Source organism: Verrucosispora sioxanthis, assembly GCF_010560025.1.
GTDB classification, from domain to species: Bacteria; Actinomycetota; Actinomycetes; order Mycobacteriales; family Micromonosporaceae; genus Micromonospora; species Micromonospora palythoicola.
Window position 1 is genome coordinate 1 of record NZ_SAIY01000002.1, and the last position, 57,671, is coordinate 57,671.

Consider the following 57,671-nt stretch of genomic DNA (forward strand, 5'->3'; position numbering starts at 1 on the left):
GCTCTACCAGCGGGCACGCGCCCGGGAGAGCACCGCCCGAGTGCTCCGGACCGCAACGCTCGTCCGACTGGCCCGACGCGTGCACCTGCCCGCCGGAGCACCACCGACCACTCTCGCCGCCACGGTCGCCGCCGGCACCGGTGACCGGCCCGACGCCATCCACGAGCTGCTCTACGGCGACACGCCGCAGACCGACCGGGACCTGCTGGAGCTGGCCGGTGACCTGGACCGCGTGGCGCGTGCCGGCGAGTCCAACCCCGCGCAGCCCGTCACCGACCCGCCGGCCCAGCCTCGGCTGCCGAAGCCCCGATCCGAAGGAGACCCCCGGTGACCCGACCCGCGACGACCGTGGACCCGCTCGCCGCCGATCCCAGCCGGGCCGCGCTGCACCGGCTCCGCGCCGAGGTGGCCAAGGCGGTCGTGGGGCAGGAGGGTGTGGTCACCGGGCTGATCGTCGCGCTGCTCTGCCGGGGTCACGTGCTGCTGGAGGGGGTGCCCGGGGTCGCCAAGACGCTGCTGGTGCGAACCATGGCCGCCGCGCTGGACCTGAGCTCGCGGCGGGTGCAGTTCACCCCCGACCTGATGCCCGGCGACGTCACCGGTTCGATGGTCTTCGACGCGCGGACCGCGGCGTTCACCTTTCGCGAGGGGCCCGTCTTCACGAACCTGCTGCTCGCCGACGAGATCAACCGCACCCCGCCGAAGACCCAGTCGGCACTGCTGGAGGTGATGGAGGAGCGGCAGGTCACCGTCGAGGGCGAGCAGCGGGTACTGCCCGATCCGTTCATCGTCGCCGCCACCCAGAATCCGGTCGAGTACGAGGGCACCTACCCGCTGCCGGAGGCCCAGCTGGACAGGTTCCTGCTCAAACTCACCGTGCCGTTACCCAGCCGGGACGAGGAGCTGGGTGTGCTCCGGGCCCACCACACCGGTTTCGATCCCCGGGATCTGACCGCCGCCGGCGTACGCCCGGTGGCGGACGCGGCCGACCTCACCGCCGCGCGCACGGCGGTGGGTCGGGTGCACGTCGCCGAACCGCTGCTCGGCTACGTCGTCGACCTGTGCCGGGCCACCCGCGCCACCCCGGCGCTGGAGCTGGGCGCCTCGCCGCGCGGTGCGACGGCCCTGCTCGGCACCGCGAAGGCGTGGGCATGGCTGAACGGACGCGATCACGTGGTGCCCGACGACGTCAAGGCGATGGCGCGACCGACCCTGCGACACCGGCTGCGCCTGCGGCCGGAGGCCGAACTCGAGGGTGTCGGGGTGGACCCGGTCCTGGACACGGTGCTGGCCACCGTACCGACTCCGCGATGACCTGGCGGGTGGCGGCGCTGCTGGCGGCCGGGGCGCTGACCCTGCCGTGGTGGCCGGCACCCTTCGTCGGGGTTGCGGTGATGGTCGGTGTGGTGCTGCTGCTGGTCGGGCTCGACCTCGCGCTCGCCGCGCCGCTGCGGGCGTTGACCGCCGAACGGACCGGTGAGCGGGCCGTACGGCTCGGTGGCACCGCCACGGTCACTCTGTACCTGCGCAACGGCTCCCGCCGGCCGCTGCGGGCCCGGGTACGTGACGCCTGGGTGCCGTCGGCCGGGCCCGGCCGGAGGTGCCGCCGACCCGGGTGGTGCGGGCCGCACCCGGTGCGGTGCTCGCGCTGCCCACCCAGCTCACCCCACCCGCCGGGGCGACCGACCCGCCGTGGCCCTGACCGTCCGCTCGCTCGGCCCGCTCGGGTTGGCGTTCCGGCAGCGGGGTGGCCGGCCCGGCACGCCACCGTGGACGGTACGGGTGCTGCCCCGCTTCGACTCGCGCCGGCACCTGCCGGAACGGCTGTCGCGGCTACGCGTCATCGACGGCACCCAACTCGGCCGGGGACGCGGACCGGGAACCGAGTTCGACGCGTTGCGGGAGTACGTGTCCGGCGACGACGTGCGCTCCATCGACTGGCGAGCCAGCGCCCGGCGGGCCGAGGTGCTGGTGCGTACCTGGCGTCCGGAGCGGGACCGGCGGCTGATCTGCGTGTTGGACACCGGGCGCACCTCGGCGGTACGGGTGGGCGACGAGCCACGGCTGGACGCCTCGATCGAGGCGGCGCTGCTGCTCAGCGCGTTGGCGGCACGGGCGGGTGACCGGGTGGACGTGCTCGCGGGGGATGCCGCGACCCGGGCCTCGGTGGGTGGTGCCGAACGGCCAGGGCAGTGGAGCCGGCTGGCGCATGCGTTGGCCCCGCTGCAACCCGCGCTGGTGGAGACCGATTTCCGGCTGATCGCGGGCGAGTTGCTCCGGCGGCACCGCCCGCGCAGCCTGGTGGTGCTGCTCACCGCCCTGGAACCCGGCGCGCTCGGTGAGGGCCTGTTGCCGGTGCTGCCCCGGCTGGCCGCCCGGCACCGGGTGGCGGTGGCCGCCGCCCAGGACCCGGTGCTGACCCAGCTCACCGTCGCACCCCCGCGACGTCCGGCGGACGCCTACGCCGCAGCCGCCGCCTGGCGCACGCTCGCCGAGCGCGACCGCCTCACCCAGGCGCTCACCCGTCACAACGTCACAGTGGTGGACGCCCCCGCCACTCACCTGGCCCCCGCCCTGGCCGACACCTACCTGACCCTGAAATCCCAAGCCAAACTCTGACCTCTCCCTCCCCCTCCCCCCACCCCCGCCGACACCGCGTTGATCATGAGGTTAGCGGCGAAGTTGATCTCCAATATTGCCGCTAACCTCATGATCAACGCGGGTGTTCCGGGGGGTCCGGGTGTTCCGGGGGGTGGGTGGGGGTGGTGGTGCGGGGGCCGAGGATGAGGGTGTAGGCGAGGAAGCCGAGGAAGGCGGTGGCGCCTATGGCGATGCGGAGGGGCGCTGGCAGGGGAGCAGGGGTGATGAAGGCCTCGATCAGCGCCGCGACGGCGAAGAGAGCGACCAGGCCCACGGCGACCAGCACGCCGTCGCGTCCCGCCCGGGCCACCGCCTGCCCACGGGTCAACTGCTCCGGTGGTGCGATCCACGCCCACCCGATGCGCAGCCCGACCCCGGCGGCGACGAACACCCCGGTCAGCTCCAGCAGGCCGTGCGGGGTGATCAGGCCGAAGAAGACGTCCGCTCGGCCGTAGGAGACCATCACCCCACCGACCACGCCGATGTTCATCGCGTTCTGCCACAGCAGGTAGCCGACGGGCACGATCAACACCCCCGCCGCCAGGCACTTCGCCGCAAGCCAGGCGTTGTGCGTCCACAGATGGAAGGCGAACGTCGGCGCGGAGAACTCCGTGTAGTAGCCAGCGAAGCCGGACTCGACCAGGTTGGCGGCCTCGTCGTCGCCGATGAACGCCGCCGCCGTCTCCGGGTTGTCCGCCACGAACCACATCAGGGTGAAGGTGAGCAGGGTGAAGGCGGTCGCCACCGCACACCACCACGGCGCCGCCCGCCAGATCGCACCGGGCAGGCCGGCCAGCAGAAATCGTCGTACGGCCGTCCAGGACGGTCGGGGCCGACCGGTGAGCCGCGCCCGTGCCCGGAGCACCAGCTGGGACAGCTCGCTGACCAGTGCCGGGTCCGGCGAGCGGCTACGCAGCACCGACAGTTGGGTGGTGGCCCGCTGGTAGAGCGCGACCAGCTCGTCGACCTCGGCCGCGTCGAGCCGTCGCTGACCACAGAGCTGGTTCAGCCGACGCCACTGCCCGCCGTGCTCCGCGACGTACGCGTCGACATCCACCGGCCACCTCCGACCGCGCGATCATAGTGTTCACTGTCGGGATGAGCACAGCGGCACGAGCGTGGACCATCCCGGGCTGGGGTGACGCCGGGCTGGTCAGCGGCGAGGCGGTCGAGCTGGACGTGCGGGCCGCGCGAATCGGCTCCCGGGCGCTCGCCCTGCTGATCGACGTGCTCGTGCAACTGGTCGCCGGGCTGCTGCTCGCCGCGCTGACCGGGCTGCTCCTGGCCGCCCTGCCGTACGGGGTGCTCGACGCGGCGATGGAACGCGCCCTGCTCACCATCGGGCTGGTCCTGCTGCTGGTCGGCTATCCGGTGCTCTGCGAACGGTTCAACGACGGCCGCACGCCGGGCAAGGCGGCGGTCGGCTTGCGGGTGGTCAGCATCGACGGCGCCCCCGTCGGGTTCCGGCAGTCGCTGACCCGGGCACTGGTCGGGGTCGCCGTGGAGTGGCCGGGCCTGGTGCTGCCGCTGCTGTCCTGGGCGGTCGGGCTGACCGTGATGCTCAGCGACGCCCGTGGCCGACGACTGGGCGACCTGGCGGCGGGCACCCTGGTGGTGCACACCCGGACCGCGACGAGATGGCGTTCGGTCCCGGCGATGGTGCCGGAACTGGCCGGCTGGGCGTACTCGGTGGACCTGAGCCGGTTGGACGCGGAGCTGGCGCTGGCCGTGCGGCAGTACCTGGCCCGGGCCCACGGGTTCAGCGAGCCGGCGCGCGGCGAGCTGGCCCGGCTGCTGTGGTGGCAGGTCGCCGCGGTGACCGGCCCGCCACCACCGGCCGGGTGGCCGGCGGTGACCTACCTGGCCGCCGTCATCGCCGAGCGGCATCGACGGGCCCGTCGCCTGCTCGCCGGCGAACGCGCGCTCACCGAGGCGTTGTGGCCGCAGTTGCCGAGCGCACCGTCCGACGATCGACCTGGGAGGTCAGGATGAGGGCTTTCGTGCCGTGGCTGGCGGTGCTCGCGGTGGTGCTGCTGCTCAGCGCGCTGCGGCTGCGCACCCTCGCGGCGCTGGTCTCGGTGGCCTGGCTGGTCTGGTGTGTCTGGACCTGGGTCCGCCCCACCCGCCACCGTCCGCGCTGACTGCGCCTACCCGCCGGGGCCATAGGCCAGGCCGGCCGGCCACCGGCCACGCCCGTCGGTGCGGCACCGCGACCGCAGGGCCACCTCCGGGGCCGGCCATGGCGGTCGGCTCCGGAGGTGACGTCGGTGCTCAGTAGCGGTAGTGGTCCGGCTTGAACGGGCCTTCCACGGCGACGCCGAGGTAGGCGGCCTGCTCCTTGGACAGCGTGGTCAGTTTGGCGCCGAGCGCGTCCAGGTGCAGCCGGGCGACCTTCTCGTCGAGGTGCTTGGGCAGCACGTACACGCCGATCGGGTACTCGTCGGTCTTGGTGTACAGCTCGATCTGGGCGATCGTCTGGTTGGCGAACGAGTTCGACATGACGAAGCTGGGGTGGCCGGTGGCGTTGCCCAGGTTCAGCAGGCGACCCTCGGAGAGCACGATGATCGCGTGACCGTCGTCGAACTTCCAGAGGTCGACCTGCGGCTTGATGTTCTCCCGGGTGACATCCGAACGCTTGGCCAGACCGGCCATGTCGATCTCGTTGTCGAAGTGGCCGATGTTGCCGACGATGGCCTGGTGCTTCATCCGGGCCATGTGCTCGTTGGTGATGACGTCGTAGCAGCCGGTGGCGGTGATGAAGATGTCGGCGGTGGCGACCACGTCGTCCAACGTGGCGACCTGGTAGCCGTCCATCGCCGCCTGGAGCGCGCAGATCGGGTCGACCTCGGTCACCACGACCCGGGCGCCCTGGCCGCGCAGCGACTCGGCGCAGCCCTTGCCCACGTCGCCGTAGCCGAGTACGACGGCCATCTTGCCGCCGATGAGCGTGTCGGTGGCCCGGTTGATGCCGTCGATCAGCGAGTGGCGGCAGCCGTACTTGTTGTCGAACTTGCTCTTGGTCACCGAGTCGTTGACGTTGATCGCCGGAAAGAGCAGCGTGCCGGCGCGGTGCATCTCGTAGAGCCGGTGCACGCCGGTGGTGGTCTCCTCGGTGACGCCCTTGATGCCGGCGGCGATCCGCGTCCACCGCTGGCCGCTCGCGGCCAGCGAACGGTGCAGCAGGCCGAGGATGACCGCGTACTCCTCGGAGTCGGCGGACTCAACCGGTGGCACGGCCCCGGCCTTCTCGAACTCGGCACCCTTGTGGACGAGCAGCGTAGCGTCGCCACCGTCGTCCAGGATCATGTTCGGGCCGTCCCCGTCGGGCCAGTCGAGCACCTGCTCGGTGCACCACCAGTACTCCTCAAGGGTCTCGCCCTTCCAGGCGTACACCGGCACACCGGACGGGGCGTCGACGGTGCCCTCCGGACCGACCACGACCGCGGCGGCGGCGTGGTCCTGGGTGGAGAAGATGTTGCACGACGCCCAGCGGACCTGCGCGCCGAGGGCCACCAGGGTCTCGATCAGCACGGCGGTCTGGATCGTCATGTGCAGCGACCCGGTGATCCGCGCTCCGGCGAGCGGCTGCGCGTCGGCGAACTCGCGCCGGATCGCCATCAGACCGGGCATCTCGTGCTCAGCCAGACGGATCTCCTTACGCCCGAACTCGGCGAGCGACAGATCCGCCACCTTGAAGTCGCCCTCGGCGACAGTACGCGGCCGGGCCTCGGACGACGTGCCGCTTGCGGACGCCGGGAGGGTGCTGGTCATAAAAGCTCCTGTCGGACGATGGTGCTGCGCAACCTCCCACCTTACGCGCGTTGCCGACGCGCGGTCGGGGTGGTGACAGACAGCGCACAGGGCGGCCGGTGTGGACGTGTGCCGTCCATCTCCGCCCGCCCCGTGCATCCCCCCGGTTTGGTTCCCCCGCGCGTTCTCGGACCATCGTCGCGATAACGCTACGCACCCATAGAGTCACACTGAGCGAGAGCCGAGTCAAGCCATTTCGGGAAATTCGGACTTGTCAGTCGACGGTTGATAGCCCGCCGAGCGCAGGGAAGGTTCAGACCTGCCCGGTCGAGGCGATGTACGTCTCACCCACACCGGTGACCGTGAGTGAACCACCCGCAGCCGGGCCGACCGCCGCCTGACCGGACCCGAGGGTCACCGGTGCCACACCGTCGGTCACCGTGACCCGGCCACCGGTGCACAGCACCACCCGGGGGCCCGGCACCGCCAACGTCACCTCGCGTCGGCCGCCACCGACGCTCACCCGGTGCAACGCGAAGTCGTCCACCGGCACCGGCCAGGTCACCACCCCGTCGGCGACCTCCTGCGCTGCGACCACCGGCCGGTCGAGCACCTCGAACCGGAGTACCCGCAGCAGTTCGGCCACGTCCACGTGCTTCGGGGTCAACCCGCCCCGCAGCACGTTGTCGCTGGCGGCCATCACCTCCACGCCGGTACCCCGCAGGTACGCGTGCAGGTTCCCGGCCGGCATCCAGATCGCCTCACCGGCCGTCAGCCGCACCCGGTTGAGCAGCAACGCCACCAGCACTCCCGGATCCGCCGGGTACGCCTCGGCCAACCGGGTCACCAGGTCCGCGTCCGGGCCCTGCGCCGTCCGGGCCGCCGCCACCAGCCCGGCACGCTCCGCCGTCGGCCACTCCAGCAGCCGGCGTACGGCCTCGGCCAGCCCCACCGGCCCGGCGGCCAACGCGTCGAGCACCGGCCGCAACTCCGGTACGCCCAGTGCGGCGAGCGCCCGTGCCGAGGCGGCCGGGTCCCGGAACCCGCACAGCGCCTCCATCGGCCCGAGCGCCACCAGCAGCTCCGGCTTGTGGAACGGGTCGACGTAGTTGCGGTGCCCGCCGGAGCGGGCCTGCTCGGCGGCGTGACCCACCCGCGCCTGCTCGGCGTCCGGATGGGCCTGGAGACTCAGCGGAGCCGCTGCGGCCAGCACCTTGAGCAGGAACGGCAGTCGAAGCCCGAACCGGTCGAGCACCTGCCGGCCGAGCCACTGGACCGGCTCGGCGGCGAGCACCTCGGTGAGCGGCATCCGCCCGCCGTCGCGCTCGACGGCGGCCGGCGCGCCCGGATGCGCGCCGAGCCACAGCTCCGCCTCGGGCGTCGCGCTCGGCACCGGCCGCCCCTGGAGTTCGGCGATCGCCGAGCGGGAGCCCCAGGCGTAGTCCTTGATCGGCCCGTGCAGCGGTTCCACCGGTCAGCTCTCAGCGCGTCCGGACGCCGTGGCGGGACCGACGGTGGTCCGGTAGATGTCCGGCTCGAGGTAGATGACCCGGGCGACCGGCACGGCGGCCCGGATCCGCTCCTCCACCGCGTCGATGCCCTGGGCCACCTCCTCGGCGCTCTCGCACCGCGACACCGCGATCTTCGCGGCCACCATCAGCTCCTCCGGACCGAGGTACAGCGTCTTCATGTGGATGATCCGCTCCACCTCCGGGCCGGCGGTGACCGCCCGCTCGATGGCCGAGACGTCCGCCGGCTCGGCCCCCTCCCCCAGCAGCAGGCTCTTGGTCTCCACGGCCAGCACGATCGCGATGGTCACCAGCAGCAGGCCGATCATCGCGGTGCCGGCCGCGTCCCACCGGCCGTTGCCGGTGGCCAGGGTCATGCCCACGCCGAACAGGGCGAAGACCAGACCGACAAGCGCGCCGAGATCCTCCAGCAGCACCACCGGCAGCTCCGGCGCCTTCGACCGGCGGATGAACCTGGTCCAGGACTCCCGGCCCCGGACCAGGTTCGACTCCCGGACGGCGGTACGGAAGGAGAACGACTCCATCACGATCGCCGCGAGCAGCACGGTCACCGGCACCCAGTGCCAGCTGGTGATGCCGTGCGGGTCGGACCACTTGTGCCACGCCTCGTAGAGGGCGAACAGACCGCCCAGGCTGAACAGCACGATCGAGACGATGAACGCGTAGACGTAGCGCTCCCGGCCGTAGCCGAAGGGATGTTGCGGGGTGGCGGCCCGCCGGGCCCGCTTGCCACCGAGCAGCAGCAGAGCCTGGTTGCCCGAGTCGGCGACCGAGTGGATGGACTCGGCGAGCATCGACGACGAACTCGTCAACAGGTAGGCCACGAACTTCGTCACGGCGATACCGACGTTGGCGAGCAGCGCGGCGATGATCGCCTTGGTGCCACCCTGCGTGCTCACTGGTTGGCCAGTTCCTTCATCTCGGTGATTGCCGGCACCGCCATCGGGTCCAGGCCGTGCGCCAGAGCCAGGTAGATCGACGCGAAGTCCGGCACCGCCACCAGCGAGGCCAGCCGCTCCAGCGCCGAGCCGCCCTCGGCGGTGACCACGTCGCACCGCACGCCCCGCCGCTCGGCGAGGGTCTGCACCGCGTCCGCGCGCCGCTCCTCGACGGCGAGCGGCTCGTCGGCGTCGTCCTCGGCGTTCAGGCCACCGTCGCGCAGCAGCACCAGCCGCAGTCGGGTGCCCTCACCGTCCGACTCGTCGGGATCGGCGAAGATGTCCCGCTCTCCCTCGGCCAGCCCCCCGAAAACTCCGTCGAGCAGCCCGACCCGGCCACGACCCGCCTCACCGAGCGCACCGGTGACCACCGGGTACCGGGCGTTGGCCGACAGGGTGTCGCCGAAGCGGCGGGCGGCGACCGCCGCCAGCGGCGACGAGCCCCACACGATCGGGATCGACCCGGCCAGCCCGAGGGCGAGGACTTCGCCGGGTTGACGAACGACTCCGCGGTCGGGCGACTGCGGTCGGCGTCGGCGTCCAGCCGGGCCGCCGTCTCCGCCAGGTCCGCCTCGTTGACCTTGACCAGGCCGAGGGCCCGGGCGGCGAGCAGCACCGGCACGGTCAGCCCCCAGAGGCTGGCTCGGGCGGGTGCCCGCCGGGGCACCGGGATGAACGGGGCGCGGGCCCGCTCGGCGACCGAGTGCAGTTGCGAGTCCGCCGGACCCACCGCGACCAGCCGGGCACCCCGCCGGTGGGCCGCCTCGGCCGCGCCCAGCGCCTCCGGGCTGCGGCCGGAGGCACTGACCGCGATCACCACGTCGGCCGCGCCGACCCAGCCCGGTACGCCGGCGAGGCGGTGCGCGATGACCGGTACCGGGCACCGCGGCCCGGCGACCGTGGCCAGCACGTCGCCGGTGCGTCCGGCGGTGCCGATGCCGGCGATCACGACCGCCCGGGGACGTCCGTCGTCGGCGAGTACGGAGAGATTGGCCTCGGCGGCCAGGGCAGCCGACTCGCGCACCTGCGCGCCCGCCGAGGCGGTGTGTCGCAGCATGCCGCCCGGGTCGCGCTCGGCGAGGGCCTGCGGGTCGTCGAGCAGTCGTTCGTCGGCATTGCGGTGTCCGCTGACGCCGGCCGTTCCGTCGATCACGATCCCTCCGCGGGGACGCGCGCCTCGTCCAGCAGCAGCACCGGCACGTCATCGCGGACCTCGAAGATCCGGCCACACTCGGTGCACGTCAGCGTCTGGGCCGGCGCGTCGTAGGTCAGCGGGGCATGGTGTGTGTCCGGGCAGGCGAGGATTTCCAGCAACTGCGGGTCGAGGGCCACTGCGCGGCTCCTTCCACGTGTGCGGCTTCACCGGTCGGGGGTGCCGACCGGCGCGAGCGATCTTATCGGCGAACCCGGTCGAGCACCTCGTCGCGCAGCGCGGTCATCCGCTCGGCGGTCGGTGCCTCGACGTTGAGCCGCAGCAGCGGCTCGGTGTTCGAGGCGCGCAGGTTGAACCACGCCCCGTCGGCAAAGCGCAGGGTGAGACCGTCCATCTCGTCGGCCTCGGCGTCCGGGTACGCGGCACGCACCTCGGCCACCTTGGCCGCCTGGTCCGCCACCGTCGAGTTGATTTCACCCGAGGCGACGTACCGCTCGTACTCGGCGGCCAGCGTGGACAGCGGCAGCGGCTGCTCGCCGAGCGCCGCCAAAGTGTGCATCGCGGCCAGCATCCCGGTGTCGGCGAACCAGAAGTCCCGGAAGTAGTAGTGCGCCGAGTGCTCCCCGCCGAAGACCGCGTTGGTGCGCGCCATCTCGGCCTTGATGAAGGAGTGACCCACTCGGGCCACCACCGGCTCACCGCCGTGCTCCCGAATGATCTCCGGCACCGCGCTGGAGGTGATCAGGTTGTGGATCACCGTCGATCCGGGGTGCTTGGCCAACTCCCGAGCCGCCACCAATGCGGTGATCGCCGACGGGGAGACCGGCTCGCCGCGCTCGTCGACCACGAAGCAGCGGTCGGCGTCCCCGTCGAACGCCAGGCCGATGTCCGCGCCGTGCGCCACCACCGCGCGCTGCAGGTCGACCAGGTTGGCCGGGTCCAGCGGGTTGGCCTCGTGGTTGGGGAACGTGCCGTCCAGCTCGAAGTACAGCGGCGCGATCCGCAGCGGCAGAGCCGGCAGGGCGGCGTCGCCGAGCACACTCGGCACGGTGTGCCCGCCCATCCCGTTGCCGGCGTCGACCACCACGGTCAACGGCCGGATCCCGGAGAGGTCCACGAGCGTGCGCAGGTGTGCCGCGTAGTCGGGGAGCAGGTCGCGCCGCTGTGTCGGTGCGGTCGGCTCGCCGAGCGGCTCGTCCTTGTCGAGCAGGGCCTGGGCCCGGTCGCGGACCTCGGCCAGCCCGCTGTCCTGCCCGACCGGGCGCGCACCGGCGTGACAGAGCTTGATGCCGTTGTACTGAGCCGGGTTGTGGCTGGCGGTGAACATCGCCCCGGGCAGCCCCAGCGCACCGGAGGCGTAGTAGACCATGTCGGTCGAGGCGAGCCCGATCTCGATGACCGGCCGGCCCTCGGCGCGTACCCCGGTGGCGAAGGCGGCGGCCAGCCCGGGCCCCGAGGCCCGCATGTCGTGCCCGATCAGCACCGCCTGACCCGGGTCACCGGCGGCGTCGAGCATCTGGGCGAAGGCGACGCCGAGCGCGCCGGCGACACGCTCGTCCCACTGGTCCGGCACCGTCCCACGGACGTCGTACGCCTTCACGATCCGGGACAGATCAGACACCGGTTCCACTCCTCGCCTGCGGGCCGTCAACGAACCTGAGCGTATCGGAGCGGAGGGACCCACCCCGGCTCAGCCGCCGAGCCCGCGCCCGTACTCCGGTTCGTCGCCCTTGCCGGCCCCCGGTGAACCGTCCGGATGCCCGGGCACCCTGCCCTGGCCGGGCTCGACCGGCGGCACGGCGATCGGCCCGGTCGGCCGGCCTGCGGGCGGAGCGGCCGGCGGACCGTCGCTCGGGTCGGCCGGTCGGGCACCGTACAGACCGCCGGTCGGGCGGGGTGCCGGGGCGCCGCCGTAGACCCGAGGCGTGGCGGGCCGACCCGCCCCGTACGCCTGGGCGGGCGGGACCGGCGGCACGGTGCCCGGCCCCGGCGGGACCGGTGCGACCGGTGCGACCGGTGCGACACCCTGACCGCCGCCGGAACGGTAGGTGGTGCCGCCCGGACTACGCGGCGGCAGGGTCTCGAATCCGTCGGCCGGTCGCCCACGGTCCTTGCGATCCTTCCGGGAGCGGTAGATCAACAGACCGATGAGCAGCGCACCGGCGGCGACCATGGCGATGCCGAAGTACATCACCGGCGACCCGCCGGAGGACTCGCTCTCGGTCTGGCTGAGGTCGTCGGTCGTCTCGGCGGCCAGCGCCACGCTGGGCGTGGCCTCGGCGGTCGGCTCCTCGGCCGCCTCCGTGCTCGGCGACGGCGACGGCGTGGGCGACGGGGAGGACGACGCCGGGCGCGCCCCCGACCACCCGCGACGACGCGGCGGCTCGACCCAGCACGGCGCCCCGCGCCGTGGTCGCCTCGCCGGTCACCACCAGCCGGCCACCGGGGGCCGTCGCGGCGAAGGCGACCCGGTACCGCATCGCCACACCCTTGCCCTTGCAGAGTTCGTCCCGAGCCGGGGCGACCGGTTCGGTGGTGACCAGCCCCGCCGCACCCGAGACACCCACCGGCACCCAGCGACCGCCCACGTTGGCCTGCACCGCCACCTGGTCGGCCCGTACGCCGGGCAGGCTCAGCCCGAGCGCGGTGCGCACCCGCACGCACCCGTCGGTGCGCTTGCGTACCTCGACGGTCACCCCCGCGGCGGAACGACCCGCGGTGAAGCTGCCCGCCGAACGCACCCGCACCCGGTCCTCGTCGGCGTGCGCGGGAGCGCCACCGAGCGCCACCAGGGCGCCCAGGAACACGCAGACCGCCGCGATCCGCGCCGTGTGCCGACGTACCGACATGATCAACCACCGTTCCTCCCCCGACGGGGGAACGCCGGTCAGGCTACTACCGGGGCCCGACCTCGGCCGGCCATCGAGCACCCCGCATGTGCGCCGCACCACGTCCCGGCAGCCGTCGGGCGGTCAGGCCGGGCGGTCCGGACCCTTCTTCGGGCCGTGCTCGCCGCCTCCACCTCCGGCGCCTCCGCCCGTCGCACCAAGAGCCAGGGCGAACGCCACGCCGATGGCGACTCCGAAGCCGATGCCGGCGGCACCGTCCAGGGCCGCCACACCGATCACCAGGCCGAGCAGAATTCCTGCCGGCCAGGCCCAGAGCCGTCGGTCACCGTCCTGCTTCTCCGGCGCTGCCATCTCACGAGCGTATTGCTCACGTCCGGGGCCCGCATCAGGGCAGCCCCCGCGCCGTTCGGCGCGGCAGGACGACCACTCACCTCACGGTCGGTAGGCTCTACCGCACACAGCGCCACGCAACGATGGAGTCCGATAGGTTACCGCGTGTGATCGACCGCGAACAGGCCGAGCAACTCGCTGCGGTATGGGCCCGCCGCGACTCGGTGCGCCTGGGGCACGAGTGCCGGCCCGCGGTCACCGAATTCGACCTCGGCTACGTCATCACCTCCACAGTTTCCGCACAGGTCACGCCGTTTGCCGGCGACCTACCCACCACTGTGGTCGACAAGCGGACCGGCGAGGTGAGCACCTGGCCGAGGGTTTCGCCGGACGTGGTGGCCCGGCTCTACCGGCGCAGCCGGGCCACCGGCCGGCCAGCCCCGCGCACCGTGGACCCGGCCGGCCAGTTGCTGCGCGAGATCCGCCGGTCGCCGGCGCCGACCACGACCACGCGCCTCGGCGTCGAAGGCCGGACTTTCACCGCACAGGGCGTCAAGGGTGACGTGGAACTCAACCATCACCCGCTGGTCCGGGCGTACCTCGACAGTCAGCCCGCCGGTCATCTGGTGCGCGGCGCGACCCGGCACGCGGAGTTCGTCGCGGTTTCCGACCTCCTGTACGAGTACGACCACCGCCGCAACGCCGAAGGCATCACCGCCCTCAGCATGGGCGACGCGAAGGAACTGCTGACATCCGCCCGGGTCGAGGTGTGCCAGGTACGCGAGCCGGGCGATCCGCACGGTGGGCCAGCCGAGCGGCCCTGCGACTCCTGCCTGAACATGCTCGTGGAGTTCAACGTCCTGACCGACGCCGAACGGGCCCACACCACGCTCTCGGTCCCGGAACCGGCCTCCGCCGCGGTGCCCGGGCGGTTTCCTCCGGAGGTGGCGCAGGCACTGGTCGCCGCCGGCTGGCGGCCGTACTCCGCTGGCGTGGCCACGACCGGCCCCGCGGGTCACCAGGTCGCCGCGACTGCCGGCCGGGCCCACGGGGACGCCGCCGTCGGCACCCTTCCGCGCCTGCGCAGTCACCGGCGCGGGCCCGGTGAGCAGGTGTGGATCTCACGCTTCGACATCGACCCCCGCCAGGTCGCCCAGACCGCCGAGTCGCTGCGTGACTTCGCGGCGGTCGTCGGCAGCCGGATGTACCCGATCGGCACCGAGAGCCGGCACAGCATCATCGCGGCCGACGAACGGGGCCGGATCTTCGCGCTGGACCAGGCCGGTGAATGGTTTCTCGGGACCGACATCGACGCCGCGCTCACCACCCTGCTGCTCGGCCGCGCCCCGGCCCGGGTACGCGACGACGGCGGTTGGTGACGCCGCCGGCCCGTCGGAGCCCCGGACCGGTCAGCACGGTCGACATGTCGGGCGGCCGGCAACCCGGCCTCGGTCGGACGTCAGCCCAGCACCTCGACGATGTTGTTGCGCACCAGGTTCTTGCCCGGCTCCCGGATCTGCTCCATCGCGGCGGAGTTCAGCAGCACACAGCTGCCCGAGGGACCGGTCACGGTGACCGTGGTCGCCCGGTCGTTGTCCAGGTTGGTCACCCGCAACCGGGTACCGACCGGGAAGCGGTCACTCGTCGCGGCCGGTCCGGCGGCCTCCTCGAAGAAGGTGATCGCTCCCTGGCAGGCGGACCCGGCGACCGGACGGGCCGCCGGCGGTGAGGCCGAGCCCGGTCGGTCGGCGATCACGCCAGGCTGGCCCGCACCCGGCTGCGCGGCGGCGTCGTCGCCGATCCGCTCGACCACGTTGCGTCGGATCACGTTCTTGCCGGGCTCGCGGACGAGTTCCATCGCGGCGGCGTTGAGCAGCACGCAACTGCCCGACGGGCCGACGACGGTCACCTCCACCGATCTGTCGTTGTCCAGGTTCGTCACCCGCAGCCGGGTACCGACGGGGAACTGGTTGCTGGTGGCGGCCGGCCCGCCCGCCTCGGCCGAGAACGTGATCGATCCGGCGCAGACGCTCTGCCGGGTCGGTGCGCTGTCGGCGAACCCGAGTCCGGTGCCGACCGCGACCGTCGCCGCGGCGACCACCGCCACCCCCGCCGCCAGCACGTGCTTCCGCTGCAGCTTCACCTGTTTCTCCCGTCCTCACACCCTTGTGTTCGAGGGCTGGTACGGCCCGGGAGCGCTTTCCAGTTCATCACCGGGACACCTGCCGAAACAAAGCTTCGAGTGAGCCGGCGCCAACACCGTCATACCGGGCCGTAACGGGTACACGGCGCACCGGTCAGCAACGCCCAGTAGCGATCCCCGTACAACCAGTGCCACCACTCGGTCGGGTAGTTCACCAGGCCGGCCCCGCGCAGAGCGGCAGCCATGATCTGCCGGTGCCGGCGGGCGTCGGCGCCGATCGACGACGCGGCGGTGAAGCAGGCGTTGTCGCTCGCCTCCGGAGTGGCGTCCACCGCCGTGCCCATGTCCAGCTCGACGCCGTCCACGGTGCACAACGTGAGATCCACCGCGCCGCCGGTGCTGTGCGGTGCCACCTCCACCGGTGAGACGAACTCGGTGGTCTCCCGGTACAGCCGCTCCGGCGACCAGTCCGGGTGGCTGCGGCGCAACTCCTCCCGGTAGCCGGTGAAGATGTCCAGTTGCGCCTGGTGGGGCCGGTAGCCTTCGACGATCAGCAGGCGCAACCCGTCGGGCAGCGCGCGCTGCGCCGCCAGCAGACGGTCCACCACCGGCCGGCGCAGTCGCGCGTACGCACCGGCCGGATCGGCCGCCCGCGCGTCCAACCGCAGTTCGGGGACCTCACGCAGGTCGACCAACGGCGCACCGTCGTCGGCGCCGTGGACCGCCGCGACCCGCGGATCGCAGAGCAGGATCATCGTCCGGCTCCCCCGCCGGGCCGCTGCGCGTGCCGGGCGAAGGCCAGCGCGACAAGCCGGTCCAGGATCTCCCGGTAGCCGACACCGGCCGCCGCCCACACCTTCGGGTACATCGAGTGAGCGGTGAACCCCGGCATCGTGTTCAACTCGTTGACGTACAACTCGCCGGCGACCTCGTCGAACAGGAAGTCGACCCGGGCCAGGCCCCAGCCACCGATCGCGGCGAACGCCCGCACGGACAGCTCCCGGATCCGCTCGGTCACCTCCGGGGACAGCAGTGCCGGGACGATCATCGGATCGGTGTCGCCGAAGTACTTCTGGCGGTAGTCGAACCAGCCGCCACTGACCCGTACCTCGCCGACCGCTGACGCGTCCGGACGGGTGCCGCCGAGCACACCGCACTCCAACTCCCGGCCGCTGACCCCCTGTTCCACCACGACCACCGTGTCGTGTCGCAGTGCCTCCTCGATCGCCGCCGCCAGATCGTCGCCCTCGGCCACCCGGGAGATGCCGATCGAGGAGCCCATCCGGGCCGGCTTGACGAACACCGGGCGACGCAGGCCCAGCACCAGCTTCTCCGGATCCTCCGTGGTCCGGTAGGTGGTCGCGTCGAAGGAGACGTGCGGGGTGATCGGCACTCCCTCGGCCCGCAACGCCCGCTTCATCGCCACCTTGTCCATGCCGACGGCCGAGGCCAGGATGCCGCACCCGACGTACGGCACGCCCAGGGATTCGAGCACCCCCTGCACCACCCCGTCCTCACCGAACGGACCGTGCAGCACCGGGAAGACCACGTCCAGCTCGGCGTGCACCGCGCCGGGCGCGTCCATCGCGGTCACCACCGCCGTGCCGGAACGCGGCCCGGCCCGTAACTCCACCGCCGGACCGATCACCGTCAGCCGGTCGTCGATCGCCCGCTCGGACGTCGTGCCGGCGAGAAACCCGGACAGCGCCGCGTCCGGCACGAGCCGCAGCCCGCCGGCACGGGTGACGCCGATGGCGACGACGCGGTACCCACCGCCGGCCAGCGCCCGAGCCACGCCGAGCGCGGAGGCGCAGGAGACGTCGTGCTCCGCCGACGGGCCGCCGAACAGAATTCCAACGCGTACGGGCGCACTCACGCCACTGCCACCTCTTCCTCGATTCGGGCGGTCGCCGTCAGTCGGGCGACCAGTTCCGGTTCCACGTTTCCGCCGGTCAGCACCACGCCGATCGTTGGCGGCCGGGCACCGGCCGCCGCCGGCAACCGCTCGGCGGCAGTCAACCGCCGCGTCCCGCCGGACCCGAGCGAGCGCAGCGTTGCGTCGGTGGCGAGCCGTAGCGCGCCGGCCAGGCCCGCTGCTCCCGACGGTTCGGCCAGCACCTTCAGTTCCAGCAGCAGCAGTCGGAAGGCCGCCGCGATCTCGTCGTCGTCGACCCGCACCACGGCACGCAGCCGGTCGCGCAGGACGGCGAAGGGCAGTTCACCCACACAGGACGGCCGAAGTCCGTCAGCGATCGTCGGTGCCGGCGTGACCGCGACGGGTCGACCGGCCGCCAAACTACGGGCGAGTGAGTCGCAGCCACGGGGCTCGACCCCGTACACCTCGATCGGTCGGCCGGTCGCGGCCAGACAGGCACCGGCCGCGCCGCCACCGCCGCCGACCGGCAGCACGAGGGCGTCCAGCGGGGTGCCGGCCCGCTCGGCCTCCTCGATCAGTTCGAGGCTGGCACTGCCCTGCCCGGCGACGACGTCCGGATGGTCGTACGCGTCGACGATCGGGTGGCCGGTCTCGTCGCTCACCCGACGGGCCACGGCCAGACGCTCCTCGACCGTCGTACCGGCGAGCACCACCCGCGCCCGCCGCCCGGGCCCGGGCCACCTTCGTCGCCGCCGCGTCGACCGGAAGCACCACCGTGGCGGCCAGTGCGAACGTGCGCGCCGCGAGCGCCACCGCCACCGCGTGGTTGCCGGTGCTCTGCGCGACCACCCCCTTGTGTCCGGCCGCTGCCAGCCGGCCCACCGCGAACAGCCCGCCGCGCATCTTGTACGAGCCGCCGACCTGGAGGTTCTCCGCCTTCAGCAGCACCCGGGCACCAGCCAGCCGGTCGATCGCCGGTGCGCTCAGCACCGGGGTACGCACCACCCGGCCGGCCAGCCATCGAGCTGCCTGCGGCACGTCGATCGGGGCCGGGACGGCTCTGGGGGGATCGGTGTGGGACATGTCCTCTCCTTCGAAGTCGATCATTGAGACGCCGTCGGCACGAGCGGTGCCACCGGCCCGGACGCGGACGGTCCCGACGCGCTCGGCCCAGGTGGTTCCGTCGCCGGCGGCACGGGTGGTCGCCGCGTCGGTCGTCGGGCGGGCAGGTCGAACAGCCACGTCGCCCGGATCGCCAGCAGCAGCCGGTGCAGTCCGAGGCTGAGCGCCAGCACGGCGACGGTGACCGACAGTGGGAAGCCGAGGGCCAACGCGAATCGAGCGGGCTCGTCCAGGGCGGCGATCGGCTCGGCGATCAGTCGATGCAGCAGCGCCAGCACCGGCATGTGGAGTACGTAGATCGGTAAGGTCTGGCGGCCGAGGGCGGCGAGCGGCTCGCCGACCGCCGGCTTCCGGGCCAGCCGGACCGCCACGGCGATGCCGAGCAGCACCGCGAGGACGGAGACCAGCGGCGCCACACCGGGCAGCCGAGCGGTGCCGGTCGCCGCCACGGCAGCCAGCCCGACGGCGTACGCCCCTGCGGCCAGCAGCGCCCGTCGGCCGGTGACGGCGTCGGCCCACCGCAGGACGTACCCGCGCAAGTGCAGGCCGGCCAGGAAGAACACCAGGTTCTGGTAGAGACCGGCCCGGTTACCCGGCGTGTCGACAAGCCCCGCCGAGGCGACGGCGCTCAACGTGCCGGCGGCGGCCAGCAACACCGCCGGACGGACCCGTCGCAGCGCCTTCGCCAGGACGAAGTACAGCGCCAGCGCGTACAGGTACCAGAGGTTGGACGGGGTGACCGTCAGCTGGGCCACCAGAGCGCCGAGGTCGTTCGCCCGGTCGGTGGGGAAGTCCGGGGCGAGGGCCAGTACGGCAGTGTGGATCATCAGCCAGGCGCCGTACAGGTAGAGGAAGCGGGCGACCCGGGGCCGGGCGACCGACCGCCAGGGGCGCTGCACGGCGCTCGCCGCGAACAGGCCGGAGATGGTGAAGAACAGCGGCATCCGCATCGGCAGCAGCAGTTCGCCCAGGGTTCCCCAGGCCCCCGGCACCGGCACGTCGAGCCGCCAGTCGATCTGGAGATAGTCCTTGACGATCACGTGCCAGAGCAGGACCAGCAGGATGCAGCCGCCCTTGGCGACGTCAGCCCAGGCCAACCTGGTCCCGGCCGAGGTCGGCATGGTGCCGCCGGGGGCGGGCCGGTCGAGGGCCGTCTCGACCACGGTGCGTTCCCGGGTGGTCATGGTCTCCTCTCCATGCGGGCACGGCGGCGAGTCGGTGCCGGATCGGCCGTTTCGCGGGCACGCTGAAGGTCGGGCTGCCGCGGTGTGCGGCCCCGTACCGTGGGCGCTGGTTCGTCTGCCGGCCTGGCGGCCGGGTCAGGGTGCGGTGGGTAGTTGGACGTCCACCCGCAGTCCGCCGTACTCGGCTGGGCGAGCGGCGATCAGGCCGTCGTGGGCCTGGGTGATCGAGCGGGCGATGGCGAGGCCGAGGCCGGCGCCACCGCTGTGGTTCGTCCGGTCCCGGGCCAGGCGGCGGAACGGCTCGAAGAGCCCGGCGACCGCCTCGGCCGGCACCACCTGGCCCGTGTTGACCACGGTCAGGGCCGGGCTGCGACCGACGGTGACGGTGAGCGTGCCGCCCGGTCGGTTGTACTTGATCGCGTTCTCCACCAGGTTGGTCACCAGGCGTTCCAGCAGCACCCGCTCGCCCATCACTAGCCGGGGCTCCAGGTGACTCTGCACCGTCAACCCGGCCTCGGTGATCCGGTCCTGGTACGTGGCCAGTACCCCGGTCACGATGTCGTCGAGTCGCTGCGGGGTACGGGAACGCAACCCCTGGTCGCTCTCACTGAGCGCGAGCAGCCCTTCGATCAGCCGCTCGTTGCGTTCGTTGGTCTCCAGCAACTGCCCGGTCAGCAGCTCCAGTTGTTCACCGGTGAGCGAGCGGGCCATCCCGACCTCGATGAGGGTCCGCTGCACCGCCAACGGCGTACGCAGTTCGTGGGAGGCGTTCGCGGCGAACCGTCGCTGTCCCTCGTAACCGGCGGCGATGCGCTCCATCATCTCGTCGATGGACCGGGCCAGACGGGCCAGTTCGTCGTTGCCGCGCGGGCGGAGCCGGTGACCGAGATTCTGCGGCCCGACCTGCGCGACCGGCCCGGCCAGATCCCGCACCGGACGCAGGCACCACAGCGCGCCGGCCCAGATCCCGATCACCGCGACCAGGAGTACGGCAAGCGGAGCGAGAGCCAGGACCAGACCGACGAGGTCGTACACCTGACCGCAGAGCACACCCGACCCGGGCAACCCGGTGCCGCAGAACCGCTTGCCCCAGAGCCACACCTGACTCAGTGCCCACGTCGCCAGCCCGGAAGCGGCGTATCCGACGAACAGCGCGAGCACGCCGACCAGCACAATGCGCCAGCGCGGGGTCACCCGGCACCGCCGATGCGGTACCCGGCCCGGGGCACCGTGTGGATGACCTGGGGCTCGCCGAGCTTCCGGCGCAGCGTCATCACGGTGACCCGGACGACGTTCGTGAACGGATCGGCGAACTCGTCCCACGCCTGTTCCAGCAGTTCCTCGGCGCTGACCACCCGACCTTCGGCGCGGAGCAGCACGTGCAGCACCGCGAACTCCTTCGGGCTCAGGCCGACCGGGCGGCCGGCTCGGGTGACCGTGTGCCGGGCCACGTCCAGGACGACGTCGTGCGCCCGCAGCACCGGCGGTACGGCCGGGGCGGAGCGCCGCCCCAGTGCCTGTACCCGGGCAACCAACTCGGCGAAGGCGAACGGCTTGGTCAGGTAGTCGTCGGCGCCCAGCCCCAGGCCCTCCACCCGGTCGCGGATGCCGGCGGCGGCGGTGAGCAGCAGCACCCGGGTACCGGAGCCGGAGGCCGCCAGGCTGCGGCACACCTCGTCACCGGTATGCCCCGGCATGTCCCGATCCAGCACCGCGACGTCGTACCGGTTCACCCCGACCCGTTCCAACGCTCCGTCACCGTCGTAGCAGACGTCCACCGCCATCGAGAGGCGACGCAGCCCCTCCGCGACGGTGTCCGCCAACAACCGCTCGTCGTCCGCCACCAGCACCCGCACGCTTCCGCTCCCCGTAGTCCTCGCTGTCGGGCATACGTTCTCAGGCAGGAGTTAAGGGTTCTGTAAGTGCCCGCCAAACCAATACTCCACGTAACCGCACCACCCCCGCGCCCACAGCCAAGAACGCGTCGATCATGCAGTTGTGGCACCAGACAAGATGCGACAAAGGCTCTCATGCCACCTACCACAACTGCATGATCGGCAAGGTTGGCAAGGGGTACGGGACGGTGGTGGCGAGGGTTACGGGGTTAGCAGGGCGCGAATGGTGGCAGTGATGTGGGTGGGGCGGCGGTAGAGGTCGTGGGCTGTGAAGTGGCGCATGCGCCAGCCCTCGGCGGCCAGCCAGTTCATCCGCGCTCGATCCTGCCGGAGACGGTCAGGGTCGAGATGAGAGAGCCCGTCGTACTCGATACCGACCCGGCGCTCGCGGTAGGCCAGGTCGAGTCGATAGATCCGCCGGCCATCCCGGTCGTGGACCCAGCACTGAGGCTCTGGCACCGGTAGTCCGGCATCCGCGAGAAGTAATCTCATCTGGCTCTCCTGACGGCACTCGGCCCGAGGGTCGGCAAGATCGACCAGGCGCCGCGCTTGGCGAATGCCCCGCAACGCGCGATGGACCACCAGTTCATTACGCAGCCCATCGAGGTCGCAGGCACCGACCCGTAGGCACAGATCCAGAACTGGCAAGGCGTCCATCCGCCTCAACGTCCTCGCAAGGTCAATCGCGCACCGGGCGGCAGGCGCGCACGGTACGCCGCGAGTCCAGATCGGATCCTGTACCGGCACGACGGATTCGTGAGTCACAACTCCCCTGAGCCGGGGCACCACCAGACCGGCGGGCACGATCACATGAAGATCCTCGGAACGAGCGTCCCCGAAGCCGTACAAGGAGGCACCGGTGTGGTAACCGAGGACGCACCCATCCGGCAGCCGGTCGAACACCGCAATGAGCTGGTCGTCCAGGCCAGGGTCGGTCATCGCCCCATAGACCCCTCGGCTTAACCGAGCGAGCGCCCCTGCCTCGACCCGATACCTGACCTGCCCGCGACTCCAGCCAGACGCCAACAACTCGGAGTATCTCAATACATCTGCCACACCGCCGCACTGTCCTCCGACGGCGAACCGATTTCCGCCCCCTGTGGACAGCCAGAGCCTCTGTGGACAACCCCGCCCCGCCGCCCAGTTTCTGCTATGCCCAACGGCCCACACCCGTCGATCATGCAGTTGTGGCAGGTCACAAAAAGCGCATACGAAACATATCGACTACCACAACTGCATGATCGACGCTAAGGGTCAGTCGCAGCCCCATCCGTCGTTGTCACGGTCGAGGTCGTAGATGTCCGTGCCGACGACCTCCACCGGGCCGGTTACGTACGCGGGCCCGTTTCCGCTGCCGCCGGCACAGTCGACATCGCTGGCGATTGGCACGCATGGCGTGTAGTTCGGATCGCATCGGGAAGCCGGTTTGGTGCCCTTGGCGACAACCTCGGTGACTGGCTTCCTCGTCACGACGGAGCTGACCAGCTCCTTGCTGGTCTGCACCCCATCCACCACGGTCACCCGATAGGTCAAGGTGCGTACGCCGTCCACGCCCCGGGTGCGGACCACCCGCTTTCCTTCGGCCAGTGAAGAATCCTGCACCGTGCGGGTGCCGTGCCGGATGGTCTTCTTCTCCACGAGGCGGCGCGTCTGGACCACGGAGGTAGGGGCGGAAGCCGGGCTCGAAGGGTTGCTGTTTGCCCCGGCGGGTCCGGTCACGGTCGAGTCACCACTGGTGGCGGGCACTGGTGCCGCGTCACCGGAGATGGCGGGCACCGGCTCCACGCCACCCGTAGTGGGTGGGTCCGGCTCGGGTACGACGATGGCCGGGGCGGGCTCTTCGTTGGCGGCGGCACCTGTGCGGACGGGTTCCGGCTCACCTATCAAGGTGCCCACGACGGTGCTGCCCGCGCAGCAGAGCAGGACGAACGACATGAACACTCCACCCAGGATCATCGTGGCTCGATGGGCGGGGCTGAGACGATTGAACCGGCTCGACGAGGGCACGGGCTGAGGCGGACCAGGAGAGGTCATCGGAGTAGTCACATTCAATGAGTCTCGTCGGCGGTACTCGCGGCGCTATCCCCTGCTCCGTTAGTCGCCCGCGCCGATATGTGTTTGTCAGCTCGCTATGAGGGTCATGGTTAGGTTCCAATCGTCACCCTGATGACACAAACTGGCTCCTGACCGCTATCGGCAAGGTAGCGCTGCTCGTGCAAAGGTATGAGCCGGACCGGACCACCGTGCTGCCGGCCAGTGGTTGCACAGGTTCACGATCGGTCCGCCAGACCACCGCAGGGTGCCTGCCAAACCATTGCATCGACCCTGGTAATCCCGGTTTGTCGTGGGCGTCGTAGCCGCCGAACAGGATCCGCCTGTCGCCGGCGGTCCGGGTGTCACGGGGCTGGTCGCCGCTGTCCGCCGGCCCTAGCCCGGTGCGCCAGCGAGGTGGCCAGCACCAGTAGCAGCGCTACTCCGAACATGGCCGTGCCGATGACGTTCACCTGCGGTGGGATGCCCCGCTGGGCGGCACCCCAGACGTACATCGGGAACGTGACGGTGGTGCCCGAGTTGAAGTTCGTGACGATGAAGTCGTCGAAGCTGAGCGAGAACGCCAGCAGGGCGGCGGCCACGATGCCGGGCAGCACCAGCGGCAGGGTGATCCGCCGGAACGTCTGCCACTCGCCGGCGTACAGGTCCATCGCGGCTTCCTCCAGCCGCCCGTCCATCCCGGTCAGCCGGGCCTTGACGGTCACCACCACGAACGACACACAGAACATGACGTGGGCGATGACGATGGTCCAGAAGCCGAGCGGCACCCCGCCGGAGACGAAGAGGGCAAGCAGCGACGTGCCCATCACCAGTTCCGGCGTCGCCATCGGCAGGAAGATCAGCACGTTGAGCCCGGACCGACCCCGGAACCGGTGCCGGGCCAGGGCGAACGCCATGACCGTGCCGAGCACGGTGGCCACCACGGTGGCGAGGAACCCGATCTGGACGCTGCGCAGCACCGCCTCGCACATCTCGGAGGTGGCACACGGGTTGCGCCAGTTGTCGAGGGTGAACTCGTTGAAGTCGTACGACAGCCGGCTGGACGGGCGGTTGAACGACAGCGCGGCGACCACGGCGATCGGCAGGAACAGGTAGCCGAGCACCAGCAGCGCCACGCCCAGCACCCAGTGCTCGGCGAGCCAACGGGAGATCCTCACAGGACGTCCCTCGTCCCGGCGTTGCGAAGGTAGCCGAAGACCACCGCGAGGATCGCCGACATGAGCAGGAACGACAGCGCCGCGCCCTGTGGGTAGTCGAGCCGGACCAGGAACGCCGAGTCGATGACGTTGCCGATCATGTACTCGTTCGGGGTGCCGAGCAGTTCGGCGTTCAGGTAGTCGCCGGTCGCCGGGATGAAGAAGAGCAGGGTGCCGGCGGTCAGACCGGGCATCGACAGCGGCAGGGTAACCCGCCGGAACGTCTTCAGCGGGCTGGCGTACAGGTCGCTGGACGCCTCCAGCAGCCGGCGGTCCAGCCGTTCCAGGCTCGCGTACAGCGGGAGCACCAGGAACGGCAGGAAGTTGTACGTCAGGCCGAGCACCACCGCGACCGGAGTGGCCAGCAGCCGGCCGTCCGGTCCGAGCAGGTGCACGTCGCGCAGCAGCCCGACCAGCCAGCCGTTGTCCGACAGGATCGTCTTCCAGGCCAGGGTACGCAGCAGGAAGCTGGTGAACATCGGCGCGATCACGCAGACCAGCAGCAGGTGCTTCCACCGGCCGGCCTTCTGCGCGATCGCGTACGCCAGGGGGTAGCCCATCAGCAGCGCCAGCACCAGCGCGATGCCGGCGTACCAGAAGGATCGGCCGAACTGCGGCCAGTACGCCTGCAACGCCGCCGGATAGTTGTCGAACGACCAGGTCAGCGCGTACCCGGTGGAGAGCGAGCCGGCGGGGTCGTAGAGGCTGGCCGCGGCGAGCTGCACCAACGGCACGACGAAGAACAGAAACAGCCATGCCGCGCCCGGCAGCAACAGCAGGTACGGCAGGAACCGGTGACGCCCCGGTCGGGCAGCAGGTGCCGGCGACGCCGGCTGCTCCCCGGAAGCGGTGGGTACGTGAGCCGGTGCGCTCACGCCCCAGCCTCGCTTCGCCGGCTCACCAGGACGCACCGACCGGCTCGTGGCGCATCGGGGCGGTCCGGTCGTCCTCGTCGACCTGCCGACCGAGCAGGAAGGCGTGCCGCGGATCCCAGTGCGCCACGACCCGCTCCCCGACGGCGAACCGCTCCTGGGCACCGCTGTTGGCGACGAAGACGCTCAGCTCGGTGCCCCAGCCGGTACGCAGCAGGTACTGCGTGCTCACCCCGACGTAGAAGGCGTCGGTGATGCTGCCTTCGACATGCTGGTGGCCGGCGGGCACCTGCCCGGCCGCCGCGGCCAGGCGCAGCTTCTCCGGGCGTACGCCCAGAAGAACCGGACCCTGGTCGGCGCGGGACCGCGCCGACGGCACCGAGAACCGCGTGCCGTACGCGGTGACCAGCAGGTCGCCCCCGTTGCCGCCGGAGACGTCCCCGGCGATCAGGTTGGACTGCCCGAGGAAGGTGGCCACGAAGGCGGTCGCCGGGAACTCGTAGATCTCGGCCGGCGCGCCGAGTTGCTCGATCCGGCCGGCGTTCATCACCGCGACCGTGTCCGCCATGGTCATGGCTTCCTCCTGGTCGTGGGTGACGTGCACGAACGTGATGCCCACCTCGGTCTGAATGCGCTTGAGTTCGAGCTGCATCCGGCGACGCAGCTTGACGTCGAGGGCACCGAGCGGCTCGTCGAGCAGCAGCACCTGCGGGTGGTTGACCAGCGCCCGGGCCAACGCGACGCGCTGCTGCTGGCCGCCGGAGAGCTGGGCGGGGTGGTGCCGCTCGTACCCGTCAAGCTGCACCAGGGACAGCATCCGTCGGACCTGACCGTCGACCGAGCGGATGCCGCGCCGCCGCAGCCCGAAGGCGACGTTCTCGAAGACGTCCAGGTGCGGGAAGAGCGCGTAGCTCTGGAACACCGTGTTGACCGGTCGTTTGTACGGCCGCAGCCGGGTGATGTCCCGGTCACCGAGCAGCACCCGCCCGCGGGTCGGTTCCTCCAGGCCGGCGACCATCCGCAGGGTGGTGGTCTTGCCGCAGCCAGAGGCGCCGAGCAGGGCGAAGAACGAGCCCTGCGGGACCGTCAGGTCCAGCTCCTCGACCGCGGTGAGGGCGCCGAACGTCTTGGTGAGGTGGGCCAGCCTCAAATCGCCGGCCGAGGTCTGCGGATCCACCGTCACGCTCCGATGACCTGCTGGAACTTCGTTTCGTACTCCCGTTCCTGCTGCTCGTCGAGCGCCATGAAGACCTTGGCCTTGGCGAGCATGGCCTCGTCGGGGAAGATCAGCGGGTTCGCGGCCAGTTCCGGATCGATCTTCTCCAGCTCCGCCTGCGCCCCCTGCACCGGGCAGATGTAGTTGACGTACGCGGCGAGCTGGGCGGCGACGGTCGGATCGTAGTAGTAGTTGATCAACTCTTCGGCGTTGGCCTTGTGACCGGCCCGGTTCGGCACCAGCAGGTTGTCCGACCAGAGCAGTACGCCCGACTCGGGCACCACGAACTTGATCCGTTCGTCCTCGAAGCCGAGTTGGATGATGTCACCGGACCAGCCGACGCACGCCGCGATGTCGCCCTTGGCCAGGTCCGGGGCGTAGTCGTTGCCGGTGAACCGGCGGATCTGCCCGGAGTCGACGGCCCGCCTGAGCTTGGTGAGCGCGTCGTCGAACTGGGCGGCGGTGAAGTCGGTCGGGTCGTGGCCGTTGGACATCAGCAGCAGTCCCATGGTGTCGCGCATCTCGCTGAGCGCGGTCACCCTGCCCTTGAGGTCGGGGCGGGTGAGCAGTTCATCGACGGTACGGATCTCCCCGGTGACCCGGCCGTTGTAGGCCAGTCCGGCGAGGCCGGACTGCCACGGGATCGCGTACTGGTCCTCGGTGTCGAAGGGCCGGTTCCGCAGTGACGGCAGGAGGTTGGCCTCGACGTTCGGCAGCTTCGACCGGTCGAGCTTCTGGATCCAGCCGAGCCGGATCATCCGAGCGGTCATCCAGTCGGTGAGCACCATGATGTCCCGCCCGGTGCTCTGGCAGGCGGCGAGCTGGTTCTGCACCTTGCCGAAGAACTCGTTGTTGTCGTTGATGTCCTCGGTGTAGGTCACCTGGATGCCGGTCCTGCTGACGAATCCGTCCAGGCTGGGGCGCCTCGACTCGTCGTCTTCGTCGACGTCCATGTACTGCGGCCAGTTGGAGAACGCCAACGTCCTCTCCGCGCCGGACAGATCCTCGCTGACGCATCCCTCCTCGGTCTGCTGCGCGGCGGGGGTGCCGCAGCCGGTCAGGGTGCCGCCGCCGGCGAGGAGGGCGGCCGAGCCGAGGGTGCCGGTGAGCAGGCCACGCCGGGTGAAGGACCGGTGGGCACCACGCATGAGACGGTTCCTATCAATGATCGTCGGCGACGGGACGGGGTGGGCCTGCCGGCTGGGGTTGGAGCCGGCGGCGACAGACGAATGATCCTGACATGAGGCGAGGATGCCAGCCACGCCCTGGGCACATCCCCTGACTCACCCTGCCCCGCCACCGGCCGCTCGACCCAAACCACACCGCTTGACCCACCCAGACCCCTCGCCCACCCAGACCGAACCCACGAACGCCGGACCCACGCGGGCCGAACCCACGGACGCCGGACCCACGCGGGCCGAACCCACGCACGCCGGACCCACGCACGCCGAACCCACGCGGGCCGAACCCACGCACGCCGAACCCACGCGGGCCGAACCCACGCGGGCCGGACCCAGGCAGGCCGCCTGGCCCACCTAGGCCGCTTGATCCACTCGACATGCCGCATCCCGCGCCATCCAGGTCGCCTAAGACCGCAAGATGCCGCATCTCGACGACCGAGCCGGGCGAGAGCACGGCTGGAGGGGGCCGGGTGAAGGGGGCCGGCTGAAGGGGGCCGGGTGACGGGGCCGGGCGACTGAGCGGGGCGACCAGCCGGGCGACGTGGCGAGCGGGGGCACCGGATGCGGCGACCGGGCCGGGTAGGCGAAGGAGAGTGGCGGCTCAGACCGTACTTCGGACGGTGCTGATGACAAAGGCGCGCCAGGCCGCCGGGGTGAAGGCCAGGATGCCGCCGGTCCGGTCCTTGCTGTCACGCACCAGGACCCGGCCGGGCAGGTTGTCGGCCACCTCGACACAATTGCCGCCGTTGTTGCTGCTGCGGGTGGCGGTGCGCCAGCGGGCGCCGGTCAGCTCCATGTCGTCGCCACTTCCCTGATCAGGTCGATGGACCGTCGGCGAGGCAGCGCCTCACCGGTGACGCTCTCCCACCTCGCGCCCAGGCTAGCAAGGTCGGCACTGTCGGTCACCACCTGACCGCGCAGTTGATTGTCCAGATAGGCCGCCTCCGCGCCGTCCGGCATCCGGGCCAGCACGAACGGCCCGGCCAGGCCGGTGTGCCACGGGTTCTCCGCTGGAATCACCCGCACCTGCACGTGCTCCCGCTCGCCCAGCGCGGCCAGCTGGGCCAACTGCTCCGCCATCACACGCGGATCGCGGCTGACCGGCCGCCGCAGCACCACCTCGTCGATCACCGCGACCAACTGAAGCGGGGTCTCCCGCTCCAGCACCCGCTGCCGCGCCAGCCGCGCCACCACCATCTCGTCGACCTCCGTCGGCGCTAGCAGGCCGCCGGTGGCCAGCACCGACCGGGCGTACGCCTCGGTCTGGAGCAGCCCCGGCACGAGCAGTGGCTCGTACGACCGGATGGACCGGGCGTCCTGCTCCAGTTCCGCCCACGCCCGGAACCAGGGCAGGTCCCGGCGGCGGAACGGCTCCGGCCAGAGCTCGGCGGCCTTGCGCCCGAGAAGGTTGGCGACGGCGATCCGGGTCCGTGGATGCGGGATCCGCCCGTCCGCCAGCCAGCGAGCCGCCGTCTTCGGGTCGACGCCCACCTTCCCGGCCAGGGACTCGGCCGTTTCGCCCTTGTCCGCCATCGCCACCCGCAGCGCCTCGTTGCCCACTGCCCCGTTGCCCATCGCAGCCTCCCGACTCGCGTCACCCTCCGGCGCACGCTAGTCACCGCAAGTGGCCGTGTCCGCTGGCTGCCGGCGTGTTGCGGCCAGGACTGTTTCGCGCATCCGAGGTGCGCTCCAGACGCCCCCGAGATGCCCTGGCGACGCCCCAGTCGCGGTCGCCCCAGCTCCGACGCCCTGGGGCCCTGAAGCGAACCCACACCCAGCCCACCGGGCGGGTTCCGCCCCGACGACATCCACCCACGTCCACCCACGCCAACCCACCGCGACCGTCCCCGCGATCAAGAAGTTCTGGTCGCCTGAGGGCTCGGAACGCGACCAAAACTTCTTGATCAACGCCGACCGGCCGGCCGGCCGGTGGGGTGGGTCAGTGGGTGGGGGGGATTACGCGGAGGTGGCCGCGGCGGGAGGTGGCGGAGGGGGCGGGGGGTGCGGTGGCGTGATTCTGGTCGTCCTGGGGAGGACGGGGGGCGGGGCGGGCGGCCTCGCGGACCGCTTCGGCGAGTGCGACCAGGTCGTCGGTGGTGGGCGGCGGGGGCTCGAACTCGCCCTCGTGGCGGACGACCTCCCAACCGCGCGGGGCGGTCAGGCTGCGGGCGTGCGGCTCACAGAGGTCGTACGTGTGTGGCTCGGCGAAGGCGGCCAGCGGGCCCACCACGGCTGTCGACTCGTTGTAGACATAGGTCAGCGTGGCGACCGCTTGCCGGGGGCAGCCGTTGCGGGAGCAGCGCCGTGGTGACCTCACCGGCGCAGGGTATCTCCATTACCGGCTCCGGCGCACCGCTTCGCGTTACGACACGCCCGTCTTGGTGATCACATTTCTCGTCCGTTCGCCGCAACGCGCCAGGTGGCCGGCGCTGACGCGGCTCGGCGCGGACCGGAAGCTACTCTGTGGCACATGACGAGCCCGGAGAACCGCCGCCCCGGCACCGGCCGGCGGGCGCACCGCGACCGGCACGGACGCGGTCTGCGTGGGCGGCTGGTGCCGGCCACGGTGCCCCTGGCGCGGACCAAGGCGGAGATCTTCGACGATCTGGTGCTGGACACCGTCGAGACGCTGGAGCGTCGGTTCGCCAAGGAACTGGCCGGGGTGGAGTTCGCCGTCGAGGACGTCCCGCCCGACCTGAACGTCTACGACTCCGACGTGCTGGAGGACGGCGAGGTGCCGCTGGCCCGGCTGCTGCCCGGCCGACCCGGCCGCCAGGAGGTCCCGCCTCGGATCGTGCTGTACCGGCGCCCGCTGGAATTCCGGGCGATGGACCGGGAGGATCTCGCCGACCTGGTCCACGACGTCATCATCGAGCAGGTGGCGAACCTGCTCGGCGTCGACCCGGACGAACTGGCCTGATCGCCCCCGCACCGCCACCGACCAGCCGGGCGCCTGCGCCGACCAGCCGACACGTCCGCCGACGACCAACCCCGGCGCTTCCGCTGGAAGCCACGCGCCGGGCCGGACCGCCGCAGCGGGTGGGACGGTCCCCCAACCGCCCCGCCCCACGTCGGATCAGGCCGCCCGGCGCTTGAGCTTGCGCCGCTCCCGTTCGGAGAGTCCTCCCCAGATCCCGAACCGCTCGTCGTGGCCGAGAGCGTATTCGAGGCATTCCGTCTTGACCTCGCACCGCGAGCAGATGCGCTTCGCCTCGCGGGTCGAGCCGCCCTTCTCGGGGAAGAACGCCTCCGGATCGGTCTGCGAGCACAGGGCTCGCTCCTGCCACTCCGGCGCGTTTCCGAGCAGGTCGGCCGCCTCGAGCTGGCCGTCCATTCAGTTGCCTCCTTGTCGCGCACCGGCGTCGTCGCCGCTGCAACCCCCCACGCGAAAGGCGTGCTTTTGTCCGTCCGGTCCCGTTATCGTGCGTCCCGTGCGAACAACCCCATTCGAATTACACGCGTGTAATGCGTGCGCCGTCAAGCCAAACTTGATAATGGAGTCGCCCTCCCGACACGCCTCCCGGACGGCCGTCCAGCACCACCCGGTCTCGCCCTGCCCTATCGATTCAGACCCCGGCCGAGTAACGCCCTCCCCGGCGAGTTGCCCGAGTTTTCTCCCGTGGCGCGCCGGGCGCCACCGGAGCGGTCGGGCTTCGCGGCGGTGCCGAGGAAGCCGCTCACCAGGATCGGTTGATCTTGATGCGCAAGGTTATCCCGACTTCGCCAACCCCGCCCGCCGAGCGGGTGAACGACGACCGCGTCCCGCCCACATTGTGGACGGGACGCGGTAGGCGGTGACTCCGACGGTTCAGTCGGCCAACGGGTGCAAGCTGGTCGGCAAGGCGAACTCGGTGACCACGCCACCGGACACGGTGACCGCTCCGACGGGCGTTTCAGCGTCCCACCAAACGGTATAGACGCCGGCCGGAAGATCCGGATAGACCGCACTGTGGAACGTGCCGTCCCGGACCCGACGCTCGCGTACGGCGGAGTGCGTACGCGGGTCGCCGTCCCGGTCCGCCCGGCTCACCTCGATCTCCCGACCGAGCAGCTGCCGCCCGGTGTAGATGATCAGCGCTCCGGTGTCACCACCCAGATCGAGGACGACCGTGCCGGTACCCGAGGGGCCGTGGTTGTGTGCGTGCTCGTGTCCGCTCATCTCCCCCACCTTCGACTCAGGACCGCACCGACGGGTTGTTGAACCCGTCGTAGGGCGTACCGAGGAACGGGAACTTCCGCAGGAACGGCGCGGTCACATCCGCCGCGCTGAGCCCCGGCGTCACCGCTCCCGCCGCCTGGTCCGGCTGGAACTTCCGGTCCACCAGCGGCACGGTCAGCCCCGCGACGGCGCGTAGTGCGATGGTCACCACGTCGTCGGTCACCCGCCGGCCGTTCGGGAAGCCCGCGAGGTCACCGCCGAGCACACCGAACCGGTTCGGCCTGCGGGCCGGCGGGATCGCCGTGTTCAGCCGGAGCATGTCGGCCTGGACGTCCCCGGTGCTGTTGGTGAAGCCGTCGATCAGCCCCTCCGGGATGCCGGTGAGCAGGATGGCGACCAGGTCCGCGCGAGCCTTCTCCGACCTGTTCAGCTTGTCCAGGTTGGGGAAGACGTCCGGGTAGAGCACCGGCAGCAGGGCGGCGAGTTCCGGCCGCTCGACGAACTGGGCGAAGCGCTTGTCCTCCGACGGCGGCAGGGTGTTCCACAGGTCCTTCTGTGCCATCGGCACAATGACCTCGTTGAACAACGGGTTGCCCAGTCTGGACACCTGCGTGAACGGCCCGGCGTTGGTATCGGCCGCCACCCGGTCGCCGAGCACCCGCACCTGCCGACGCGACGCCGAGGTCCACACCCCGATGACCGAGGCGGGTTCCTGCCAGTGGTACCGGTCGGCACGGCGGCGCAGCCGCTGCACCGGCACCTGCAACGCCAGGCTGTGCACGTTCAACCGGTCGGTGGCGTTGACCGGCTCACCCGCCTCCTTGAAGATCTTCTTCCCGGCGACGTGCAACTGCTGAAACGGTCGCAGCGTGCCGAGGTCGAAGATCGCACCCAGGTCCACGAAGAAGCCGTCGGCACGCTGCCCGGCGAAGACCTTCTCGCCGGTGGACAGGGAGAAGGTCGCCTGCCGAACCAGGTCGTTGTAGTCCGGTGTGGACAGTGGGCCCACGTTGCACGGCGGGCAGGGCAGCTTACGGGCCAGCCGCTGCTCCCGACCGCCGACGATCCGGGTCAGACTGTAGAACTGCCGGCGATTCCAGTTCTCGCTGTCCAGGGCGTCGATCGGCCCGGTGTTGTAGAGGAAGCTGTTCGGATTGGTGATCTCTGTGGTGAATTCGAAGCGGTAGGTGACGTCCGGCTGTCCGTCACCGTCGTTGTCGACGTGGATCTCGTACCGCACGTCGTCGCCGAACTCGAAGAAGTTCGGGCCGCCGGAGGGCAACTGCAGCGGCACGTAGTTGGCGATCAGCGTCACCGTGTCCGGACGGTCCGGGGTGACGAAGGCGTACAGGTCGGATGAGTCAGCGACCGGATCCTTGGCGATCTCCGGTGCCTCGCGGTGTGAGGACATGAGCTCAGCGCCGGGCCGCGGCGCGGCGCAGCCGGTCGGTCAGCCCGCGGTCGCGCACCTCGATGCGGGACTGGCCGACGAACACGTCCATGGTGCCGGACCGGGCGTCACGCAGGTGCACGATGATCGTCTCGTCGGGTCCGGCCGCCCTGTCCTCGCCGTCACCGGCCAGGGAGAGCCCCGGCACCGCGAGCGCGGCGGCGCCGAGGGTGGCACTGGCCGCGGCGGTGATCGTCTGCCGGCGGGTCAGCCTCGGCCAACGCCCCTTACGTTTCGCAGTGATCATGACCAACCTTTCCGGCTGCGGCGCGCAGGCGTCCGCGATGACGGACGGGGGTCACGACAGACCACGCCGGGCCCCCGGTGAGGGGTGCCGGCGACGGTCCTCGCCGTGCCGCCGCCGGCATCGACAGGTACGTCCGCCGGAAGGCGAAGGTTCGACCCTAGGCCGCGATGTGACCGTACGCAGTCGTGCGCCTACGCGCCGGCCGGCCCGCCGCCGCCGCGATGGCCCGCAACTGATCCTCGGTACGCGCCGATCCGTTGCCGGAGCCGGCCATCCGCGAGATGGTCTCCTCCATCAGCGTGCCCCCGAGGTCGTTGCAGCCGCTGCGCAGCAACTCCGCGGTGCCGGCGTCGCCCAGCTTCACCCAGGAACACTGGATGTTGTCGATCCGACCGTGCAACAGCACCCGCGCCATCGCGTGCACCACCCGGTTCTCCCGCCAGGTCGGGCCGGGCCGGGCGATGCCCGCGAGGTAGATCGGGGCGTTGGTGTGCACGAACGGCAGCGCCACGAACTCGGTGAACCCGCCGGTACGGTCCTGCACCCCGGCCAGCACCCGGAAGTGCGCCAGCCAGTGCGCGGGGTGGTCGACGTGGCCGTACATCATCGTCGAGCTGGACCGGATGCCCAGCTCGTGCGCCGTGCTGACCACCTCCACCCAGGCGGCGGCCGGCAACTTGCCCTTGGTGAGCACCCAGCGCACCTCGTCGTCGAGGATCTCGGCCGCGGTGCCCGGAATGGTGTCCAGTCCCGCCTCACGCAGCCCGGCCAGCCACTCCCGCACCGACACGCCGGCCTTGGCGGCGGCGGTGACGATCTCCATCGGTGAGAAGGCGTGCACGTGCATCTGCGGTACCCGGGCCTTGATCGCCCGGACCAGGTCGGCGTAGATCGTCACCGGCAGCTTCGGGTCGATGCCGCCCTGGAGGCAGACCTCGCCGGCACCGGCCTCCCACGCCTCCTGCGCCCGGTCCGCGACCTGCTCCACCGAGAGCCGGTACGCGTCGGCGTCCCGTTCCCGCTGTGCGAAGGCGCAGAACCGGCAGCCCACGTAGCAGACGTTCGAAAAGTTGATATTGCGGTTGACCACGTAGGTCACGTCGTCACCCACGGCGGAACGGCGCAGCTCGTCGGCGGTGCGGCACAACTCGTCCAAGGCCGGCCCGTCCGCGCCGAACAACGCCAGCGCGGCATCGGTGTGCCGGGGCTCCAGCAGCGCCGCCGGATCCTCGGCGGCCAGCCGCAATCCGGCCCGCAGGTCGGCGTCGGCAGCGCCGGCGGCGAGCGGCCGGCCGGCCCTGGCACCGGTTCCCACCGGGCCACCGTCGACACCCGCCCGAGCCGGTGGCACAGCCACCTTCGACGCCACCTCGGCCCAGTCGCCGTAGACGTGGTCGAAGTCGCCCCGGCGGTCGTCCGTACGCCCCGTGGTGTCGATGGTGGCGTGCAGGTCGGTGCGCCCGCCGAAGGTCTCGTCGGGCTCCTGCCACGGCCGGCCCACCGGACGGGCCGCCTCGACCGCAAGCCCGGTCGCCGGATCGGCGAGCGCGGTCACGTGCGGCAGCAGTCGCGCGTCCAGCCACGGCTCGCCGGCTCGGACGTACTCGGGGTAGACGGTCAGCCGCTCGCGGAGAGTGAAGCCGGCGGCGGCGGTACGGGCAGCCAGCTCGTCGAGCTGCGGCCAGGGGCGCTCCGGGTTGACATGGTCCGGGGTCACCGGCGAGACACCGCCCCAGTCGTCGATACCGGCCCGCAGCAGCAGGTCGTACTCACCGGCGATGAGGTTCGGTGGTGCCTGGATGCGGGCCTTCGGACCGAGCAGCACCCGGGCCACCGCCACGGAGGCCGCGAGGTCGTGCAGTTCGGCGTCGGGCATCCCACGCATCGCCGTGTCCGGCTTCGCCCGGAAGTTCTGCACGATCACCTCCTGGAGGTGGCCGTACTCACGCTGGGTACGCCGGATCGCGAAGATCGCGTCGATCCGTTCGGCGAGGGTCTCGCCGATGCCGATCAGGATGCCGGTGGTGAACGGGACGCCGACCCGACCGGCGTCGTCGAGGACCCGCAACCGCACCGCCGGCTCCTTGTCCGGTGAGCCGTAGTGCGGGCCGCCGGGCTCGGACCACAGGCGGGTGGCGGTGGTCTCCAGCATCATCCCCATGCTCGGCGCCACCGGCTTGAGCCGTTGCAGCTCCGCCCAGGAGAGCACGCCCGGGTTCAGGTGCGGCAGCAGACCGGTCTCCTCCAGCACCGCCACGGCACAGGCCCGCAGGTAGTCCAGGGTGGACCCGTAGCCGCGTTCGTCCAGCCACTGTCGGGCCGCCGGCCAGCGCTCCTCCGGCCGGTCGCCGAGGGTGAACAGGGCCTCCTTGCAACCCTGTGCCGCACCGGCCCGGGCGATGGCCAGCACCTCCTCGCGGTCGAGGAAGGCCGCCGGCAGCCGGTGCGGCACCGTGGCGAACGTGCAGTAGTGGCAGCGGTCCCGGCAGAGCCGGGTCAGCGGAATGAAGACCTTCTTCGAGTACGTCACGACGCCGGGCCGGCCGGCGTCCCGCAGGCCGGCGTCACGGATCGCACCGGCGATGCCGAGCAGTTCCTCCAGCGCCGCGCCCCGGGCGGTCAGCAGGGTCGACGCCTCGTCGACGTCGAGCGCCCGCCCGGTGGCGGCGCGGCGCAGTGCCCGCCGTACGCTCCCGTCACCCGGCCCGCGCTCGCTCTGATCAACCATCCGCTCAGCCTATGCGCTGCGGCCGGTCCGGCCCCGGCCCGTGGGCAACCGCACGTGCCTCGACGGCCCGTCGTCAGCTCGGCTGGTCGCGCGGGTCGATCCGCTGGGTGCGGTCGGCCTCCCCGTCGCCCGACCGGGAAACCGGCGGGCCGGCGTCACCATCGCCCGGCCGCGCGATGGCCTGGGTCGGCTCGGTGCTCTGGTGCGGGATCGCCTGGGTCGGTTCGGCGTCCTGCCGCTCGGCGCTCCCGGCCGCGTCGCCCTGGCGCGGCATGCCCCCGCCCGGGTCGCCCTGACGCGGAATGCTCTGGGTCGGGTCGGCCGAGGCCGGCTGCCCGAACGGCGGTGCGGCCGACGGGGACGGCTGCCCGAACGTGGGCGCGGCCGGCGAGGACGGCGCCGACTGCGGTGGCACCGCCGGCTGACCGTGCGGCGGCCAGGTGTGCGGGGACTCCGGCGGCCCTCCGGCCGGGGTGCCTGGCCAGCCATCGGCCAACCCGGCTGGCCGCCCTGACCGCCGGCGTGGCTGTGGCCGCCGGGGTGGCCCTGACCGCCGGGGTGGCCCTGGGTCGTGCCGCCGGCCGGGTAGCCGCCGAACTGTCCGGCCCCGGACTGATTCGGCTGCCCCGCCCGGGTGCCCGGAGCCGGGGTAGCCGGCCGGATAGCCGGCGGGCCGTTCGGCACCCGACCAACCGCCCGACTGGCCGGGCGGCGTCCAGCCGCCGCCCTGCTGACCGGGCTGGCCACCGAACTGACCCGGGCCGCCCGGCTGCGCCAGCCCTGCTGCGGCGTGCCGTACAGGCCGGGCTCGGGCTTGGGCCGCGGTACGTGGTAGAGCCGCTGCCACACGCTCCACACCACGTACGCCGCCGCCGCGAACAGCGCCACCCAGGCGACCCGGGTGAGCAGTCCGGTCATCGCGTCGAAGAGCTGCGCCTCGGCCAGCCGACCGACCACCCAGATCAGCAGGGTCAGACCGCCGAGCACGGCGCTCACCGCGTACTCGACGAGCGCCACCTGCGTGATCATTTTCGCCCGTCCGACGGTCGGGGCGAGATGCGTGGCCAGCAGCACCGCCAGCACCGGCAGTACCACCGCCTCGATGCCGATGAAGGCGAAGAAGGAGCTGGCGGCGCGCCCGGTCACCGTGCTGTAGGCGCCCTGCGGGGTCAGCAGCCGGATCAGCCCCACGAAGAGAAAGACGGCGTTCGCGCCCAGGAGCACGAGAGCGACGAGTTCACGTAGCGGCCCGGTCACCTGGCGGGCCGGGGTCGGGTCGGTGGGCGAGGGCTCGGCGGGGCTGGTCACGAACTCTCCCTGGGGGCGAAAGCGGACAGATGCCGACGTGAGCCTAGTCTCCCGGGGCAGTTGGCTGCCGGAGGCGTCACGTAGGCGAGGATGGGCGGATGCGCATCGTGGTTCTGACCGGCGGAATCGGCGGGGCCCGGTTCCTGCTGGGGGTCCGGGCGTACGCCCGCGAGGTGGGTGCCGAGGTGACCGCCGTGGTCAACGTCGGCGACGACCTACGGCTGCACGGACTCCGGATCTGCCCGGACCTGGACAGCGTGCTGTACACCCTCGGCGGCGGCGCCGACCCGCAGCGGGGCTGGGGACGGGTCGACGAGAGCTGGACGGTCAAGGACGAGCTGGCGGCGTACGGCGCCGAGCCGAGCTGGTTCGGACTGGGTGACCGGGACATCGCCACCCACCTGGTCCGCACCACGATGCTCGACGCCGGCTATCCGCTGCACCAGGTCACCCAGGCACTGGCGACCCGCTGGCAGCCCGGCGTACGCCTGCTGCCGGCGACCGACGACCGCCTGGAGACGCACGCGGTCGCCGACCTCGACGGCGGCCAGCGGGCGATCCACTTCCAGGAGTGGTGGGTACGGTACCGGGCGCAGGTCCCGACCCACCGGTTCGTCTTCGTCGGGGCGGAGTCGGCGAAGCCGGCACCCGGCGTCACGGAGGCGATCGCCGGGGCCGACGTGCTGCTCGTGGCGCCGAGCAACCCGGTGGTCAGCATCGCGCCGATCCTGGCCGTGCCGGGTCTGCGCGAGGCGGTGGCGGACGGCCCCGCCCCGGTGGTGGGCGTTTCACCGATCATCGGTGGCGCACCGGTGCGCGGCATGGCCGACCGTTGCCTGGCGGTCGTCGGCGTGGAGTGCAGCGCCGCCGGCGTCGGTGGGCTGTACGGAAGCCGGGCGAGTGGCGGGCTGCTCGACGGCTGGTTGGTGGCCGAGGAGGATGCCACAACGGTGGTGCCGGACGTGACGGTCCGTGCGGTGCCGCTGCGGATGACCGACGAGGCGGCGACGGCGGCGATGGTCCGCGCCGCGGTGGAGTTGACGTGAGACTGGAGATCCTGCCGGTGCCCGGGATCGGGCACGTGACCGAGGGGGACGACCTCGCGGCCCTGATCGGAAACGCGGCGCCCTGGCTGCGCGACGGGGACGTGCTGGTGGTGACCAGCAAGATCATCTCGAAGGCCGAGGGACGGCTGGTCGACGTGCCCGCCGACGGCCCGGATCGACAGGCCGTCCGGGACGAGGTGCTCGCGGCGGAGACGGTACGGGTGGTGGCCTCGCGCGGCCCGACCCGGATCGTGCAGACCCGGCACGGCTTCGTGATGGCCGCCGCCGGAATCGACGCCTCGAACGTCGACAAGACCCGGCTGGTGCTGCTGCCGGAGGACCCGGACGCCTCGGCCCGCACGCTCCGCGCCGGCCTGCGCGACCGGTACGGCCTGAACGTCGCGGTCGTCGTGAGCGACACCATGGGCCGCCCCTGGCGCAACGGGCTGACCGACGTGGCCCTCGGCGTCGCCGGAATGGACGCCATCCGCGACCACCGCGGCGAGGTCGACCCGTACGGCAACGAGCTGGTGCTGACGCAGATGGCGGTGGTCGACGAGCTGGCCGCGGCGGGTGAGCTGATCAAGGGCAAGTGCGACCAGGTGCCGGTCGCGGTGATCCGCGGCTACCTGACGCCGCCGCTGTCGGGGGACGGCGAGGGCGCCCGGGTGCTGGTCCGGGACGCCTCGATGGACCTGTTCTCGCTCGGCACCGCCGAGGCGAAGGCGGCCGGTCTGGCGGCTGCCGCCACCCTGCCGGATCACCTGTCGGAAGCCCCACCCGACCCGGCCACCGTCGCGCGGGCGATCGACTCGGTCGCCGACGTGATCGCGCCCGGCACGGTCTTCACCCAGGTCACCGACGACGACGTACGCACCGCGCTGGTCCGCATCGTGCCGGGCTGGCCGGTCCACGCGACCGGCCTGGTGCTCTGCTCCCCACCCACCCCGGTGGGCCCGTTCCAACTGGTCCGCTTCGGCACGGACGTGCAGCGCCTACGCACCGCCCTCGCGGCGGCACACGTCCCCACCCAACTCCTCCCCCCACCCAGCGGCACCACCGCCGCCGCCACCCTCGCCCTCTGACAGGCAGGAGGGTCAGGGATTGAGGATGGCGCGGCCGAGCGGGGTGAGGGTGTGCAGGACGGTGTTGCGGTCGCGGTTGCTGACCAGCAGACCCGCGTTCCGCAGCACGGTGGTGTGCTGGCTGGCCGCCGCCGCCGAGATGCGCAGCCGGCGGGCCAGCTCGCCGGTGGTGCAGCCGTCGTCACTGGCGGCGAGAACCGCCGCGCGGGTACGGCCGAGCAACGCGGCCAGCGCCTCCCGGCCGGTGTCGCCCGCCGCGGGCGCGTCCCCGGTCAGTCCGCCCAGCCTGTCGACCGGGTAGACCAGCACCGGCGGTAGTTCCGGGTCGAGCAGCGCGACAGGCGTGTTCGCGCAGAAGAACGACGGCACCAGCAGCAGCCCTCGTCCCTCCAGGTGAAGTTCCCGGCTCCTCGGGTAGGCGGGAATCTCCAGCACGCCCGACTCCCAGCGCAGGCCCGGCCGCAGCGTGGTCAGCAGCCCTTCGACACCCGCGTCGAGCATCGCCCGGGCGCGGCGGGCACGATCGGCCTCCACCGCACCCTGGACCCGCGTCCAGTACGGGCCGAGGGCGAGCTGCCGGTAGCGGTCCATCGTCTCGGTCAGGTGGTTCAGGGCCTCCGGCTCACCCCGGGCGATGGCGGCCACCCCGGCGGGCAGGTTCCGGTTGTCGCTGGCGAGCAGCGTGAGATCGCGTTGCAGCGATGCCACGGGGGTACGCCGCAGCGCCTCCATCCCCGCCTCGAAACCGTGCACACCCTCGTACGGGGTGAGGAAGTCCGGAAAGTAGCCGCGCGGCGGACTCAACGTCGACAGCAGTCGCAGTGCCTCGGCGTCCAGCTGCCGACGCAGCCCCCGCGAGACCTCGCGACGCCAGCCGGCGAGCAACGGATCACGGCTGCGCCCGGGCAGCAGGTGCAGACTCAGCACCACTTCCCAGACCGGATCGGCCGCCGGAGCCACCCGGGTCCGGAGAATGTCCTCGCCGGAGAAATGGATCTTCAGCATGGGTACTCCCAGCGCCCGGCGGAGGGGGCACCCGGCGACCTCCGAACTCTACCCGGCCGTCCCGGCCTCGGGCAGTTAAGCCTGAGCTGAAAGACCTCGACGCCCGTGGCGTGAATCCGCCATGCTTCCCGTGCCACAGGGGGCCACCCACGTCGACCGTGTCCGCCCCACTGGGTGCCCGAGAGCGGGCGGCACCATACGAGGGTCTGCGGCTCAGATTCCGCAGGGGGTGCCGCCCGGTCTCCCCGGCACAGGTCCGGCCGCCGCACCGGCTCATCCACCAGCACCCCGTACGCTGGCTCGGACGAGAGGAGCGGCCGTTGTCGACGCCCCGAATGGTGGACCGATCCCCGTGCGACGACGCGGACGGCTGGACGGCGCTGCACGCCGACGCGCTGGCGGTGCTCACCGGCTGGACGCCGACCAGCCCCGACGCGGCGGTGGCCCGCGACCGGACCCTCGGCCTGCTCGACGCCGGGCCGATCGCGATGAGCCGCGCACACCGCGCCGGTCACGTCACCGCCAGCGCCCTGGTGTTCGACGCGACCGGCAGCCAGGTGCTGCTCTGCCTGCACGGCAAGTTCCACAAGTGGGTGCAGTTGGGCGGGCACTGTGAGCCCGCCGACCGGACGCTGGCCGGTGCGGCGTTACGGGAGGCCACCGAGGAGTCGGGCATCGCCGGTCTGCGGATCGATCCGCTGCCGATCGACGTGGACGTGCACCCGGTGGCCTGCCAGGGCGGGTCGCTGCACCACGACGTACGCTTCGCCGTTTTCGCCCCGGTTGGCGCGACGGAACGGGTGAGCGTGGAGTCCGAGGCGCTCGGCTGGTTCCCACCGGAGCGTCTGCCGCAGCCACTGGCCGGCGGCACGGCCCGGCTCGTCACACCGGGCCTGGCGGCCTTCAGACGAGCTTCTCCGCACCCCGTCTCTTGAGCTCGTCCACGATCGACTTCACGTCCTGAGCACGATCGCGCGGGCAGACCAGCAACGCGTCCTCGGTGTCGACCACGATCAGGTCGCGTACGCCGACGGCGGCCACCAGCCGACCGGCCTGCGGGACCACCACCATGCCGCTGCTGTCGCGCAGCAGCACCTCGGTCTTGGCGTCGCTGGCGAGCACCACGTTGCCGTCGGGGTCCGTCGGCAGCACCTCGCCGAGGGTGTGGAAGTCACCCACGTCGTTCCACCGGAAGTCACCGGGTACGGTCGCCACCCGGCCGGCCGCGGCCGCGCCCTCCATCACCGCGTAGTCCACCGAGATCTTCGTCAGCGTGGGCCAGACCGCACCGAGCACGTCGTCCTGTTCGTCGGAGTGCCACGCCGCCGCGATCGTGGTGACCCCGGAGTGCAGATCGGGCTGCTGACGTGCCAGCTCGGCGAGAAACGCCGACACCCGCCAGACGAACATGCCGGCGTTCCAGAGGTAGTGGCCCGACCGCAGGTACGTCTCGGCGACCTCCGCGCTCGGCTTCTCCTTGAACTCGACCACCGGGCGCATCGGGCCACCCTCGACGGGCTCGCCGGTCCGCAGGTATCCGTAGCCGGTCTCCGGCCGGGTCGGGGTGATCCCGACCGTCATCAGCAGCCCCTGCTCCGCGCCCCGGACCGCCTCCCGGACGGTGTCCACCCATCGCTCAGGATCGCCGATCAGGTGGTCGGCGGCGAACGATCCCATGACGGCGTCCGGGTCGCGTACGGCGATCACCGCCGCGGCCAGCGCGATGGCGGCGCAGGAATCCCGTGGCGACGGTTCGACCAGGATGTTCTCCTCCGGCAGACCGGTCAGCTGGCGGGCCACGGCCGCGGCGTGCGCGGCCCCGGTGACCACCATGGTGCGTTCGGGGGTGGTCAGCGGCCCCAGCCGCTCGACGGTCGCCTGAAGCAACGACGCGGACGTGCCGGTGAACGGGTGGAGGAATTTGGGATGCCCGGCACGGGACAGCGGCCACAACCTCGTGCCGCTGCCACCGGCCGGAATGACGACATAGATCACCAGGACATCATGCCCGAACCGCCCGGACCGGGCGCCTCGGTTGGGGGCCTCAGGCCCGCGCCCTGGTCCACGCCGCGATGTGCACCTCGGCGCTGGACCCCCAGGTGAACTCCTTCGCCCGATCGAAACCGGCCTTCGCCAGCGACAACCGGCGCGGTTCGTCGTCGAGCAGCGCGGCCAGGTCGGCGGCGATCTGATCCGGATCCTCGCTGGTGTAGGCCACCGCGTCGCCTCCGACCTCCGGCAGCGACAGCCGGGGGGTGGTGAGCACCGGGGCGGCGCACGCCATCGCCTCCAGGATGGGCAACCCGAACCCCTCGCCGTAGGAGGGGTACGCGGCCACCAGCGCCCCGCCGAGGAAGCCGGGCAGGTCGCCGTAGCGCAGGTAGCCGGGACGCAGCAGCCGCAGGTGCGAGGGCACCTCGGCCACCGCGCGGTCGATGTCGTCGTCGTGCCCCTGTCCGCCGGCCACCACGAGTGCCGGCGGGTCCGGCCGCTCGGCGACCGCCCGGGCCCAGCCACGGATCAGGTTCGGCACGTTCTTGCGCGGCTCCTTGGCGCCGAGGAACGCGACGTAACTGCTGCCACCCAGCCCCAGGCGGGCCCGGACCCGGGCCTTCTCCTCGTCGCCGGGCGCGTGGAAGGCCTCGTGGTCCACCCCGTGGTAGGCCACGTCGATGCGGGTGGGGTCGGCGTCCAACAGTCGGATCAGTTCGTCGCGGGTCGCCTTGCTGGGCACGATCACGCGGTTCGCGCGCCGCAACGAGGTCTTGATCGCGCTACGGAAGAACGTCCGGCGGGACTTGTCGTAGTGCTCCGGCTCGGTGAAGAACGTCGCGTCGTGCACCGTCACGGTGACCGGACAGCCGGCCCGCAGCGGGCAGGTGTAGAAGGGCGAGTGCAGCACCTCCGCGCCGACCTGCTGGGCGAGCAGGGGCAGGCCGGTCTGCTCCCAGGCGAGGCGGGCTGGCCGGTGCGCGACCGCGGCCGGCGCCGGAATGATCTCCGCGCCGGGCAGCTTCCGCCGGTAACGCTCCAGGTCGGTGCGGAGGCTGACCACCACCAGGTCCACCGCCGATCCGCACACCTTGCCGAGGGCGCCGAGCAGGCCATCGACGTATCTACCGACGCCGCCGCGATCGGCGGGAACACTCGTGGCGTCGATGAGCACGCGGGGCGGGCGACCGGCGGTCACGGGGCGACTCCTTGCGGTGGCGGGACTGTGGGGAACGACACTCCGGCAAGCCTACGCCGGAGCCGGGCACGGACGCTGACTGCGACCCGACGGTACGCCGACTTGTCGCTGTCATCGAGTACGGCCGCCGGGCGCGTATCGTTCGCGCCGATGGCCGACAACATTGCCCGGGTGTTCGCCGACGCGGTCGCGACCGACCCGAACCGCCCCCTGCTGACCTGGTACGACGACGCCACCGGCGAACGCACCGAACTTTCCGGAGCGACGCTGGCGAACTGGGTGGCCAAGACGGCGAACCTGCTCGTCGACGAGCTGGCCCTCGGGCCGGGCGGCACCGCGGCGGTGCTGCTGCCGCCGCACTGGCAGAGCGCTGCGGTGCTGCTCGGTTGCTGGTCGGCTGGGTTGACGGTGCGTCCGGCCGGTTTGCCGGTCGCCGACCGGCCGGGCGCGGTGGACGTGCTGTTCACCACCGTCGACGGCGTCGCCGAGGCCGACGCCTGGTCGGCGGCCGACCGGTACGCGCTCGCGTTGCACCCGTTCGCGCTGCCGCTGCGGGAGGTGCCGGCGGGCTTCGCCGACTACGTCACCGAGGTACGCGCGCACGGCGACCACTTCACGGCGTACCCGCCCGGCGGGCCGGACCACACCGCGCTGCGCGCCCGGGTCACCACCCGCGCCGCCGAACTCGGCATCTCCGCGGGCGACCGGCTCCTCGTGGACGTCGACCGCCGTCCGGACCCGCTCGACTGGCTGCTGGCCCCGCTCAGCGTCAGCGCCACCCTGGTGCTCTGCGCCCACCTGGACCAGGCCCGCCTGGCCGACCGCCAATCGACGGAACGCGTCACCCACTCCCTGACCTGACTGTGCGGCTGGCCGGGTCGGTCCGAAGGTGATGGGCTCGACCCTCACCCTCCGTGTCGCTCACTCACCGTTGCTGCGCCAGCGCCGGGCTATATACCCCTCCCCGCCCTTTGCTCTGCTTCAACCGACGCACAACGGATTGAACTGCGGCGACGTGGCGATGGTCCGGTGCCACTCACGCGTTGGACGCTACGGGAAGTAACTGTTGCGTGGGTTGAAGCAGAGCAAAGGACGGGGGAAGGTATTGGTTGGGCGAGCTGCGACAGCACGTTGAGTGATGCCTGGTCCCAGCTCGTAGCTGGTTCTCGGCCGAGGAAAGCTCGGGTCTAGGGCGACCAGCGCGCAGGCCGCACCGCCCGGGCTCGGGGTCGAGGGGTCGGCGTGGCGGGTCGGGTCAGGTGGCGGGGCGGTCCGGGGTGCGGTGTCGGGCCAGGGTGGCGAAGGCGGTCAGGGAGTCGGGGTTGGCCAGGGCGCCCTTGGCCGCCGCCAGGTCGACCGGAGTCCCGGTGAGGATCTTCTTGACCGGCACCTCGAGCTTCTTCGCCGACAGGGTGCGTGGCACCGCGCGGACCTGATGGATCTCGTCGGGTACGTGCCGGGGCGACAACGCGGTACGCAGTTCGCGGCAGATCGACCGGCGCAACTCGTCGTCAAGGGTCACCCCCTCGGCGAGTACCACGAACAGCAGCAGTTCACCGGCACCACCCTCGTCGTCCTCCAGGTGCACCACCACCGAGTCGACGACCTCGTCCAGCCCCTCCACCACGGAGTAGAACTCGGCGGTGCCGAGGCGTACGCCGCCCCGGTTGAGGGTGGCGTCGGAGCGACCGGTGATGACACACCCGCCCCGGGAGTTGATGGTGATCCAGTCCCCGTGCCGCCACACCCCGGGATAGACGTCGAAGTACGCCTCCCGGTAGCGGGCTCCGTCCGGATCGTTCCAGAAACCCACCGGCATGCTCGGCATCGGTTCGGTGATCACCAGCTCGCCCAGTTCCCCGATGACCGGGGTACCGTCCGGCGAGCGCGCCTCCACCTTGGCGCCCAGGGCACGGCAGGCGATCTCACCGGCGTGCACCGGCAGCAGCGGCACACCGCCGACGAAACCGGTGCAGACGTCGGTACCGCCGGACAGCGACTGGAGCTGAAGGCCGTCGCCGACCGTGTCGTACACCCAGGTGAAGCCCTCGGCGGGCAGTGGCGCGCCGGTGGAGCCGAGGCCGCGCAGCGCGGAGAGGTCGGCGATCTGGCGCGGGACCAGCCCAGCCTTGCGGCAGGCCAGCAGGAACGGAGCCGAGGTGCCGAAGTACGTGGTGCCGGTCCGCTCCGCCAGCCGCCACAGGGCACCCAGGTCGGGATGGCCGGGGTTGCCGTCGAACAGCACGATGGCCGCGCCCACCGCCGGCCCGGAGACCAGGAAGTTCCACATCATCCAGCCGGTGGTGGTGAACCAGAAGAACCGGTCCGCCGGGCCGAGGTCGTGGTGCAGGGCGAGCATCTTCAGGTGCTCCAGCAGGATGCCGCCGTGTCCGTGCACGATCGGCTTGGGCAGCCCGGTGGTGCCGGAGGAGTAGAGCACGTACAGCGGGTGGTCGAACGGCACCGGGGTGAAGGCCAACGGTTCGTCGGTCTCGGCCGCCAACTCCGCCCAGGCGAGTGCGTCCGCAGCCGGCGTACCGTCGGGGTCGAGGTAGGGGATCGAGACGGTGTGCCGCAGCGACGGCAGCGCGGCCCGGATCGCGGCCACCTCGGCGCGCCGGTCGACCGGCTTGTCGCCGTAGCGGTAGCCGTCCACGGCGACCAGGATCTTCGGCTCGATCTGCTGCCACCGGTCGGTCACGCTGCGGGTGCCGAACTCCGGCGCACAGGACGAGAAGACGGCGCCGAGGCTCGCGGTCGCCAGCATCAGCACGTACGTCTCGGGGATGTTCGGCGCGTACCCGGCCACCCGGTCCCCGGTGGTGACGCCGAGCCGGCGCAGTCCGGCGGCGACCCGGCGGACCTGCTCGCGCAACTGCCCGGCGGTGAGGGTGACCGGCGGCCGGGTCTGCCCGTGCGCCACGACCACGGGCTCGTCGTCGGCCCGGCCCGGCATCCGCAGCACGTTCTCGGCGTAGTTGAGGGTGGCGCCGGGGAACCACCGGGTGCCCGGCATGTCCCGGTCGGTCAGCGTGGCGGTCGGTGGGGTGTGCGCGACGACGCCGAAGTGGTCCCAGATCGACCGCCAGAAGGCGTCCAGGTCGGTGACCGACCATCGCCACAGCGCGTCGTAGTCGGCGAACGTCAGCCCCCGGTGCTCGGCGAGCCAACGCAGGTAAGCCCCGATCCGGGACCGCTGGAGCACGTCCGCCGGTGGCGTCCACAGCACGTCCGTCACTGGTCCACTCCTCCCCTGGCCCGGCACGACACTGTGCGGTGGGCCGTGGCGCCATCTTGCCCTACCTCGAAGCGCCATTGTCCGCACCCGACCCCCGCAGGCGCATGTGCCCGCCCCACACCCCCTGGACCCGACCAGTGTGGCCGGGACGCAGGAAGCGCCGCCGGCGGCCGGAGAGGTCAGGGTTCGCTGCGGGCCGCCTGGATGGCCTGACGGCGGGCCAGCCGGTGGGCGCGGCGGATCTCCGCCTCGCGCCAGCGCCGCTCGTCCTCCGGCGTCTCCGGCAACACCGGACGCACCGGCCGGGGCGCGCCGCCCACCTCGACCCCGACGAAGACGAGGTACGCGGTGGCCACCCGCACCGGCACCTCGTCGGCCGAGTCCCAGCGCTCGGCCATCACCCGGACGCCGACCTCCATCGAGGTCTGACCGGTCCAGTTCACCTGGGCGTACGCGTGCACCAGGTCGCCCACCCGGACCGCCTCCGAGAAGACGATCTCGTCGATCGCGGCGGTCACCGCCGTACCACCGCTGTGCCGCGCCGCCGCCGCGCCGGCCACGTCGTCGACGAACTTCATCAGCACCCCGCCGTGCACCGTTCCGTACAGGTTCACATCCACTGCGGTCATGATCCGGCTGAGGGTTACCCGAGAGTACGAGGTCGGCTTGCCCGGCAGGGCGGTGGCGGGGTGCTCGGTCATGTCGGAAACGGTACGGTGCGCGGATGCGACATCTGTGGAGCTTCCTCGCAGGGCTGGTGGTGGTGCCGGTCACCTGGGTGCTGGTCACCCTCGGTCAGGACGGGTCGGCCGACACCGTCAACCGGTGGGTGGAGATCGGCACCGCCAACACGGCGAATCTCATCGAGCCTGCCGTGTACCTCGCTGTCGGTGGCATCGTGCTGGGCCTGCTCGGCACGCTACGCATCTCACCGCTCGGTCCGCTGGTGGCCGGGCTGCTGCTGGTCACCCCGTACGTCGGACTGTTCGTCTCGCCCTTTCAGGTACGCGAGCGCATCCCGTCCGACTGGAAGTTTCTCGACGACCCGCTGCCGCTGGCGTTGCCGGTGGAGAACGGCACGCTCTTCCTGGTCGGCATGCTGCTGCTGATCGCGACGTTCAGCGGGCAACGGTGGCGGCGTTGGCCGGTCGCGGTGCCGCAGCCGGAGTCGGGAACCCTCGACGCGCCGGCGCCGGACCAGACGTTGACCGACTGGTCACCGGGCCCGTCGGCGGAACGGGACACCGCGCCGCTGAGCCTGGGCTACCCGGACCCGGAATCGACACCGACCGAGCCGTTGCCCCGGCGTACCGGAGGTGGGTCGCCCTGGTCGGCACCGCCGGGCAATCTGCCTCGACGCGACGACGCCACCAACTGATTTCGGCAACTCCGATCGTCGCCTCCGCCCGGCGACCGGGCGGGCGGAGGCGACCCGCCAGGCGCTACTGTCTGGCTACGTCGTTGGCAGCCTGGGGGTTGGACAAAGCATGGGCGCGTCGGAATTCATGGTGTTCGCAGGATCAGCCAGTCGAAACCTTGGACGTGCGATCACCGACCGGCTCGATATCGAGTTGGGATCCTCCGAAGTGCTTCACTTCTCCGAGGGAAACCTCTTCGTCAGAGTGCTGGAAAACGTCCGGGGGCGGGACATCTTCATCGTCCAGGGCACCGCCTTTCCAGCGAATGACAACTTCATGGAGTTGCTCTTCTGGATCGACGCCCTGAAGCGGGCCAGTGCCGCGTCGGTGACCGCCGTGATTCCCTACTTCAGCTACGCCAAGGGTGACAAGAAGGACGAGCCGCGGGTGTCCATCCGCGGACGGGTGTGCGCCGATGCCATTGCTGCGGCGGGAGCGGATCGGGTCGTCACACTGGACCTGCACACTCCCCAGGTGCAAGGGTTCTTCAACATCCCGGTCGATGATCTGTATTCGTTGCCGGTGCTCTGCGACGCCATCGCGGCGCACAACTTTCACGATCTCGTGGTGGTCGCTCCGGACGCTGGATACGCCAAGAAGGCACGACAGTGGGCCAATCGCCTGCAGGTGCCCACGGCCATCGCCGACAAGCGACGCGTCGACCACAGCGAAACCGCAGAAATCGTCGAGCTGATCGGCTCCGTGGAGGGCCGGACGGCGCTTATCGTCGATGACTTCACCATCAGCGCAGGCACTCTTGTCGACGCCGCACGCGTGTTGGTCGACCGGGGCGCGACCACGGTGTACGCGGCAGTCAGTCACGCTTTGTTGACCGAGGCTGCGAACGAACGGCTCGACGACAGCCCGATCGAGTGCCTGTTCACGACCGACAGTGTGGAGACCCAACCCACCAAACTGGCGGACAAGGTCCAGGTTGTCAGCGTGGCCGGGCTGTTCGCCGAAGCCATTCACCGCATCTCGGCACGGGAGAGCATCTCGGTGCTCTTCGAGTAGGCTCCTCAGCCCTTGAGCAACTGCCGGGCCATGACGATGCGCTGCACCTGGTTCGTACCCTCGTAGATCTGGGTGATCTTGGCGTCCCGCATCATCCGCTCGACGGGGTAGTCACGGGTGTAGCCGTAGCCGCCGAGCAGTTGGACCGCGTCGGTGGTGATCTCCATCGCGGCGTCCGAGGCGAAGCACTTGGCCGCCGCGCCGAAGTAGGTCAGATCGGCGTCGCCGCGCTCGGACCGACCGGCCGCCGCGTACGTCAACTGCCGGGCCGCCTCCAGCTTCATGCCCATGTCGGCGAGCATGAACTGCACGCCCTGGAACTCGGCGACCGCCTTGCCGAACTGCTTGCGCTCGGCGACGTACCCCTTGGCGTAGTCGAGCGCACCCTGCGCGATGCCGACCGCCTGCGCGGCGATGGTGACCCGGGTGTGGTCCAGGGTCTTCATCGCGGTGGCGAAGCCGGTGCCCTCGGCGCCGATCATCCGGTCCGCCGGGATCCGGACGTTGTCCAGGTAGACCTCACGGGTCGGCGACCCCTTGATGCCCAACTTCTTCTCCGGCGCGCCGAAGCTCACCCCCGAATCCGACTTCTCGACCACGAAGGCGGAGATGCCCCGGGAGCGGGCGGTGGGGTCGGTCGTCGCGAAGACGGTGTAGAACTCCGAGACACCGGCGTTGGTGATCCAACGCTTCACGCCGTTGAGCACCCAGTGATCGCCGTCACGTACCGCCCGGGTGGTCATCGCCGCCGCGTCGCTGCCGGCCTCCGGCTCGGAGAGACAGTACGAGAACATCGCCTCGCCGGCGGCGACCGGCGTCAGGTAGCGGCGCTTGAGCTCGTCGGATCCGGCCAGCAGCAGCGGCATCGTGCCCAGCTTGTTGACCGCCGGGATCAGCGAGGAGGAGGCGCAGGCCCGGGCGACCTCCTCGATCACGATCGCCGTGGCCAGCGCGTCCGCACCGGCCCCGCCGTACTCGACCGGGATGTGCGGTGCGTGGAAGTCGGCGGCACGTAGTGCGTCGTACGACGCCTTCGGGAACTCACCGGTCTCATCCGCCTCGGCGGCGTGCGGAGCCACCTTCGCCGCACAGACCTCACGGACCGCTTCCCGGATCGCCTCGTGCTCCTCCGGCAGACGGTACGCGTCGAACGACTGCTCTGCGGCCATGTCAGCCCCTCCCCTTCACCGCTATCATGCGCAGTCTGTAACGTCGGCTGGACGCCCACCACGCAGACTGAAGGATAACGACCACAGTTCAGGTGATGTTACCGGCGCGTAGGCTGGGCCATGGCGAAGCTCCGACACCGCTCGGCGATGATGGAACTCAGCAGACGACCCACCCCTGCGGCGCTCACCCTGGCGCCGCGGCGGAACGCGACGCAGCCACGCGGCGCCAGTGCGAGCGGAGAAGACAGGCGTGACCATCCCGTACCCGAACACCCAGCCGGTGCCCGCCATCACAGCGGTCACACCCCCCTCGGGTGCCTCCCGGCCCCGGGTGACCTTCCTGGGCACCGGCTACCTTGGCGCGACCTATGCCATCTGTTACGCCGAACTCGGCTACGAGGTGCTCGGCTTCGACGTCGACGCGGACAAGATCGCAAAGCTGAACGCGGGCGAGGTGCCGATCCACGAGCCCGGCCTCGACGAACTGCTGCGGCGCAACCTCGCCGCCGGCCGGCTGCGCTTCAGCACCGACATCGCCGAGACCGCCGACTTCGGTGACGTGCACTTCATCTGCGTCGGCACTCCGCAACGGGCCGACGGGATGGGCGCCGACCTGTCGTACGTCGAGGCGTCGGTCACCGGCCTGGCCCAGCACCTGACCCGCAAGGCGCTGATCGTCGGCAAGTCCACCGTCCCGGTCGGCACCGCCGAGTGGGTGGAGCAGCTCGTCGGCAAACACAGCCCGGCCGACCTCGGCGTCGAGGTCGCCTGGAGCCCCGAGTTCCTCCAGGAGGGCTTCGCCGTCGACGACGTGCTGCGCCCCAACCGCATCGTCGTCGGGGTCAAGAGCGAGTGGGCCAACGGCATGCTCTACGCCGCCCACAAGGGCGTGTTCGATCTCGCCGCCACCGAGGACCGGGAAGTACCGCTGGTCGTCACCGACTTCGCCACCGCCGAACTGGTCAAGGTCGCCGCGAACGCCTTCCTGGCCACCAAGATCTCCTTCATCAACGCCATGGCTGAGGTCTGCGAGGCCTCCGGCGGCGACGTCACCCAGCTCGCCAAGGCCATCGGCTACGACCCGCGCATCGGCAACCGCTTCCTCCAGGCCGGCCTCGGCTTCGGCGGCGCCTGCCTGCCCAAGGACATCCGTGCCTTCCAGGCCCGGGCCCAGGAACTCGGAGCCGGCGAAGCCCTCCGCTTCCTGCACGAGGTCGACCTGATCAACCTGCGTCGCCGTACCCGCGTCCTGAACCTCGCCGCCGAGCTGCTCGGCCGCCGCTCCGGCCCCGCCGGCCCGGACCTGTCCGGCACCCGCATCGCCGTGCTCGGCGCCACCTTCAAACCCAACACCGACGACGTACGCGACGCCCCCGCCCTGGCCGTCGCCGCCCTGCTGCACAAGGCCGGCGCCGATGTCCACGTCTACGACCCCGAGGGCATGGAGAACGCCCGCCGCGCGGTGCCGGAACTCACCTACGAACCCGACATCGCCAAGGCGGTCACCGACGCCGACCTGGTCTGCGTCCTCACCGAATGGGCCGACTTCCGCAACGCCGATCCCGGCCTCCTCGGCGACCTCGTCGCCGGTCGCCGCATCGTCGACGCCCGCAACTGCCTCGACCCGGCCCTGTGGACCCAGGCCGGCTGGGAGTACCGGGGCATGGGGCGTCCGTGATCCCATCCTGTGGTGATGTTGGCGGTTGACCCGCCGACAACTGTCGAATTCCCGGCCCGCTTTGGGCATGCTGCGACAGTGGGATTCCACAGTGCGGGTGGAGGGGTGTCGTGGCGAGCTTTCAGTGCCCTTCGTGCGGCCGGGAGATCAAACCGGCGGTTCGCTGCCCGCACTGCGGTGCGCACCAGCCACAATGGGCCGAGCACCTGGCGGAGATCGAACGATCCATCGCGGAGTTGAAGGCCCGCGAGGCCGCCATTGCCAGCGAACAACGGCAGCTAGCCGCGAAGATGCAGGCCGCACTCTTCCAGCGGGACATCCTCTCGCACGCCGGCAGCCAGGGGGACGAGCGGATCCGGCAGGCCACCCGCCCCCGCCGCGTGCTACGCCGCCGGCCGCCGCGCCGCCCAACGTCCGAGGACGCCTCGCCGCCCCGCGACGGTGCGACCCCGCCGCCCCGGGTACCCCGGCAGGGCGCGGCCGGCACCCAGGGGCCACCGCCACCGACCGAACCGGTCTGGCTGGACGCCGACGATCCTGAGCACCCGCCGGAGGCCTCCTCCCGGGAGGTCCAGAACATCCCGCTCGGTCTCGGCGCGCTGCTGCTCGGCGTCGCCGCCGTGGTGTTCGCCGTGGTCGCCACCAGCTCGATGGACGCGTTGGCCCGGCTGGGCATTCTGCTGCTCGCGACGGTGCTCATGTTGCTCGCCCCGCCGGTACTGGTCCGGCGCGGGCTGACCTCCACGGCCGAGACCATCGCCGCCGTGGGTCTGCTCCTGGTGCCCCTCGCCGGGTACGCGTTGTGGGCCGTGGACCGGATCGGCAACGGCGGCGCCTCCGGTGCCGTCTTCGCCGGCGTGATCTTCGCGGTCACCGCTGCCGTCGCGGTCGGCTACGCCGGGTGGACCAGGCTGCGCGCGCCCCGGTTCGCCACCGTGCTGGCCGCCCAGCCAGTGGTGCCACTGCTCGCGTACGACCGGATCACCGGTCCGGCGGGCTGGGCGCTGGTGCTGACCGTGGTGGCGCTGCTCGACCTGTGGTTGGCCCGCTCCCCGGTCACCGTGGAGCAGCCGGTCACCGACGGCCCCGGCCGGTCGGGTGCCCCCCGGCAGCGGTCGGCCCAGCAGAGCCAGGTTGACGGTAGGCCGGAGGCGGCGCCGGAGGAGAGCGGCGAACTGCTGGATCCCGTCGGCGGCAGCGCGACCGCGCCGACCCGACCGGTGCCGGGGTTGCGGGAACTGACCTGGGTGCTGCACGGGGTGGCGGTCGCCCTCGCCCTGGCGTACGCGGTGACCGCCCTGCTGCGGACCACCACCGTGCCGGGCGCGACCGGCGCCGGCCTGGTGCTGCTCCTCGCCGCCGCCGTCTGCCTGGCCGGGACGCTTGTGCTCCGCCGCCCACCCCTACCCGACCTGGGCGCGGGTGTGTTCACCCTCGCCGTCATCGGCGCCCTGGGGCGGATCGCCTCGGTGGCGTTCCCCGGCCGAGCCCTGCTGTTGATCGCCCTGGTCATCACGGTCACCGGTCTCGCGGTCCGGGCGGTACCCGAGTCCGCCCGCCGGGGACCACAACTGGCCTCCGCGGTGGCGCTCACGGTCAGCGGGGTGGTGGTCGCCGGCAGCGCACTGCGTGCCGGCATCGCCCCGATCCAGGCGGCACTGCCGGCCTGGGCGGCGGACCTCGACCGGTACCCGGCCGAGCTGGCCGCCGCCGTGGGACCGGCCGCCTGGCAGCTCGCGGCCAGCGCCTTCCTGCTGACCGTGGCCGCGGTGCTGGCCCCTACCCTCGGAGATCCGCCGCGAGTTCGCGGTGACCGGTGCCGCGCTCACCGCGCTGGCCGTACCGGCCTCCTTCGGGTTGGCCTGGACGTACGCGCCGTGGCCGATGGTGCTGACCGCGATCGGCATCGGAGCGGCCGGCCTCTCCGCCCGGACCCCCGAGCCGCGTTGGCGCACGCGGTGGCCGCCGCCACGGTCGGGCTGGCCGGTGCCGGCGCGGCCCTCGCCCGGCCGGCGTTGACCGCCGCCGTGCTGCTCACCCTCGTCGTGGCCGGCACGCTGATCGCCGCCGCTCCCCGGATCCGGCTCGCCCCGGCGGCGGCGGACACCGTCTCGGCCTGGGCCGCCGGAGGTGCCGCCTTCGCGCTGCCCGGAGCGGTGGCCGCCTTCGTGGCAGCGACCCTGCCGGTGGATGACACGCCGACCCCGGCGAGCCTGCGCGAGGCGACCGTGCCGGTGCTCGCGGCGAGCTTCCTCGCCGTGTGTGTCACGCTCGGTTACGCCGCCCTCGTGCAGGTGTCGCAGCGTCAGATCCCGGTCCCGCTGTCGGTGGGCACCGGTCTGGGCGCGTTGCTGGTCGCCGCGGCCGGATTCGGCGCACCGGGGGCCACCGTGGCGGATGCCTGGGTCGGCGCGCTGCTGCTGGTCGCCGCAGTACTCCTCTTCCTGGCTCCCTCGATCGACACCGGCCGCCGTTCCGATCTCACCCTCGACGGCTCCGACCTGGCGACCGCCGCGGTGACCGCCGCGCTGGTCGCCACCCTGCTGCGGATCGGCACGGTGCTCGCACCGAGCGGGCAGCTCGCCGTCGCCGCCGCGCTGGTCCTGATCGTCGCCGTGGCGGCCCGGGCGATGCCCGAGGAGTGGCGTCGCGGGCCGGTGCTCGGCCTCACCATCGGTGGCGTGCTGATCGGGCTGTTGGCCGGCTGGATGGCGCTGCGCGGTGGTCTCGGTGTGCTGGCCACCCCCGGCCCGATCTGGAACGGCGACCTCAGCGGTTGGCCGGCCGCGCCCACCGGCGGCACGACGTGGCAGGGCCCGATCGCTCTGGTGCTGCTCGCGATCGCGGCGGGGATTCTGCTGCCACCACCCTGGCGCTACGACGTGGCCGGCGTGGCGGTGGTGCTCGCCACCATCGGCGCTCCCGCCGCGTTCGACCTTGCCTGGTGGTCGCCGGTCCTGATCGGCGGCATGGTCGCCACCATCTTCGGGATGGCCGCGGTCGCCACGATCGATCCTCGGGCGGCGCTGTCCCGGATCACGGTGGCCGGGGTGGTCGCGTTGCACGCGGCCGGCGCCGGCCTGGTGCGGCCGTGGACGACCGCCCTGGCCCTGGGCAGCATCGTGCTGATCGGCGCGGTGGTGGCCGCGCTGGCCCGTAACCTGGCCGAGCCGCTCGTCGAGGACATCGAGGCGGAGGGCATGCCGCCGCACCTGGCGCAGATCGGTGGTGCGGGTGTGGGCGCGGCGCTGTTGGCGTTGCCGGGTGCCACCGCCGCCCTCGCCGTCGAGTTCGGCCACGCCCCGCAGGTGGTGCTCACCGCCGGCCTGGCCGCATCCAGTCTCGGCCTGGCCGCGGTGGCGGCGGCCCGTCGGCAGGTTCCCAGTACCTGCCCTGGGCCAGCGCCGGGGTGGTCGGCGGGGCGAGCGTGACCGCGCTCGCCGCCGTCCCGATCGCCGTGCCCGTCGGTGTCTACGCCGCTGCGGCGGCACTGCTCGGTGTGCTCGCCGAACTGGTACGCGGGGCGACCGAGCCGCCGGCCGGCGCGGCTCAACCGGTGCGCCGTTGGACCGTGCTGCTGGACGGGGCGCTGCGCCGACTGCCCGACGACAACCGGCGCCGGTGGCGGGTCAGCCCGGCCGCCGGTGCGCTGGCCGCCGCCGCCGTGCCGACCGTCCTGGCCCTGGTCTCCATCGCACCAGCGCTGATCGCGGCCCTCGTCGACCCGCACCGCACCGTCGGCCGGATCTGGCAGGGCCACCAGCGGTCCTGCTCGACCCGCCGCCGGCAGCGGTCAATCCGACCCATGTGCTCACCGCGTTGCTGCTCACCGCGACGGCGGCCCTGGCCGCGACCGGGTTCAGCGGTGGCCGCCGGTCCCGGGCCGTGCCGGTGGTGCTGCCCGGCGCCGCCGTCACCCTGCTCATCGCCCCGATCGCGCTGGGCGGCGGCTGGCCGACGAGCACCCTGTCGGCGCTGGCGGTGTTCACCATCTCGATGCTGGGGCTGGCGCTGACGCCGCCACCGGCCCTGGTGGAACGGGCCCGCTCGTTGCGACTGGCCCGGGTGCTGGTCTTCCTGATCGGGCTGGCGGCGGGCGGGGCCGGCCTCGCCGGCAGCCTCGCCACCCGGGAGCTGACCCTGTTCACGCTCGGTGGTGCGGTCGGGGTCGGGCTGGTGGCCGCCCTCTACGGCCTCACCTCCCGGGCCCGGCTGCTCGGCTGGCTGTTCGCCTCGCTGATGGCGCAACTGTTCGTGCTCACCGCCGGTCTGGTGGCCGGGCTCGCCCCGGTCTGGTCGGCGTTCGGGGTGCTGGCGGTCGGCGCGGCGTTGCAGGTCTTCTCCGCCACTCTGCCCCGGCTCCGCCGTCCGGAGGCACGTCGCGAGGCGGCGACCGTGGAGTGGAGCGGCCACGCCGCCGCGCTGATCGCCCTGGCGCTGGCCTTCGACTCACCTCGGCACATCGCCGCACTGCTCGCCGCCTGGGGTGCGGTCCTCGGCCTCGCGGCGACCCGGCCAGGCCGCCGGCCGGCGGAGCGACGGATCCTGTTCTGGGCGGTGGTGCTCTGCGAGATCACCGCCTGGTGGATCCTGATGCGGGTCGCCGAGGTGGCCCTGCCCGAGGCGTACACGCTGCCGTTCGCCGCGCTGGCCCTGCTGGTCGGAGTGCTTGAGCTACGGCAGCGCACCGACCTGAGTAGCTGGGTGGCGTACGGACCGGCGCTGCTCGCCGCGTTCGTGCCGACCCTGGCGATCGTGCTGGCCACCGATTCGAGCACCATGCGCCAGGTGCTGCTGCTCCTCGGTGCGGTCGCGGTGCTGGTCTTCGGCTCGATGACCCAGCAGCAGGCACCGGTGATCGTCGGTGCGGTGGTCACCGCCATCGCGGCGGTGCACGCGCTGTTCAGCCTCGGACCGTGGCTGGCGCTGATCCCGGTCGGCTTCCTGCTGCTGATCCTCGGCGCCAGCAACGAACGTCGACGCCGCGCCCAGGAACGCCTACAGACCGCG

Annotated in this window: 48 protein-coding genes and 4 pseudogenes (1 of these 52 running past the window's edge); 15 read left to right on the plus strand and 37 right to left on the minus strand. The window is 71.8% G+C overall.

Annotated elements, in window-relative coordinates; translation table 11 throughout:
* The 3 genes and pseudogenes from ENC19_RS05130 to ENC19_RS05140 all read left to right on the plus strand — a co-directional run.
* Window positions 1-331 (plus strand): annotated as a pseudogene (locus tag ENC19_RS05130) (hypothetical protein); the annotation flags it as partial.
* The gene (locus ENC19_RS05135) at window positions 328-1,314 is read left to right on the plus strand and encodes an AAA family ATPase (protein ID WP_328824154.1); all 987 of its coding nucleotides are present in this window, start codon (window positions 328-330) and stop codon (window positions 1,312-1,314) included. The pseudogene ENC19_RS05130 and the gene ENC19_RS05135, both read left to right, overlap by 4 nt.
* Window positions 1,315-1,692: 378 nt before the next feature.
* Entirely contained in the window at window positions 1,693-2,619 is a 927-nt protein-coding gene (locus ENC19_RS05140; protein WP_328824155.1) for a DUF58 domain-containing protein, read from the plus strand.
* A 94-nt stretch (window positions 2,620-2,713) separates the two neighbouring features.
* On the opposite strand, the gene ENC19_RS05145 is transcribed toward ENC19_RS05140, so the two are convergent.
* Window positions 2,714-3,697, minus strand: coding sequence for a stage II sporulation protein M (locus ENC19_RS05145; protein ID WP_164446016.1), 984 nt, complete (start codon window positions 3,695-3,697; stop codon window positions 2,714-2,716).
* Between the two features lie 41 nt (window positions 3,698-3,738).
* Here ENC19_RS05145 and ENC19_RS05150 point away from each other — a divergent pair, with 41 nt between their 5' ends.
* Both ENC19_RS05150 and ENC19_RS29225 read left to right on the plus strand, forming a co-directional pair.
* Window positions 3,739-4,632 (plus strand): RDD family protein, encoded by an 894-nt coding sequence (locus ENC19_RS05150; RefSeq protein ID WP_166458138.1) that lies wholly within the window; start codon window positions 3,739-3,741, stop codon window positions 4,630-4,632.
* Window positions 4,629-4,781: a hypothetical protein gene (locus ENC19_RS29225; protein ID WP_166458139.1), complete on the plus strand. Its 153-nt coding sequence runs from the start codon at window positions 4,629-4,631 to the stop codon at window positions 4,779-4,781. Before ENC19_RS05150 ends, ENC19_RS29225 begins: the two co-directional genes overlap by 4 nt.
* 130 nt (window positions 4,782-4,911) lie before the next feature.
* On the opposite strand, the gene ahcY is transcribed toward ENC19_RS29225, so the two are convergent.
* The 8 genes and pseudogenes from ahcY to ENC19_RS05190 all read right to left on the minus strand — a co-directional run bounded on the left by ahcY (window position 4,912) and on the right by ENC19_RS05190 (window position 13,210).
* Window positions 4,912-6,411, minus strand: coding sequence for an adenosylhomocysteinase (ahcY, locus tag ENC19_RS05155; RefSeq protein ID WP_164446017.1), 1,500 nt, complete (start codon window positions 6,409-6,411; stop codon window positions 4,912-4,914).
* A 292-nt stretch (window positions 6,412-6,703) separates the two neighbouring features.
* On the minus strand, window positions 6,704-7,861 hold the full coding sequence (manA, locus tag ENC19_RS05160; RefSeq protein WP_164446018.1) for a mannose-6-phosphate isomerase, class I: 1,158 nt from the start codon (window positions 7,859-7,861) through the stop codon (window positions 6,704-6,706).
* A 3-nt stretch (window positions 7,862-7,864) separates the two neighbouring features.
* A complete protein-coding gene (locus tag ENC19_RS05165; protein ID WP_164446019.1) occupies window positions 7,865-8,818 on the minus strand; it encodes a cation diffusion facilitator family transporter in 954 nt (317 codons plus the stop codon).
* A pseudogene (locus ENC19_RS05170) lies at window positions 8,815-10,010 on the minus strand (SIS domain-containing protein). Before ENC19_RS05170 ends, ENC19_RS05165 begins: the two are co-directional and overlap by 4 nt.
* Window positions 10,007-10,189, minus strand: coding sequence for a Trm112 family protein (locus tag ENC19_RS05175; RefSeq protein ID WP_164446020.1), 183 nt, complete (start codon window positions 10,187-10,189; stop codon window positions 10,007-10,009). Before ENC19_RS05175 ends, ENC19_RS05170 begins: the two are co-directional and overlap by 4 nt.
* Window positions 10,190-10,251: 62 nt before the next feature.
* Window positions 10,252-11,631, minus strand: coding sequence for a phosphomannomutase/phosphoglucomutase (locus tag ENC19_RS05180; protein ID WP_164446021.1), 1,380 nt, complete (start codon window positions 11,629-11,631; stop codon window positions 10,252-10,254).
* Window positions 11,632-11,700: 69 nt separating this feature from the next.
* Complete coding sequence (locus tag ENC19_RS29485; protein ID WP_208020818.1) at window positions 11,701-12,273, minus strand: hypothetical protein; 573 nt, start codon at window positions 12,271-12,273, stop codon at window positions 11,701-11,703.
* A 709-nt stretch (window positions 12,274-12,982) separates the two neighbouring features.
* Complete coding sequence (locus ENC19_RS05190) at window positions 12,983-13,210, minus strand: hypothetical protein (protein WP_164446022.1); 228 nt, start codon at window positions 13,208-13,210, stop codon at window positions 12,983-12,985.
* A 146-nt stretch (window positions 13,211-13,356) separates the two neighbouring features.
* Between ENC19_RS05190 and ENC19_RS05195 the strand changes: the two genes are divergently transcribed.
* Window positions 13,357-14,568, plus strand: coding sequence for an SUKH-3 domain-containing protein (locus ENC19_RS05195; protein ID WP_328824156.1), 1,212 nt, complete (start codon window positions 13,357-13,359; stop codon window positions 14,566-14,568).
* Between the two features lie 80 nt (window positions 14,569-14,648).
* Here ENC19_RS05195 and ENC19_RS05200 read toward each other — a convergent pair whose 3' ends face one another.
* The 16 genes and pseudogenes from ENC19_RS05200 to ENC19_RS05275 form a co-directional block, all read right to left on the minus strand.
* A complete protein-coding gene (locus tag ENC19_RS05200) occupies window positions 14,649-15,332 on the minus strand; it encodes an RlpA-like double-psi beta-barrel domain-containing protein (protein WP_164446024.1) in 684 nt (227 codons plus the stop codon).
* Window positions 15,333-15,451: 119 nt separating this feature from the next.
* On the minus strand, window positions 15,452-16,087 hold the full coding sequence (locus ENC19_RS05205; protein ID WP_164446025.1) for a M15 family metallopeptidase: 636 nt from the start codon (window positions 16,085-16,087) through the stop codon (window positions 15,452-15,454).
* Entirely contained in the window at window positions 16,084-17,208 is a 1,125-nt protein-coding gene (locus tag ENC19_RS05210; protein WP_164446026.1) for a D-alanine--D-alanine ligase family protein, read from the minus strand. Before ENC19_RS05210 ends, ENC19_RS05205 begins: the two co-directional genes overlap by 4 nt.
* A pseudogene (locus tag ENC19_RS31680) lies at window positions 17,205-18,315 on the minus strand (threonine ammonia-lyase). The gene ENC19_RS05210 and the pseudogene ENC19_RS31680 overlap by 4 nt, the downstream one beginning before the upstream one ends.
* Complete coding sequence (locus ENC19_RS05220; protein ID WP_164446027.1) at window positions 18,312-19,514, minus strand: acyltransferase family protein; 1,203 nt, start codon at window positions 19,512-19,514, stop codon at window positions 18,312-18,314. The pseudogene ENC19_RS31680 and the gene ENC19_RS05220 overlap by 4 nt, the downstream one beginning before the upstream one ends.
* A 135-nt stretch (window positions 19,515-19,649) precedes the next feature.
* Window positions 19,650-20,708, minus strand: a complete 1,059-nt coding sequence (locus tag ENC19_RS05225; RefSeq protein WP_164446028.1) for a sensor histidine kinase — start codon at window positions 20,706-20,708, stop codon at window positions 19,650-19,652.
* The gene (locus tag ENC19_RS05230) at window positions 20,705-21,370 is read right to left on the minus strand and encodes a response regulator transcription factor (protein ID WP_164446029.1); all 666 of its coding nucleotides are present in this window, start codon (window positions 21,368-21,370) and stop codon (window positions 20,705-20,707) included. The genes ENC19_RS05225 and ENC19_RS05230 overlap by 4 nt, the downstream gene beginning before the upstream one ends.
* A gap of 240 nt (window positions 21,371-21,610) precedes the next feature.
* The gene (locus ENC19_RS05235; RefSeq protein WP_164446030.1) at window positions 21,611-22,465 is read right to left on the minus strand and encodes a type IV toxin-antitoxin system AbiEi family antitoxin domain-containing protein; all 855 of its coding nucleotides are present in this window, start codon (window positions 22,463-22,465) and stop codon (window positions 21,611-21,613) included.
* Window positions 22,466-22,663: 198 nt separating this feature from the next.
* Window positions 22,664-23,047 (minus strand): G5 domain-containing protein, encoded by a 384-nt coding sequence (locus ENC19_RS31275; RefSeq protein ID WP_164446031.1) that lies wholly within the window; start codon window positions 23,045-23,047, stop codon window positions 22,664-22,666.
* Between the two features lie 758 nt (window positions 23,048-23,805).
* The gene (locus ENC19_RS05245; protein WP_164446032.1) at window positions 23,806-24,618 is read right to left on the minus strand and encodes an ABC transporter permease; all 813 of its coding nucleotides are present in this window, start codon (window positions 24,616-24,618) and stop codon (window positions 23,806-23,808) included.
* The gene (locus tag ENC19_RS05250; RefSeq protein WP_164446033.1) at window positions 24,615-25,532 is read right to left on the minus strand and encodes an ABC transporter permease; all 918 of its coding nucleotides are present in this window, start codon (window positions 25,530-25,532) and stop codon (window positions 24,615-24,617) included. Before ENC19_RS05250 ends, ENC19_RS05245 begins: the two co-directional genes overlap by 4 nt.
* A 22-nt stretch (window positions 25,533-25,554) precedes the next feature.
* Window positions 25,555-26,706 carry an ABC transporter ATP-binding protein gene (locus tag ENC19_RS05255; protein WP_309246197.1) on the minus strand — a complete coding sequence of 384 codons (1,152 nt, stop codon included), beginning with the start codon at window positions 26,704-26,706 and terminating at the stop codon, window positions 25,555-25,557.
* A 2-nt stretch (window positions 26,707-26,708) separates the two neighbouring features.
* Window positions 26,709-27,893, minus strand: coding sequence for a polyamine ABC transporter substrate-binding protein (locus tag ENC19_RS05260; protein WP_164446035.1), 1,185 nt, complete (start codon window positions 27,891-27,893; stop codon window positions 26,709-26,711).
* A 634-nt stretch (window positions 27,894-28,527) separates the two neighbouring features.
* Window positions 28,528-28,722, minus strand: a complete 195-nt coding sequence (locus ENC19_RS05265; RefSeq protein WP_164446036.1) for a DUF397 domain-containing protein — start codon at window positions 28,720-28,722, stop codon at window positions 28,528-28,530.
* Window positions 28,713-29,501 (minus strand): helix-turn-helix domain-containing protein, encoded by a 789-nt coding sequence (locus tag ENC19_RS05270; RefSeq protein WP_164446037.1) that lies wholly within the window; start codon window positions 29,499-29,501, stop codon window positions 28,713-28,715. The genes ENC19_RS05265 and ENC19_RS05270 overlap by 10 nt, the downstream gene beginning before the upstream one ends.
* A gap of 364 nt (window positions 29,502-29,865) precedes the next feature.
* Window positions 29,866-30,243 (minus strand): DUF3499 domain-containing protein, encoded by a 378-nt coding sequence (locus ENC19_RS05275; RefSeq protein ID WP_164446038.1) that lies wholly within the window; start codon window positions 30,241-30,243, stop codon window positions 29,866-29,868.
* A gap of 153 nt (window positions 30,244-30,396) precedes the next feature.
* Here ENC19_RS05275 and ENC19_RS05280 point away from each other — a divergent pair, with 153 nt between their 5' ends.
* Window positions 30,397-30,846 carry a metallopeptidase family protein gene (locus ENC19_RS05280; RefSeq protein ID WP_093406503.1) on the plus strand — a complete coding sequence of 150 codons (450 nt, stop codon included), beginning with the start codon at window positions 30,397-30,399 and terminating at the stop codon, window positions 30,844-30,846.
* 156 nt (window positions 30,847-31,002) lie between these two features.
* On the opposite strand, the gene ENC19_RS05285 is transcribed toward ENC19_RS05280, so the two are convergent.
* The 6 genes from ENC19_RS05285 to ENC19_RS05310 form a co-directional block, all read right to left on the minus strand.
* On the minus strand, window positions 31,003-31,260 hold the full coding sequence (locus tag ENC19_RS05285) for a WhiB family transcriptional regulator (protein WP_013731688.1): 258 nt from the start codon (window positions 31,258-31,260) through the stop codon (window positions 31,003-31,005).
* 474 nt (window positions 31,261-31,734) lie between these two features.
* Entirely contained in the window at window positions 31,735-32,085 is a 351-nt protein-coding gene (locus tag ENC19_RS05290) for a phospholipase (protein WP_164446039.1), read from the minus strand.
* A gap of 16 nt (window positions 32,086-32,101) precedes the next feature.
* On the minus strand, window positions 32,102-33,496 hold the full coding sequence (locus ENC19_RS05295) for a DUF4331 domain-containing protein (protein WP_164446040.1): 1,395 nt from the start codon (window positions 33,494-33,496) through the stop codon (window positions 32,102-32,104).
* A gap of 4 nt (window positions 33,497-33,500) precedes the next feature.
* Entirely contained in the window at window positions 33,501-33,782 is a 282-nt protein-coding gene (locus ENC19_RS05300; protein WP_164446041.1) for a hypothetical protein, read from the minus strand.
* Window positions 33,783-33,939: 157 nt separating this feature from the next.
* Complete coding sequence (locus ENC19_RS05305; protein ID WP_164446042.1) at window positions 33,940-36,510, minus strand: bifunctional FO biosynthesis protein CofGH; 2,571 nt, start codon at window positions 36,508-36,510, stop codon at window positions 33,940-33,942.
* Between the two features lie 9 nt (window positions 36,511-36,519).
* Window positions 36,520-37,818 (minus strand): hypothetical protein, encoded by a 1,299-nt coding sequence (locus tag ENC19_RS05310; RefSeq protein ID WP_164446043.1) that lies wholly within the window; start codon window positions 37,816-37,818, stop codon window positions 36,520-36,522.
* A gap of 98 nt (window positions 37,819-37,916) precedes the next feature.
* Here ENC19_RS05310 and cofD point away from each other — a divergent pair, with 98 nt between their 5' ends.
* Together cofD and ENC19_RS05320 are read left to right on the plus strand one after the other, a co-directional pair.
* The gene (gene cofD / locus ENC19_RS05315; protein WP_164446044.1) at window positions 37,917-38,864 is read left to right on the plus strand and encodes a 2-phospho-L-lactate transferase; all 948 of its coding nucleotides are present in this window, start codon (window positions 37,917-37,919) and stop codon (window positions 38,862-38,864) included.
* A complete protein-coding gene (locus ENC19_RS05320) occupies window positions 38,861-39,949 on the plus strand; it encodes a coenzyme F420-0:L-glutamate ligase (RefSeq protein ID WP_164446045.1) in 1,089 nt (362 codons plus the stop codon). Before cofD ends, ENC19_RS05320 begins: the two co-directional genes overlap by 4 nt.
* A 12-nt stretch (window positions 39,950-39,961) precedes the next feature.
* Here the strand turns inward: ENC19_RS05320 and ENC19_RS05325 are convergent, their stop codons facing one another.
* Entirely contained in the window at window positions 39,962-40,954 is a 993-nt protein-coding gene (locus tag ENC19_RS05325; RefSeq protein ID WP_164446046.1) for an ArsR/SmtB family transcription factor, read from the minus strand.
* Between the two features lie 335 nt (window positions 40,955-41,289).
* On the opposite strand from ENC19_RS05325, the gene ENC19_RS05330 reads away from it, so the two are divergent.
* Complete coding sequence (locus ENC19_RS05330) at window positions 41,290-41,889, plus strand: NUDIX hydrolase (protein ID WP_164446733.1); 600 nt, start codon at window positions 41,290-41,292, stop codon at window positions 41,887-41,889.
* Here the strand turns inward: ENC19_RS05330 and ENC19_RS05335 are convergent.
* Together ENC19_RS05335 and ENC19_RS05340 are read right to left on the minus strand one after the other, a co-directional pair.
* A complete protein-coding gene (locus tag ENC19_RS05335; RefSeq protein ID WP_164446047.1) occupies window positions 41,858-42,949 on the minus strand; it encodes a mannose-1-phosphate guanylyltransferase in 1,092 nt (363 codons plus the stop codon). The genes ENC19_RS05330 and ENC19_RS05335 overlap by 32 nt on opposite strands.
* 49 nt (window positions 42,950-42,998) lie before the next feature.
* A complete protein-coding gene (locus tag ENC19_RS05340; protein WP_164446048.1) occupies window positions 42,999-44,144 on the minus strand; it encodes a glycosyltransferase family 4 protein in 1,146 nt (381 codons plus the stop codon).
* Window positions 44,145-44,294: 150 nt separating this feature from the next.
* On the opposite strand from ENC19_RS05340, the gene ENC19_RS05345 reads away from it, so the two are divergent.
* On the plus strand, window positions 44,295-45,005 hold the full coding sequence (locus tag ENC19_RS05345; protein WP_164446049.1) for a TIGR03089 family protein: 711 nt from the start codon (window positions 44,295-44,297) through the stop codon (window positions 45,003-45,005).
* Window positions 45,006-45,399: 394 nt separating this feature from the next.
* Here ENC19_RS05345 and ENC19_RS05350 read toward each other — a convergent pair whose 3' ends face one another.
* Both ENC19_RS05350 and ENC19_RS05355 read right to left on the minus strand, forming a co-directional pair.
* Complete coding sequence (locus ENC19_RS05350; protein WP_164446050.1) at window positions 45,400-47,382, minus strand: acetoacetate--CoA ligase; 1,983 nt, start codon at window positions 47,380-47,382, stop codon at window positions 45,400-45,402.
* 179 nt (window positions 47,383-47,561) lie between these two features.
* A complete protein-coding gene (locus ENC19_RS05355; RefSeq protein ID WP_164446051.1) occupies window positions 47,562-48,083 on the minus strand; it encodes an acyl-CoA thioesterase in 522 nt (173 codons plus the stop codon).
* Between the two features lie 23 nt (window positions 48,084-48,106).
* On the opposite strand from ENC19_RS05355, the gene ENC19_RS05360 reads away from it, so the two are divergent.
* The gene (locus ENC19_RS05360) at window positions 48,107-48,760 is read left to right on the plus strand and encodes a hypothetical protein (protein WP_164446052.1); all 654 of its coding nucleotides are present in this window, start codon (window positions 48,107-48,109) and stop codon (window positions 48,758-48,760) included.
* 109 nt (window positions 48,761-48,869) lie between these two features.
* Window positions 48,870-49,814 (plus strand): ribose-phosphate diphosphokinase, encoded by a 945-nt coding sequence (locus tag ENC19_RS05365; protein WP_164446053.1) that lies wholly within the window; start codon window positions 48,870-48,872, stop codon window positions 49,812-49,814.
* A 5-nt stretch (window positions 49,815-49,819) separates the two neighbouring features.
* On the opposite strand, the gene ENC19_RS05370 is transcribed toward ENC19_RS05365, so the two are convergent.
* Complete coding sequence (locus ENC19_RS05370; protein ID WP_164446054.1) at window positions 49,820-50,983, minus strand: acyl-CoA dehydrogenase family protein; 1,164 nt, start codon at window positions 50,981-50,983, stop codon at window positions 49,820-49,822.
* A 250-nt stretch (window positions 50,984-51,233) separates the two neighbouring features.
* Between ENC19_RS05370 and ENC19_RS05375 the strand changes: the two genes are divergently transcribed.
* Together ENC19_RS05375 and ENC19_RS05380 are read left to right on the plus strand one after the other, a co-directional pair.
* Window positions 51,234-52,661 (plus strand): UDP-glucose dehydrogenase family protein, encoded by a 1,428-nt coding sequence (locus tag ENC19_RS05375; RefSeq protein WP_164446055.1) that lies wholly within the window; start codon window positions 51,234-51,236, stop codon window positions 52,659-52,661.
* Window positions 52,662-52,771: 110 nt separating this feature from the next.
* Window positions 52,772-57,671, plus strand: a pseudogene (locus ENC19_RS05380) (SCO7613 C-terminal domain-containing membrane protein) (it continues 18 nt past the right edge of the window).

Coding starts and splice junctions, on each gene's coding strand:
- ENC19_RS05205 (WP_164446025.1), bottom strand. CDS start 16,087: ATGATCCTGCTCTGCGATCCGCGGGTCGCGGCGGTCCACGGCGCCGAC.
- cofD (WP_164446044.1), top strand. CDS start 37,917: ATGCGCATCGTGGTTCTGACCGGCGGAATCGGCGGGGCCCGGTTCCTG.
- ENC19_RS05355 (WP_164446051.1), bottom strand. CDS start 48,083: ATGACCGAGCACCCCGCCACCGCCCTGCCGGGCAAGCCGACCTCGTAC.
- ENC19_RS05190 (WP_164446022.1), bottom strand. CDS start 13,210: ATGGCAGCGCCGGAGAAGCAGGACGGTGACCGACGGCTCTGGGCCTGG.
- ENC19_RS05365 (WP_164446053.1), top strand. CDS start 48,870: ATGGGCGCGTCGGAATTCATGGTGTTCGCAGGATCAGCCAGTCGAAAC.
- ENC19_RS29225 (WP_166458139.1), top strand. CDS start 4,629: ATGAGGGCTTTCGTGCCGTGGCTGGCGGTGCTCGCGGTGGTGCTGCTG.
- ENC19_RS05265 (WP_164446036.1), bottom strand. CDS start 28,722: ATGGAGCTGACCGGCGCCCGCTGGCGCACCGCCACCCGCAGCAGCAAC.
- ENC19_RS05260 (WP_164446035.1), bottom strand. CDS start 27,893: ATGCGTGGTGCCCACCGGTCCTTCACCCGGCGTGGCCTGCTCACCGGC.
- ENC19_RS05220 (WP_164446027.1), bottom strand. CDS start 19,514: ATGACCACCCGGGAACGCACCGTGGTCGAGACGGCCCTCGACCGGCCC.
- ENC19_RS05150 (WP_166458138.1), top strand. CDS start 3,739: ATGAGCACAGCGGCACGAGCGTGGACCATCCCGGGCTGGGGTGACGCC.
- ENC19_RS05300 (WP_164446041.1), bottom strand. CDS start 33,782: ATGATCACTGCGAAACGTAAGGGGCGTTGGCCGAGGCTGACCCGCCGG.
- ENC19_RS05270 (WP_164446037.1), bottom strand. CDS start 29,501: ATGGGCAACGGGGCAGTGGGCAACGAGGCGCTGCGGGTGGCGATGGCG.
- ENC19_RS05370 (WP_164446054.1), bottom strand. CDS start 50,983: ATGGCCGCAGAGCAGTCGTTCGACGCGTACCGTCTGCCGGAGGAGCAC.
- ENC19_RS05325 (WP_164446046.1), bottom strand. CDS start 40,954: ATGCTGAAGATCCATTTCTCCGGCGAGGACATTCTCCGGACCCGGGTG.
- ahcY (WP_164446017.1), bottom strand. CDS start 6,411: ATGACCAGCACCCTCCCGGCGTCCGCAAGCGGCACGTCGTCCGAGGCC.
- ENC19_RS05290 (WP_164446039.1), bottom strand. CDS start 32,085: ATGAGCGGACACGAGCACGCACACAACCACGGCCCCTCGGGTACCGGC.
- ENC19_RS05305 (WP_164446042.1), bottom strand. CDS start 36,510: ATGGTTGATCAGAGCGAGCGCGGGCCGGGTGACGGGAGCGTACGGCGG.
- ENC19_RS05280 (WP_093406503.1), top strand. CDS start 30,397: ATGACGAGCCCGGAGAACCGCCGCCCCGGCACCGGCCGGCGGGCGCAC.
- ENC19_RS05360 (WP_164446052.1), top strand. CDS start 48,107: ATGCGACATCTGTGGAGCTTCCTCGCAGGGCTGGTGGTGGTGCCGGTC.
- ENC19_RS05345 (WP_164446049.1), top strand. CDS start 44,295: ATGGCCGACAACATTGCCCGGGTGTTCGCCGACGCGGTCGCGACCGAC.
- ENC19_RS05330 (WP_164446733.1), top strand. CDS start 41,290: ATGGTGGACCGATCCCCGTGCGACGACGCGGACGGCTGGACGGCGCTG.
- ENC19_RS05285 (WP_013731688.1), bottom strand. CDS start 31,260: ATGGACGGCCAGCTCGAGGCGGCCGACCTGCTCGGAAACGCGCCGGAG.
- ENC19_RS05295 (WP_164446040.1), bottom strand. CDS start 33,496: ATGTCCTCACACCGCGAGGCACCGGAGATCGCCAAGGATCCGGTCGCT.